At 56.3% G+C, this 54,918-nt stretch carries 65 protein-coding genes and 2 tRNA genes (1 of these 67 only partly in view); 22 read left to right on the plus strand and 45 right to left on the minus strand.

What is annotated here, in order from left to right:
- Positions 1–403 precede the first annotated feature (403 nt).
- Positions 404–1,180 carry an enoyl-CoA hydratase gene (locus tag VJ651_RS16475; RefSeq protein WP_324108493.1) on the minus strand — a complete coding sequence of 259 codons (777 nt, stop codon included), beginning with the start codon at positions 1,178–1,180 and terminating at the stop codon, positions 404–406.
- Positions 1,181–1,397: 217 nt separating this feature from the next.
- On the opposite strand from VJ651_RS16475, the gene VJ651_RS16480 reads away from it, so the two are divergent.
- Positions 1,398–2,003 (plus strand): hypothetical protein, encoded by a 606-nt coding sequence (locus tag VJ651_RS16480; protein WP_324108494.1) that lies wholly within the window; start codon positions 1,398–1,400, stop codon positions 2,001–2,003.
- Positions 2,004–2,074: 71 nt separating this feature from the next.
- Here VJ651_RS16480 and VJ651_RS16485 read toward each other — a convergent pair whose 3' ends face one another.
- Together VJ651_RS16485 and apaG are read right to left on the minus strand one after the other, a co-directional pair.
- A complete protein-coding gene (locus VJ651_RS16485; RefSeq protein ID WP_324108495.1) occupies positions 2,075–3,289 on the minus strand; it encodes a murein transglycosylase A in 1,215 nt (404 codons plus the stop codon).
- A 161-nt stretch (positions 3,290–3,450) separates the two neighbouring features.
- Positions 3,451–3,825: a Co2+/Mg2+ efflux protein ApaG gene (gene apaG / locus VJ651_RS16490; RefSeq protein ID WP_324108496.1), complete on the minus strand. Its 375-nt coding sequence runs from the start codon at positions 3,823–3,825 to the stop codon at positions 3,451–3,453.
- Positions 3,826–3,952: 127 nt separating this feature from the next.
- Here apaG and rpe point away from each other — a divergent pair, with 127 nt between their 5' ends.
- From rpe to trpC, 6 genes are all read left to right on the plus strand, one after another.
- Positions 3,953–4,618, plus strand: a complete 666-nt coding sequence (rpe, locus tag VJ651_RS16495) for a ribulose-phosphate 3-epimerase (RefSeq protein WP_324108497.1) — start codon at positions 3,953–3,955, stop codon at positions 4,616–4,618.
- A complete protein-coding gene (locus VJ651_RS16500; protein ID WP_324108498.1) occupies positions 4,615–5,307 on the plus strand; it encodes a phosphoglycolate phosphatase in 693 nt (230 codons plus the stop codon). Before rpe ends, VJ651_RS16500 begins: the two co-directional genes overlap by 4 nt.
- A gap of 194 nt (positions 5,308–5,501) precedes the next feature.
- Positions 5,502–6,998, plus strand: a complete 1,497-nt coding sequence (trpE, locus tag VJ651_RS16505; RefSeq protein WP_324108499.1) for an anthranilate synthase component I — start codon at positions 5,502–5,504, stop codon at positions 6,996–6,998.
- 1 nt (position 6,999) lies between these two features.
- Positions 7,000–7,563, plus strand: a complete 564-nt coding sequence (locus tag VJ651_RS16510) for an aminodeoxychorismate/anthranilate synthase component II (RefSeq protein WP_324108500.1) — start codon at positions 7,000–7,002, stop codon at positions 7,561–7,563.
- A gap of 18 nt (positions 7,564–7,581) precedes the next feature.
- Complete coding sequence (gene trpD, locus VJ651_RS16515; protein ID WP_324108501.1) at positions 7,582–8,619, plus strand: anthranilate phosphoribosyltransferase; 1,038 nt, start codon at positions 7,582–7,584, stop codon at positions 8,617–8,619.
- 6 nt (positions 8,620–8,625) lie between these two features.
- Positions 8,626–9,432, plus strand: coding sequence for an indole-3-glycerol phosphate synthase TrpC (gene trpC, locus VJ651_RS16520; protein ID WP_324108502.1), 807 nt, complete (start codon positions 8,626–8,628; stop codon positions 9,430–9,432).
- Here trpC and VJ651_RS16525 read toward each other — a convergent pair.
- The 5 genes from VJ651_RS16525 to VJ651_RS16545 form a co-directional block, all read right to left on the minus strand.
- Positions 9,429–11,231: a M61 family metallopeptidase gene (locus VJ651_RS16525; RefSeq protein ID WP_324108503.1), complete on the minus strand. Its 1,803-nt coding sequence runs from the start codon at positions 11,229–11,231 to the stop codon at positions 9,429–9,431. The genes trpC and VJ651_RS16525 overlap by 4 nt on opposite strands.
- 7 nt (positions 11,232–11,238) lie before the next feature.
- Positions 11,239–11,841 carry a nucleotidyltransferase family protein gene (locus VJ651_RS16530; RefSeq protein ID WP_324108504.1) on the minus strand — a complete coding sequence of 201 codons (603 nt, stop codon included), beginning with the start codon at positions 11,839–11,841 and terminating at the stop codon, positions 11,239–11,241.
- 9 nt (positions 11,842–11,850) lie between these two features.
- Complete coding sequence (locus tag VJ651_RS16535) at positions 11,851–12,840, minus strand: MDR family oxidoreductase (RefSeq protein ID WP_324108505.1); 990 nt, start codon at positions 12,838–12,840, stop codon at positions 11,851–11,853.
- A 112-nt stretch (positions 12,841–12,952) separates the two neighbouring features.
- Positions 12,953–13,672 (minus strand): DsbC family protein, encoded by a 720-nt coding sequence (locus VJ651_RS16540; RefSeq protein WP_324108618.1) that lies wholly within the window; start codon positions 13,670–13,672, stop codon positions 12,953–12,955.
- A 29-nt stretch (positions 13,673–13,701) separates the two neighbouring features.
- Positions 13,702–14,895, minus strand: a complete 1,194-nt coding sequence (locus VJ651_RS16545; RefSeq protein WP_324108506.1) for a UbiH/UbiF family hydroxylase — start codon at positions 14,893–14,895, stop codon at positions 13,702–13,704.
- A gap of 122 nt (positions 14,896–15,017) precedes the next feature.
- Between VJ651_RS16545 and VJ651_RS16550 the strand changes: the two genes are divergently transcribed.
- Positions 15,018–15,093 (plus strand) — tRNA-Phe (locus VJ651_RS16550).
- Positions 15,094–15,203: 110 nt separating this feature from the next.
- The gene (locus tag VJ651_RS16555) at positions 15,204–15,446 is read left to right on the plus strand and encodes a hypothetical protein (protein ID WP_324108507.1); all 243 of its coding nucleotides are present in this window, start codon (positions 15,204–15,206) and stop codon (positions 15,444–15,446) included.
- Positions 15,447–15,465: 19 nt separating this feature from the next.
- Here VJ651_RS16555 and VJ651_RS16560 read toward each other — a convergent pair whose 3' ends face one another.
- From VJ651_RS16560 to VJ651_RS16610, 11 genes are all read right to left on the minus strand, one after another.
- A complete protein-coding gene (locus tag VJ651_RS16560; protein WP_324108508.1) occupies positions 15,466–16,473 on the minus strand; it encodes a tyrosine-type recombinase/integrase in 1,008 nt (335 codons plus the stop codon).
- 6 nt (positions 16,474–16,479) lie between these two features.
- The gene (locus tag VJ651_RS16565; RefSeq protein ID WP_324108509.1) at positions 16,480–16,716 is read right to left on the minus strand and encodes a DUF4224 domain-containing protein; all 237 of its coding nucleotides are present in this window, start codon (positions 16,714–16,716) and stop codon (positions 16,480–16,482) included.
- The gene (locus tag VJ651_RS16570) at positions 16,707–16,961 is read right to left on the minus strand and encodes a hypothetical protein (protein ID WP_324108510.1); all 255 of its coding nucleotides are present in this window, start codon (positions 16,959–16,961) and stop codon (positions 16,707–16,709) included. The genes VJ651_RS16565 and VJ651_RS16570 overlap by 10 nt, the downstream gene beginning before the upstream one ends.
- Positions 16,962–16,993: 32 nt before the next feature.
- The gene (locus VJ651_RS16575) at positions 16,994–17,905 is read right to left on the minus strand and encodes a hypothetical protein (RefSeq protein ID WP_324108511.1); all 912 of its coding nucleotides are present in this window, start codon (positions 17,903–17,905) and stop codon (positions 16,994–16,996) included.
- Positions 17,906–17,979: 74 nt separating this feature from the next.
- Entirely contained in the window at positions 17,980–18,285 is a 306-nt protein-coding gene (locus VJ651_RS16580; RefSeq protein WP_324108512.1) for a hypothetical protein, read from the minus strand.
- Positions 18,286–18,308: 23 nt separating this feature from the next.
- Entirely contained in the window at positions 18,309–19,511 is a 1,203-nt protein-coding gene (locus tag VJ651_RS16585; RefSeq protein WP_324108513.1) for a phage/plasmid replication protein, II/X family, read from the minus strand.
- A 99-nt stretch (positions 19,512–19,610) separates the two neighbouring features.
- Positions 19,611–19,793 (minus strand): hypothetical protein, encoded by a 183-nt coding sequence (locus tag VJ651_RS16590; protein ID WP_324108514.1) that lies wholly within the window; start codon positions 19,791–19,793, stop codon positions 19,611–19,613.
- A 2-nt stretch (positions 19,794–19,795) separates the two neighbouring features.
- Positions 19,796–20,176, minus strand: a complete 381-nt coding sequence (locus VJ651_RS16595) for a hypothetical protein (RefSeq protein WP_324108515.1) — start codon at positions 20,174–20,176, stop codon at positions 19,796–19,798.
- Between the two features lie 163 nt (positions 20,177–20,339).
- Positions 20,340–20,987 carry a helix-turn-helix transcriptional regulator gene (locus VJ651_RS16600; protein WP_324108516.1) on the minus strand — a complete coding sequence of 216 codons (648 nt, stop codon included), beginning with the start codon at positions 20,985–20,987 and terminating at the stop codon, positions 20,340–20,342.
- Between the two features lie 142 nt (positions 20,988–21,129).
- Positions 21,130–21,753 (minus strand): helix-turn-helix transcriptional regulator, encoded by a 624-nt coding sequence (locus VJ651_RS16605; RefSeq protein WP_324108517.1) that lies wholly within the window; start codon positions 21,751–21,753, stop codon positions 21,130–21,132.
- 420 nt (positions 21,754–22,173) lie between these two features.
- Positions 22,174–22,689: a hypothetical protein gene (locus VJ651_RS16610; protein WP_324108518.1), complete on the minus strand. Its 516-nt coding sequence runs from the start codon at positions 22,687–22,689 to the stop codon at positions 22,174–22,176.
- Between the two features lie 152 nt (positions 22,690–22,841).
- On the opposite strand from VJ651_RS16610, the gene VJ651_RS16615 reads away from it, so the two are divergent.
- The 10 genes from VJ651_RS16615 (at position 22,842) to VJ651_RS16660 (ending at position 32,910) form a co-directional block, all read left to right on the plus strand.
- Complete coding sequence (locus VJ651_RS16615) at positions 22,842–23,537, plus strand: response regulator transcription factor (RefSeq protein WP_324108519.1); 696 nt, start codon at positions 22,842–22,844, stop codon at positions 23,535–23,537.
- 135 nt (positions 23,538–23,672) lie between these two features.
- Positions 23,673–24,962, plus strand: a complete 1,290-nt coding sequence (gene hemA / locus VJ651_RS16620; RefSeq protein ID WP_324108520.1) for a glutamyl-tRNA reductase — start codon at positions 23,673–23,675, stop codon at positions 24,960–24,962.
- 101 nt (positions 24,963–25,063) lie between these two features.
- Positions 25,064–26,146 carry a peptide chain release factor 1 gene (gene prfA, locus VJ651_RS16625; protein WP_324108521.1) on the plus strand — a complete coding sequence of 361 codons (1,083 nt, stop codon included), beginning with the start codon at positions 25,064–25,066 and terminating at the stop codon, positions 26,144–26,146.
- Positions 26,147–26,241: 95 nt separating this feature from the next.
- Positions 26,242–26,718, plus strand: a complete 477-nt coding sequence (locus tag VJ651_RS16630) for a disulfide bond formation protein B (protein ID WP_136417778.1) — start codon at positions 26,242–26,244, stop codon at positions 26,716–26,718.
- A gap of 29 nt (positions 26,719–26,747) precedes the next feature.
- On the plus strand, positions 26,748–27,575 hold the full coding sequence (gene prmC / locus VJ651_RS16635; RefSeq protein ID WP_324108522.1) for a peptide chain release factor N(5)-glutamine methyltransferase: 828 nt from the start codon (positions 26,748–26,750) through the stop codon (positions 27,573–27,575).
- A 95-nt stretch (positions 27,576–27,670) separates the two neighbouring features.
- On the plus strand, positions 27,671–30,013 hold the full coding sequence (locus VJ651_RS16640; protein WP_324108523.1) for a Tex family protein: 2,343 nt from the start codon (positions 27,671–27,673) through the stop codon (positions 30,011–30,013).
- Positions 30,014–30,211: 198 nt separating this feature from the next.
- The gene (gene grxD, locus VJ651_RS16645; protein ID WP_136417781.1) at positions 30,212–30,523 is read left to right on the plus strand and encodes a Grx4 family monothiol glutaredoxin; all 312 of its coding nucleotides are present in this window, start codon (positions 30,212–30,214) and stop codon (positions 30,521–30,523) included.
- 36 nt (positions 30,524–30,559) lie between these two features.
- Positions 30,560–31,141 (plus strand): UbiX family flavin prenyltransferase, encoded by a 582-nt coding sequence (locus VJ651_RS16650; protein WP_324108524.1) that lies wholly within the window; start codon positions 30,560–30,562, stop codon positions 31,139–31,141.
- A 315-nt stretch (positions 31,142–31,456) separates the two neighbouring features.
- Positions 31,457–32,122: a Panacea domain-containing protein gene (locus VJ651_RS16655; protein ID WP_324108525.1), complete on the plus strand. Its 666-nt coding sequence runs from the start codon at positions 31,457–31,459 to the stop codon at positions 32,120–32,122.
- Entirely contained in the window at positions 32,119–32,910 is a 792-nt protein-coding gene (locus tag VJ651_RS16660) for a hypothetical protein (RefSeq protein WP_324108526.1), read from the plus strand. The genes VJ651_RS16655 and VJ651_RS16660 overlap by 4 nt, the downstream gene beginning before the upstream one ends.
- Before the next feature lie 130 nt (positions 32,911–33,040).
- Here VJ651_RS16660 and VJ651_RS16665 read toward each other — a convergent pair whose 3' ends face one another.
- Together VJ651_RS16665 and VJ651_RS16670 are read right to left on the minus strand one after the other, a co-directional pair.
- Complete coding sequence (locus VJ651_RS16665) at positions 33,041–33,634, minus strand: hypothetical protein (protein WP_324108527.1); 594 nt, start codon at positions 33,632–33,634, stop codon at positions 33,041–33,043.
- Positions 33,635–34,024: 390 nt separating this feature from the next.
- Positions 34,025–34,429: a hypothetical protein gene (locus VJ651_RS16670; RefSeq protein WP_324108528.1), complete on the minus strand. Its 405-nt coding sequence runs from the start codon at positions 34,427–34,429 to the stop codon at positions 34,025–34,027.
- A 97-nt stretch (positions 34,430–34,526) separates the two neighbouring features.
- Here VJ651_RS16670 and VJ651_RS16675 point away from each other — a divergent pair, with 97 nt between their 5' ends.
- Positions 34,527–35,237 (plus strand): recombinase family protein, encoded by a 711-nt coding sequence (locus tag VJ651_RS16675; protein WP_324108529.1) that lies wholly within the window; start codon positions 34,527–34,529, stop codon positions 35,235–35,237.
- A 21-nt stretch (positions 35,238–35,258) separates the two neighbouring features.
- Here the strand turns inward: VJ651_RS16675 and VJ651_RS16680 are convergent, their stop codons facing one another.
- The 10 genes from VJ651_RS16680 to VJ651_RS16725 all read right to left on the minus strand — a co-directional run bounded on the left by VJ651_RS16680 (position 35,259) and on the right by VJ651_RS16725 (position 43,537).
- The gene (locus VJ651_RS16680) at positions 35,259–35,759 is read right to left on the minus strand and encodes a hypothetical protein (RefSeq protein ID WP_324108530.1); all 501 of its coding nucleotides are present in this window, start codon (positions 35,757–35,759) and stop codon (positions 35,259–35,261) included.
- Between the two features lie 109 nt (positions 35,760–35,868).
- Positions 35,869–37,455 (minus strand): site-specific integrase, encoded by a 1,587-nt coding sequence (locus tag VJ651_RS16685; protein WP_324108531.1) that lies wholly within the window; start codon positions 37,453–37,455, stop codon positions 35,869–35,871.
- A gap of 96 nt (positions 37,456–37,551) precedes the next feature.
- Positions 37,552–37,627, minus strand: a tRNA-Thr gene (locus tag VJ651_RS16690).
- A gap of 26 nt (positions 37,628–37,653) precedes the next feature.
- Positions 37,654–38,133, minus strand: a complete 480-nt coding sequence (locus VJ651_RS16695) for a ClpXP protease specificity-enhancing factor (protein WP_324108532.1) — start codon at positions 38,131–38,133, stop codon at positions 37,654–37,656.
- A gap of 81 nt (positions 38,134–38,214) precedes the next feature.
- Complete coding sequence (locus VJ651_RS16700) at positions 38,215–38,826, minus strand: glutathione S-transferase N-terminal domain-containing protein (RefSeq protein ID WP_136417783.1); 612 nt, start codon at positions 38,824–38,826, stop codon at positions 38,215–38,217.
- 90 nt (positions 38,827–38,916) lie between these two features.
- Positions 38,917–39,678, minus strand: a complete 762-nt coding sequence (locus tag VJ651_RS16705) for a cytochrome c1 (RefSeq protein ID WP_324108533.1) — start codon at positions 39,676–39,678, stop codon at positions 38,917–38,919.
- 22 nt (positions 39,679–39,700) lie between these two features.
- The gene (locus tag VJ651_RS16710; protein WP_324108619.1) at positions 39,701–41,107 is read right to left on the minus strand and encodes a cytochrome bc complex cytochrome b subunit; all 1,407 of its coding nucleotides are present in this window, start codon (positions 41,105–41,107) and stop codon (positions 39,701–39,703) included.
- Positions 41,107–41,715: a ubiquinol-cytochrome c reductase iron-sulfur subunit gene (gene petA / locus VJ651_RS16715; protein WP_292934262.1), complete on the minus strand. Its 609-nt coding sequence runs from the start codon at positions 41,713–41,715 to the stop codon at positions 41,107–41,109. Before petA ends, VJ651_RS16710 begins: the two co-directional genes overlap by 1 nt.
- A 273-nt stretch (positions 41,716–41,988) precedes the next feature.
- Complete coding sequence (locus VJ651_RS16720) at positions 41,989–42,690, minus strand: response regulator transcription factor (RefSeq protein WP_324108534.1); 702 nt, start codon at positions 42,688–42,690, stop codon at positions 41,989–41,991.
- Between the two features lie 79 nt (positions 42,691–42,769).
- On the minus strand, positions 42,770–43,537 hold the full coding sequence (locus VJ651_RS16725) for a Nif3-like dinuclear metal center hexameric protein (protein WP_324108620.1): 768 nt from the start codon (positions 43,535–43,537) through the stop codon (positions 42,770–42,772).
- 12 nt (positions 43,538–43,549) lie between these two features.
- On the opposite strand from VJ651_RS16725, the gene VJ651_RS16730 reads away from it, so the two are divergent.
- A complete protein-coding gene (locus VJ651_RS16730; protein WP_324108535.1) occupies positions 43,550–44,716 on the plus strand; it encodes a Do family serine endopeptidase in 1,167 nt (388 codons plus the stop codon).
- Positions 44,717–44,741: 25 nt separating this feature from the next.
- Positions 44,742–45,413, plus strand: a complete 672-nt coding sequence (locus tag VJ651_RS16735; RefSeq protein WP_324108536.1) for a DUF2461 domain-containing protein — start codon at positions 44,742–44,744, stop codon at positions 45,411–45,413.
- 4 nt (positions 45,414–45,417) lie between these two features.
- Here the strand turns inward: VJ651_RS16735 and tatC are convergent, their stop codons facing one another.
- The 14 genes from tatC to hisG all read right to left on the minus strand — a co-directional run.
- Positions 45,418–46,188, minus strand: a complete 771-nt coding sequence (gene tatC / locus VJ651_RS16740) for a twin-arginine translocase subunit TatC (protein WP_324108537.1) — start codon at positions 46,186–46,188, stop codon at positions 45,418–45,420.
- The gene (gene tatB / locus VJ651_RS16745; RefSeq protein WP_324108538.1) at positions 46,189–46,677 is read right to left on the minus strand and encodes a Sec-independent protein translocase protein TatB; all 489 of its coding nucleotides are present in this window, start codon (positions 46,675–46,677) and stop codon (positions 46,189–46,191) included.
- Between the two features lie 73 nt (positions 46,678–46,750).
- Positions 46,751–46,957, minus strand: coding sequence for a Sec-independent protein translocase subunit TatA (gene tatA, locus VJ651_RS16750; RefSeq protein ID WP_324108539.1), 207 nt, complete (start codon positions 46,955–46,957; stop codon positions 46,751–46,753).
- 45 nt (positions 46,958–47,002) lie between these two features.
- A complete protein-coding gene (locus tag VJ651_RS16755; RefSeq protein ID WP_324108540.1) occupies positions 47,003–47,374 on the minus strand; it encodes a histidine triad nucleotide-binding protein in 372 nt (123 codons plus the stop codon).
- Positions 47,375–47,440: 66 nt separating this feature from the next.
- A complete protein-coding gene (locus tag VJ651_RS16760) occupies positions 47,441–47,776 on the minus strand; it encodes a phosphoribosyl-ATP diphosphatase (protein ID WP_324108541.1) in 336 nt (111 codons plus the stop codon).
- 86 nt (positions 47,777–47,862) lie between these two features.
- Positions 47,863–48,264, minus strand: a complete 402-nt coding sequence (gene hisI / locus VJ651_RS16765; protein ID WP_324108542.1) for a phosphoribosyl-AMP cyclohydrolase — start codon at positions 48,262–48,264, stop codon at positions 47,863–47,865.
- Positions 48,261–49,025 carry an imidazole glycerol phosphate synthase subunit HisF gene (gene hisF, locus VJ651_RS16770; RefSeq protein ID WP_324108543.1) on the minus strand — a complete coding sequence of 255 codons (765 nt, stop codon included), beginning with the start codon at positions 49,023–49,025 and terminating at the stop codon, positions 48,261–48,263. The genes hisI and hisF overlap by 4 nt, the downstream gene beginning before the upstream one ends.
- A 2-nt stretch (positions 49,026–49,027) precedes the next feature.
- The gene (gene hisA / locus VJ651_RS16775; protein WP_324108544.1) at positions 49,028–49,813 is read right to left on the minus strand and encodes a 1-(5-phosphoribosyl)-5-[(5-phosphoribosylamino)methylideneamino]imidazole-4-carboxamide isomerase; all 786 of its coding nucleotides are present in this window, start codon (positions 49,811–49,813) and stop codon (positions 49,028–49,030) included.
- 51 nt (positions 49,814–49,864) lie between these two features.
- On the minus strand, positions 49,865–50,503 hold the full coding sequence (hisH, locus tag VJ651_RS16780) for an imidazole glycerol phosphate synthase subunit HisH (RefSeq protein ID WP_324108545.1): 639 nt from the start codon (positions 50,501–50,503) through the stop codon (positions 49,865–49,867).
- Positions 50,504–50,541: 38 nt separating this feature from the next.
- A complete protein-coding gene (gene hisB / locus VJ651_RS16785; RefSeq protein ID WP_324108546.1) occupies positions 50,542–51,138 on the minus strand; it encodes an imidazoleglycerol-phosphate dehydratase HisB in 597 nt (198 codons plus the stop codon).
- A gap of 15 nt (positions 51,139–51,153) precedes the next feature.
- Positions 51,154–52,248: a histidinol-phosphate transaminase gene (gene hisC / locus VJ651_RS16790; protein WP_324108547.1), complete on the minus strand. Its 1,095-nt coding sequence runs from the start codon at positions 52,246–52,248 to the stop codon at positions 51,154–51,156.
- A 12-nt stretch (positions 52,249–52,260) separates the two neighbouring features.
- Positions 52,261–53,031, minus strand: a complete 771-nt coding sequence (locus VJ651_RS16795) for a site-specific DNA-methyltransferase (RefSeq protein ID WP_324108548.1) — start codon at positions 53,029–53,031, stop codon at positions 52,261–52,263.
- Positions 53,032–53,077: 46 nt separating this feature from the next.
- Positions 53,078–54,391: a histidinol dehydrogenase gene (hisD, locus tag VJ651_RS16800; protein WP_324108549.1), complete on the minus strand. Its 1,314-nt coding sequence runs from the start codon at positions 54,389–54,391 to the stop codon at positions 53,078–53,080.
- A 3-nt stretch (positions 54,392–54,394) separates the two neighbouring features.
- A protein-coding gene (gene hisG / locus VJ651_RS16805) for an ATP phosphoribosyltransferase (protein ID WP_324108550.1) crosses the window boundary here: on the minus strand, positions 54,395–54,918 show its 3' portion. 127 nt of this gene lie beyond the right edge of the window; the window shows 524 of its 651 coding nt (coding positions 128–651); the start codon falls outside the window, past its right edge — the gene reads right to left on this strand; the stop codon is at positions 54,395–54,397.

A 54,918-nucleotide genomic window follows, 5' to 3' on the forward strand; every position in this document is an offset into this window, starting at 1 on the left:
AGCGCCCACACTTATCGGCTGTTACTTTTTAAAGAACTCGTTCCGCCGTCGCTCGCTTTCGCTTCGCAACTCGCCGACAAATCGTTTTGTTCGTCAGCAGCAGAGAAATGAGATTATGAAGCACTTTTCACTTTGCGTCAAGCTCTGATTTACATGAACTTGTTCGCCTAACCGCTTCTTTTTGCTCGACTTTTCCCGTCTCGCACACCGCCGACAAATCGTTTTGTTCGTCAGCGGCAAAGAGGTGAGATTATGCTTCGTTTTTCAGGTTCGGTCAATTGCTTAACTTCGGAGCCTGAAATTTACACTGCTAAAGCCACTTTCCACTCTCCCGTTGTCCTGCACTTTGCAGATTCCTCATAGAGGTTTTCCGCATAGGTTTTTCAACGGGAGGCGAACTATATCAAAGGTTTCGGAAGCTTGGCAAGCGCTTCTCAATAAACGCCTTCATGCCTTCTTTTTGGTCTTCGGTGGCGAAGGTGCTGTGGAAAAGGCGGCGCTCAAACTGCACACCGTCTGTCAGCGTCGTTTCATATGCGCGATTGATGGATTCTTTGATCATCATGACTATCGGGAGCGACATCCCGGCGATCGTGGCCGCTGCGGCAAGCGCCTCATCCATCAGTTTTTCTGCCGGAACGATACGAGATACCAGCCCCGCGCGCTCAGCTTCGGCTGCATCCATCATGCGAGCGGTGAGACACATGTCCATAGCCTTCGATTTGGAAACTGCGCGCGGAAGGCGTTGCGTGCCACCAGCGCCCGGTATCGTCCCGAGCTTTATTTCGGGCTGACCGAATTTGGCTGTGTCGGCTGCAATAATGAAGTCGCACATCATTGCCAGCTCGCATCCGCCGCCAAGAGCATAACCGGCAACGGCGGCTATGACTGGCTTGCGTACACGCCGAATCTGCTCCCAGTTGCGAGTAATGTAGTCCCCCTTATACGCGTCCATAAAGGAGTAGTTAGCCATGGCGCCGATGTCTGCGCCCGCCGCAAATGCTTTTTCGCTTCCGGTAATGACGATACAGCCGATGTTTTCATCAGCGTCAAAGGTCAGTAGCGCATTACCAAGCTCATTCATCACCTTGTCGTTAAGCGCATTCAAGGCTTTCGGCCGGTTTAACCGGATCACTCCAACTTTTTCGCGGGATTCCACGATGATGTTTTCATAAGTCATATACAGGGCTCCTGACAAAAATGGACCGCGCAATTGTACTCTTGACCAGCCGGGCGGCTACGACGAAACGCTCGACGGCCGTATGTGCTTGACGCATGTCAAAGCCGCCCTGCCTTGAACACGTAGGATCAGTCGAATTAGATGGCGCAGTGGTAAATGTATCCACGTCAAACCGGTAGCAGCGGGCGCCGCGCTCAGCCGAGACGGGAGTTTTGCAATGACACAAATGGATTTTAGCGCGACTGGGAATACGTCAGAACCGCGGAGCGGTCAAGGAGTATCGAGCGGCTTTCAGTTCGAGTCATTTCGGAACGTGCGCGTCCAAACGCCTCATTTCGCGGACGCCAGTTTCCTCCGTCCGGACGATCTTATTTCAGCGAAGCCTGCGACTTGGGGAACTGAGACGGCGTCCGGTGTGCAGGCGATGGACAGGCTTCATTATGATGTGTTTCAGGCCATGGACGAATTATCGCGCAGCACCGATCAAGAGTTTGATGGGGCATATCGTGTTTTTGTGCGGCGACTTGAGCAGGCATTTCGCCAGGAAGAGTGCTGGATGGAGGAAATTGATTTTCCGGCATCGAACGTACATCAAGAACAGCATGCACGTGTGTTGGGTGCGCTACACAATATTCATTCACGCGTAATGGCTGGAGATGTTCAGTCGGGTCGCGAGGTAGCCGATCACCTCTTGCCCCAATGGTTCGCGCTTCATCTGTCGACGCAGGACATGATCTTGGCAGTCGCCATGCAGACGATGCAGGCAGAGTCGGCAGCACAGGCTCCTTCCCAACTGCTGGCAGGGGCCTTCACACCTCTATAGCCTGGACATGTCGGGAACGCCAAACTCACACGAACTATCTGGCGCAGGTCGACCACGGGAATCGACAAGTATCAGCGTGGAGATCCTTCGCGATTTTCCGTGAGTTGCCTGGAGATGTCCGGCTTCTCACCGAGTTTCGGCAACAAAACCCACATCATCCCGCGTTGCTTCATCTTCCCGGCGTTTTCCGCTGCACCAGGGCCGAAGCCCCAAAAGTAGTCTGCGCGTATTGCGCTTCTTATTGCTCCGCCGGTATCCTGTGCCAGCATGAGTCGCTGAAGCGGCGCGTCCTTGCCGGGCTGCGTCGTCGCAAGAAAGACAGGAACGCCCAGCGGTATGAATTGCGGGTCGACGGCGATTGAGCGCTGCGGCGTCAGAGGCACGCCCAATGCGCCTTTGGGTCCCTTGCTCGGATCTGCCAATTTTTCTTCCCTGAAAAAAACGTAGCTTGGATTCGCGTTCAACAGTTCCTGCTGGCGCGCGGGATTGGCGGCGAACCAGGCCCTGATGTTCTGAGCAGATGCCTGATCGAGCGTCATCTCTCCCTTATCAACCAGATACCGCCCGATGGATTTGTACGGGTAGCCATTTTGGTCGGCGAAAGCCACGCGCACCGTCTCTTTCGTGTCCGCCAATTGGACGCGCCCGGAGCCTTGGACCTGCAGGAAAAAGGCTTCAATCGGATCGTCGACCCACAATAGCTCTTTGCCTGCGAGAAACTTGGATTGCGTCATTTCGGCGCGCGAAAGGTAGGGCAAGACCTTGTTGCCGACTAGTCGCCCCCGTAAGCGCATGTGCTTAAGCTCAGGATAAACGCTACCGAGATCGATTGTGAGCAGATCATCAGGTGTGCGGTACAACGGCACCTGATAGGGGCCACCGCGCCTGCGTGCGCCGCGCAAAAGCGGCTCATAGTAGCCGGTCACCAGTCCAGTGTCCGTGCCGTCCGCGTTGATGACCTGATAAGGAATGAAAAACGCCTCAAAGAAGGTACGCGCCGCCTTCTCGCTGTTGGCATCGACGTCGCGAGCAATGGCACAAGGCTCTTTCCAATTTGGCTTCTTGATTAGGACTTCGCAAGAGCTTAGAAATGCCGGAATTGCTTCACGCAAATCGTCTCTGTCCCACCCTGGGAGCGCTGCAAAGCTCGTTGGCCTGAGCATTTCCTTCGGGCCTTCGACTGGCTTTGGCGTCGCAACGGGCGGCTTGGTTACCTGGACAGTTGTGCACGCGGAGAGGACGACGAGCACTACCGATACGAGTACACTTGGACGGATCACTGACATTGGAGATGGCAAGAAGACTATGTGGCTGATAATACTTGAAGCGGGGATTGCCCTGTTTTTGCTGGTGTTTATCGTATGGTGGACGATGTTTTCCGGAAAAAAACCGGATCAAGCAACGCCGCGAGAATCGCAACCGCAAAAGGACGACTCACAACATTAATTCAATGCAAGGTGCGTGGCAACGACAGAATGAACTCAGGGATCTTCGCCTCGAATTGCTCACCATCTTCGGCCACGCAAAAATAAGTCCCGACCATTGAACCCTGTGGCGTGGCGAGTGCAGTGCCGCTCGTGTATTCGAATTGCTCGCCGGGTTGCAAAAGGGGCTGATGGCCGACGACGCCGAGTCCTCGCACCTCTTCTATCCGATTGTTGCCGTCGACGATGATCCAGTGGCGCGAAATCAACTGCGCGGCCACATCGCCGGTGTTCTTGACCGTAATCGTGTACGCGAAGACATAGTTGGAGCGGTCGGGATCCGACTGCTCGGCGAGATATTGCGTCTTGACGACGACCGTAAATTCATAGGATGCCATGGTATTCCTTGTTTTTCTTTTCACTGAATCGGTGGGCTGGCTCATTGCACACGAATTCCGGCGCCATTGCAAGACTGTGCGCAGATCGAAAGGGTAAAATACCGGATCCTTATTCATATTGCTCGTCATGCCTACCTATCGCATCGCCCCCAGCATTCTTTCCGCCGATTTCGCCCGCCTGGGTGAAGAAGTTCGCAACGTTGTAGCCGCCGGCGCGGACATTATTCATTTCGACGTCATGGACAACCACTACGTTCCAAATCTGACTGTCGGACCGCTGGTTTGCGACGCGATTCGCCCGCATGTGCAGGTGCCGATCGACGTGCACCTAATGATCAAGCCGGTCGACCGCATCATTCCCGATTTTGCCAAGGCGGGCGCAAACATCATCACCTTCCACCCGGAGACATCGGATCATATCGACCGTTCGCTGCAACTGATTCGCGATAGCGGCTGCAAGGCCGGGCTGGTGTTCAATCCCGCGACCCCGCTGCACTATCTCGATCACGTGATGGACAAGCTCGATATCATTCTGATCATGTCGGTCAATCCGGGATTCGGCGGCCAATCGTTCATTCCCGGTGCACTGAAGAAAATCGCCGCAGTACGTCATCGCATTGACGAATCGGGCCGCGACATCATGCTGGAAGTCGATGGCGGCATCAAGGTCGAGAACATTGCCGAGGCGGCTCGCGCTGGCGCGGACACCTTCGTGGCAGGCTCCGCGATCTTCGGCAAGCCGGATTACAAGGCGGTGATCGACGCCATGCGCAGCCAACTGGCGCAAGTATGAAGGCAGCGGAAGCTCTCGTGCTGACCGACATACGCGCCGCCATTATCGACCTGGACGGAACCATGGTGCATACGGCGCCGGATTTTCATGTGGCGATCAACCGCATGCGCGCCGAGCTGGGCCTCGATCCGTTGGGCATCGAGACGATCACGCACTTCGTCGGCAAAGGGACCGAAAACCTGATGCGGCGCGTGCTCGGCGTCGACTACGACGACCAGGGCGTCGAACAGCATTTTGCGCGCGCGCTGGCATCCTATCAAAAGCACTACCTGGCGATCAACGGCATGTATTCGAGCGTTTATCCCGGCGTGCGCGAAGGTCTGGAGACCCTGCGAGCCAAAGGGCTGCGGCTGGCGTGCGTAACCAACAAGCCCATCGATTTCGCCGAGCCGCTGCTCGAAAAAACCGGCCTGCGCCGGTATTTCGATATCGTCTATGGCGGCGATTCCTTGCCGAAGAAGAAACCGGATCCGTATCCCCTGCTGAAAGTCTGCGAGGATTTCAAGGTGCGCCCAGCGCAGGCGCTTGCGATCGGCGACTCGTCAAACGATGCCCAGGCGGCGCGCGCCGCGGGGTGTCGGGTCCTGAATGTGCCGTACGGGTACAACCATGGGGAATCTATACACAACGTCGATTCGGATGGTATAGTTTCGACGCTGCTCGACGCAGCGCATCTTATTTCCGCATAACCGAAACCACATGTTTCTCGACAAAAAACGTGACGTGACATCGCTGGGCTTGTATGAGGCCTGGCTGTGGCGACGCTGGCAATCCTGGGCTGAATAACCCACCATTGCCGCTGACCGCTATTATTCGGTTGGCAACGTTTTTTGACATCCCCTGCTATTGCCCGCTCGTTCTACAATAGCGCCCGGAGAGAAACATGACTGAACTCGAATTCAAATCGCTGGCCACGCAAGGCTATAACCGCATTCCACTGATCACCGAGGCTTTCGCCGACCTGGAAACCCCCCTCACGCTGTACCTGAAGCTGGCGCAGACCCAGAACGCGGGCAAGAATACCTTTCTTCTCGAATCCGTCGTGGGAGGCGAACGCTTCGGACGCTATTCGTTTATCGGCCTGCCGGCAACGACGCTCATGCGCAGCTACGGGACCAGGACCGAAGTGGTCATGAACGGCGCCGTGGTGGAAACGCACGAAGGCAATCCGCTCGAATTCATTACCGAATTCCAGGCGCGCTACAAGGCGGCGATCCGCCCCGGCATGCCGCGCTTCTGCGGTGGACTGGCAGGATATTTCGGTTACGACGCGGTGCGACATATCGAGAAGCGCCTTGCGCACACCACGCCGAAAGATGATCTGGGCCTGCCCGATATCCAGTTGCTGGTGACCGAAGAACTGGCGGTGATCGATAATCTTTCGGGCAAGCTCTACCTGATCGTCTATGCCGATCCGACTCAGCCCGAGGCGTATTCACGAGCACGGCAACGCCTGAAGGATTTGCGCGCCATGTTGCGTCGCGTGGTCGACGTGCCGGTGACATCGGCATCGGTGCGCACGGATACGGTGCGCGATTTCGGCAAGGCCGATTATCTGAAAGCGGTCGAGCGTGCCAAGGAATACATCATGGCCGGCGATCTGATGCAGGTGCAGGTCGGCCAGCGCCTGAGGAAGTCATATGTCGACTCGCCGCTGTCCTTGTATCGCGCATTGCGTTCGCTGAATCCATCGCCCTATATGTATTTCTACAATTTCGGCGATATGCAGATCGTCGGCGCTTCGCCAGAGATCCTGGTCCGCAACGAGCAAACCCCTGACGGCCAGAAGAAAGTGACTATCCGTCCGCTGGCCGGCACGCGCCCGCGCGGCACGACGCCGGAGAAGGATACGCAACTGGCGAAGGAATTGCTGGCCGATCCGAAGGAAATCGCCGAACACGTCATGCTGATCGATCTCGCCCGCAACGACATCGGTCGCATCGCGGAGATCGGCAGCGTGAAAGTCACCGACAAGCTGGTAATCGAAAAATATTCCCACGTGCAACACATCGTGTCGAACGTGGAAGGCACGCTCAAGCCGGGCCTCTCGAACCTGGATGTCCTGAAAGCGACCTTCCCCGCCGGCACGCTGTCGGGCGCACCGAAGGTCCGCGCGATGGAGATCATTGATGAACTGGAGCCGACCAAACGCGGTATCTATGGCGGCGCGTGCGGCTATCTGTCGTTCGGCGGAGAAATGGATCTGGCCATTGCGATTCGCACCGGCGTGATCAAGGATGGCACGCTGTATGTGCAGGCCGCGGCCGGCGTGGTTGCGGATTCGGTTCCCGAAATGGAATGGCAGGAAACGGAAAACAAGGCGCGCGCGGTATTGCGTGCGGCCGAGCAGGTGCAGGACGGACTGGACGGGGAGATCTGATATGTTGCTGATGATTGATAACTACGACTCCTTCACCTATAACCTGGTCCAGTATTTTGGCGAGCTCGGTGAAGATGTGCGGACCTTCCGCAATGACGAAATCACGCTGGAGCAGATCGCTGCGCTGAAGCCGGATCGCATCTGCATTTCACCCGGTCCGTGCACGCCGCATGAAGCAGGGATTTCAATCGGTGTGCTGACGGAATTTGCGGGGAAGATTCCGATCTTGGGAGTTTGTCTTGGTCACCAGAGCATCGGCGCCGCGTTCGGCGGCAAGGTGATTCGCGCCAAGCAGGTCATGCATGGCAAGACTTCACAGATTACCCATACCGACGTCGGCGTGTTCAAGGGATTGCCCAGCCCGTACACCGTCATTCGCTATCACTCGCTCGCCATCGAGCGCGAGTCGCTGCCGGATTGCCTGGAAATCACTGCGTGGACGGAGGACGGCGAAATCATGGGCGTGCGCCACAAGGAGTTCAAAGTAGAAGGCGTGCAGTTCCACCCCGAATCGATCCTGTCCGAGCATGGGCATGAACTGTTGAAGAATTTTCTGAATACCTGATACCACGGAGCCATTGCCATGCCAATCACCCCGCAGGAAGCGCTATTGCGCTGCATCGAACACCGCGAAATTTTTCACGACGAAATGCTGTCGCTGTTTCGCAAGATCATGAGCGGCGAAATATCGCCCGTGATGATCGCGGCGCTGACGATGGGTTTGCGCGTGAAGAAGGAAACCATCGGCGAGATCACCGCCGCCGCGCAAGTCATGCGCGAATTTTCCACCAAGGTCCCGACCAGGAACACCAGCAAGCTGCTGGATATCGTGGGCACGGGTGGCGATGGTGCGCATACCTTCAATATTTCAACCGCCTCGATGTTCGTCGCTGCCTCGGCCGGCGCACGCATCGCCAAGCATGGCGGCCGCAGCGTGTCATCCTCGTCAGGCAGTGCCGATGTGCTGGAGGCGCTGGGCGCCAATATCAATCTGAAGCCGGAACAGGTTGCGGAATCGATCGAAGAAACCGGTATCGGTTTCATGTTCGCGCCTAATCACCACGCTGCGATGAAACATGCGGCGCCGGTGCGCAAGGAACTCGGCGTGCGCACCATTTTCAACATCCTCGGCCCGCTCACCAATCCGGCCGGTGCGCCGAATATCCTGATGGGCGTGTTTCATCCGGATCTGGTCGGCATCCAGGTGCGGGTGTTGCAACGTCTCGGCACACAGCATGCCTTGGTGGTCTGGGGGCGCGACAACATGGATGAGGTGTCACTTGGCGCCGCGACCATGGTCGGGGAACTGATTGACGGCGAGATCCGCGAATATGAAATTCATCCGGAAGACTTCGGGCTGCAAATGGTGGCGAGCCGCAATCTGAAGGTTTCCGGCGCGGCGGAATCGAAGGAGAAAATCTTCGAGGCACTGGATAACAAACCCGGCCCGGTGCGCGACATTGTCGTGCTGAATGCGGGTACCGCACTTTATGCGGCGGGCGTGGCCACCTCGATTGCCGCTGGCCTGGACAAGGCGCGCGAAGCGATTGCCTCGGGCGCGGCGCGGGCGAAATTGAATCAATTCGTCGAGGCGACCCAACGACTCGGCGCCGCCAACTGATCGATCATGTCCGACATTCTCAACAAGATCCTTGAGGTCAAGGCCGGCGAAGTTGCCGCTGCGAAGAAACATCGCGACTTGGCCAGTTTGCGCCGCGAGGTGGAAACCAACGATGAAGCACGCCAATCGCTGCGCGGTTTCGAGGCGAGCCTACGGTCGAAAATTTCCGCCGGCCATGCGGGCGTGATTGCCGAAGTCAAGAAAGCATCTCCCTCGAAGGGCGTACTGCGTGCCGACTTCCGTCCTGCCGACATCGCGGAAACCTATGCAAAACATGGTGCCGCGTGCTTGTCGGTCCTGACCGATAAGCAATTCTTCCAGGGTTCATCCGGCTATCTGAAGCAGGCGCGCGCGGCGTGCTCGATTCCCGTGCTGCGCAAGGACTTCATGGTCGATCCGTATCAAGTGTATGAGGCGCGGTCCTGGGGTGCGGATTGCATTCTGCTGATCGTTGCTGCGCTCGACCATGGCTTGATGGCGGAACTGGAAACCTGCGCGCATGAGCTCGGCATGGGCGTGCTGGTCGAGGTGCACGATGCGGACGAACTGACTGCCGCGCTGAAACTGAAAACGCCGATGCTTGGCATCAACAATCGCAATCTGCGCACGTTCGAAACCTCACTCCAGACCACCATCGATTTGCTGCCGCGCATTCCGCCGGAAAAACTGGTTGTCACCGAGTCGGGCATCCTGAAGCCGGATGACGTGAAGCGCATGCGCGACGCCGATGTGCATGCCTTCCTGGTTGGCGAGGCATTCATGCGCGCGCCCGACCCGGGCGCGGAACTGGCGCGTCTTTTCGGCGACAGCTAGCCGGCGGATTTCGTTCCCAGCCAGGCGGCGCGCAGTCGCGCATGCGCTGCGGGTTTCGCCTGCCCCGCAAGCGTCACCTGCGGCGCATCGTCGGGGGTGAGTGTCGCATCGAACATCATCAATTCATCGCGACGGAATGCATGTAATGTCACCGCATCTCCGACCCGATAACGTGCCAGCAACGTGTCGAAATTGCTCGCTGACACACGCAATCCGTCCATCGCGATCAGAATGTCTCCGGCCGATAGCCCGGCCCGATGCGCGGCTCCGCCTTCATACACATTGGCCAGCTTGCAGTCATTGCCGTCCCGTGAAGTGCGAATGCCCAAACCCGGCTTGGCATCCTTGCGCTTATCGGACATCTCGACACCAAACGGCGCAAGCAGCTTGCCCAGCGGCAGATCGTCGATGCCCCGCACGTAGCGGTCGAAAAAGCGCTTGAGCTTCAAGCCGGCGATCTCATCGAACAGGCGTTCGACATCGTTTTCGGTCACGCCCGCACCGCCCAGGTCGCTATAGAAATCGCGCCCGTAACGCTGCCATAGCGCACGCATCACATCATCCAGCGACTTGCGCCCTTTTGTCTCTGTCCGAATTGCCAGGTCGAGCGCCAATCCGATCAGTGAACCCTTGGCGTAATAGCTGACGATCGCATTCGGTGAATTTTCATCCTGTCGGTAGTACTTGGTCCATGCATCGAAACTCGACTCGGCAACGCTCTGCTTGGTGCGACCGCTGCCGCGCAAGACACCATTGATTGTTTTACCTACCAATTTGAAATACGCAGCCTCATCGATCACGCCGCTGCGCACAAGCATCAGGTCGTCGTAGTAGCTGGTGAAGCCCTCGAACAGCCAGAGCAGTGAGGTGTAGCCTTCCGTGCGCAGGTCGTAGGGTGCGAACGCGGCGGGCTTGATGCGCTTGACATTCCAGGTGTGGAAGTACTCGTGACTGCACAACCCGAGATAGGTACGATAGCCCTCGCTCATCTCCTTCTGCCCCTTGACGGGCAGGTCATTGCGCGAGCAGATCAGCGCCGTTGACGCACGATGCTCAAGACCGCCGTAACCATCGCCCACGGCCAGCGTCAGGAAGACATAACGGTCCATCGGAGCGCGCTTGCTTTTCGGCTCGAACAATGCGATCTGCGCCTCGCAGATTTTTTTCAGGTCGGCACTCAGGCGGGCCATGTCGAGATTCGGCACGCGACCGGTGATGACGATATCGTGCGACACGCCATGCGCCTTGAAAGTCGCCAGATCGAAGGTGCCCATTTCAACCGGGTGATCGATCAGCTCATCGTAATTCGCTGCGACATAGGTACCGAAACCATAGCGCTTCGCCTTCAGCTGCGGCAAGGCAGTGGCGACACGCCAGGTCTTCAACTCCTCACCCTCGGGACGGCGGATATCGACAACGTGCGGCAGGTTTTCCTGCCCCTGCACGCTCAGGAAGACGCTGGTGCCGTTGAAGAATCCATGCGTCTGGTCCAGATGCGCGGCACGCACCGAGAGATCCCACGCATAGACTTCGTACTCGAGCGTGATCGTCCCTTTGCAGGGTGATGCCTGCCAGGTATGTTTGTCGAGCTTCTTCAGGGTGACGACCTCGCCATCGGACTGCGCGTTGATTCGCACGATATTGCGCGCGAACTCGCGAATCATGTAACTGCCAGGGATCCAGGCAGGGAGAAAGAAGATCTGTCCGTCCGGGTCGGGTTTATCGACAGTCAATGTGACTTCGAAAAGATGCGCTGCCAGGTCCTTGGGCGCGATGGTGTAGAGAACCGTGTTTTTCATTCCTGTCCTATCTTCTTTCATTGCAGCCAGCGAGATCGGCGACGGTATCGACATCCTGCATGATCCCGGCATCGTCGGTGACGACCTCGATCAGGGGTCGGGTCTTGAGAAGCTGGCGTGCGCCCTGATCGCCGCGCAAGGCCAGCAAGTCTGACAAATGTGCTCGGCCGAATGCCACGGGATTGCCGCGCTGACCGCGATACATCGGTACCGCGATGTCGGTTTCGTGCCGGATTGCTTTGCCGAGCGCTTCGATTGTTGCGGACCGTACATTGGGCATGTCCGCCAATGCAATCAACCAGCCTTGCGCGTCCGATGTCTGCACAAGCGCATGAACAAGCGATGCCGCCATGCCCTCATCGGCATGCGTGCAAACCGATACGCGGCAGCCGATCGCGCGAAGTTGCGCCGCGAGCGCGGTATGTTCCGGACGAACGACGGCAAGCACGGCCGGCAATACGGTGAGCAGATTTCTCGCCGCCGCTTCCGCTACACTCTGACCACTGGACAAGGCTTGCAGCAGCTTGTTCTGCTCTCCAGTAGGATCAAAGCGTTGGCCGCGACCGGCGGCAAGCAGAATCCCTGTCAGCCTGGTGCCGGCGCTATGCATGCGACCTCCTCAGCTGTTGACATTCACCACCAGCCGGCCGCGCACCTTGCCTTCAATGATGTCGCGCGCTTTCGACAAGGCTTCGGCCAATGTGATCTCATGCGTGATGGCATCCAGCTTGGCAGCGTCGAGGTCGGTTGCCAGCCTCTGCCACGCAGCGATCCGCCTTGCCTTGGGTGCCATGACGCTGTCGATGCCGAGCAGGCGGATACCGCGCAGGATGAATGGTGCCACGCTGCCGGGAAGATCCATGCCCTGCGCCAGCCCGCATGCGGTGACGACGCCGCCGTAACGGGTCTGCGCCAGCGCGTTGACCAGCGTATGCGATCCGACTGCATCCACCACACCGGCCCAGCGTTCCTTTTGCAAGGGCTTGCCGGCCGCTGACAGTTCGGCGCGGTCGATGACGTCGGCTGCACCGAGCGATTTGAGATAATCAGCTTCAGCGAGCTTGCCGGTAGACGCCACCACGCGATAGCCCCAGCCGGACAGGATGGCAATGGCAACGCTGCCGACGCCGCCGGAGGCGCCGGTAACCAGGATTTCACCGCTGTCCTTGCTCACACCCTGCTCTTGCAGCGCCATCGCGCTCAGCATGGCCGTATAACCCGCCGTGCCGATCGCCATCGCGGTTTTCGCGGACATGCCAGCCGGACGCGGGATCAACCACTCGCCCTTCAACCTGGCGCGCTGCGCGAGGCAGCCCATGTGCACCTCGCCCACCCCCCAACCGTTGAGCACGAAGGCATCACCTACTTTCCATTCCGGATGCGAGGACGCGATCACCTCTCCTGCGCCATCGATGCCGGGCACCATGGGCCACTTGCGCACCACCGGCGATTTGCCGGTGATTGCGAGTCCGTCCTTGTAGTTGATGGTGGAATAGTCGATACGCACCGTCACATCGCCGTCGACGGGAAGTTGCGCGTCATCGAGTTGCGTCAGCCTGGCATCTGTCGTGCCATCTTCATTCTTGTTAAGCAAAATTGCATTGAACATTGGGCGCCTCCATGAGTGGAGCTCCGATTATAGTTTGCTGCAAAAAAGCGCGTGTTGATGAAAAAAGGCGCATCTCCCGGACGGAGTGCGCCTTTTTTCGAGGCCGGGCCGATTACTTGGTGCTGGCCAGTTTGTTTTCCAGAGCGGCACGATCGATAGCGCCGGGAACCCGCGTGCCGTCAGTAAAGAAGATGGTCGGCGTGCCGGTCACCTTGAGCTTTTGGCCGAGCGCCAGGATCTTGTCGTTCGGTGCAGTGCAATTGGCCGGGGCTGCCTCGGCCGCCTTGCCTTTCAGCATCCACTCATCCCAAGCCTTCGCGCGGTCCGCGGAACACCAGATGTTACGCGACTTGACTGCCGAATCCTCGGCCAGGATGTTGTACATGAAGGTGTAGACGGTCAGATTGTCCATCTCGCTCAAGGTCTGCCGGAAGCGCTTGCAATAGCCGCAGTTCGGGTCCTCGAATACAGCGATGACCCGCTTGCCATTGCCCTTGACCGTCTTCAGCGCCGATTCGAGCGGCAGGTCGGAGAACTTGATCTTGGTAAGGTCATCGACACGCGCCTTGGTATGATCGGTGAACGTCTTGGTGTCGACAATGCGACCGATGAACAGGTACTCGCCCTTGGCATCGGTATAGAAGATATCGCTGCCGATGCGCACTTCATACAAGCCGCCATACGGCGTCTTGGTGATCGAGTCGATCTTGGCCCCGTCGCCCAGGCGCGGTTCGATCGCCTTCTTGATGGCCGTTTCCTGCGGGGTTTGTGCCAATGCCAATCCGCTCGCCAGGCTCAGCAGGCCGATCGCGGCCAGTTTGGTCAATTTCATCATGTTTTTTGTTTCATCTTTCCGTTGTGCTATGGCTTTTTCCCCATTGCATGGGAAATCAAGGCTCGTTTTAAGACCGGCAGCTTGTTGACCAAGTTCAATCCTATGTTGCGTGCAAGGCGCAGCGGGTCAAAATCGGCCGCAAACAATCGTTCCAGTCCGTCGGTCGCTGCCTGCATGAGGAAAATATCCTCCTTGCGGGCGCGCGCGTAACGTCCGAGAACGCGCTCATCGCCGCAGTCGCGATGCGATTCACGCTCGGAGACAAGCTTGACCAGCGCCGCGACATCCGCAAAGCCAAGGTTCATACCATGACCAGCCAGCGGATGCACGACGTGCGCGGCATCGCCAATCAGGGCGACGCGTGGCGCAACGATGGAATGCGGACGCAGCAGACTGAGCGGGAAAGCCTTGACCAGCTCGGGCTGCAGCGGGCGAAGCTGGCCAAGCTGGTGTTCGGACAACTGTGAGACGCGCTCCGCCAATTGCGTGAGCGGCTCGCGCAACAAGGTTTGCGCCAAGGTCTCCGGCGCCGACCAGACCAGCGAAGTGCGCTGTCCGGGCAAGGGCAAGAGCGCCACGATGCCTTCCGACGAAGTGAACCATTGATAAGCGGTGTCGTGGTGAGGCTTGTCGCATTCGAAGTTGGTGACGATGGCACGCTGTCCGTAGGACCGGTAGTCAATGCCGATATCGCACTGCGCGCGCACCCAGGATTGCGCACCGTCCGCACCCACGATCAGGGACGCCTCGATCAGGTCGCCGTTGTCGAGCTGGACGGTGGCGCCCGCCGAATCGGCGCGCAAGCGTGCAGCACGGCCGCTCACGATGCGCATATTGGGCGCGAACTTGAGCGCCGCATCGAGGGCCGAATTCACATTGCTGTCTTCGACGATCCACGCCAGCGCACCGGTACGCGCACCATAGGCATCAAAGGCGAGATTGCCCGCCTGTTCGCCATCGCCTTTGACGCTCATCGTATCGACCGGCGCCACACGCGATGCGTCGAGCGCTTGCCAAACCTTCAAGGAAGACAGCAGATCATGCGCAACGTGGTTCAAGGCATAGACGCGCACATCCCAGCCTGCCGATTGCGCCGGCGCCACTGCCGAACCGGGAGGACTCAACAAGGTGACGCTGAGTCCGGCCTGGGCAAAACCGAGGGCAGCGGCCTTCCCGACGGCGCCGTTCCCGACAACACAAATATTGCTTTGAAAATGCATGAAGCAAGTGCCTGATTGAAATAAAAAGCGAAGCGTGTAGAAGGCATTATAGCCGTTGCGGCATGATCTGCCTTGCAAAAAGCCTTGCAAATTCCAACAGTTTTGCTATACTTGCGCGCCTTGGCCTGGTAGCTCAGTTGGTAGAGCAGAGGATTGAAAATCCTTGTGTCGGTGGTTCGATTCCGCCCCGGGCCACCAGACTTGATGCGGGTTAGCGATGAATAGTTGCTAATCCGCATTTCTACAATTAAGGCGGCTTTTCTACAATTCTTGAATTTGTCGACTTCTCTCCTCCTCGAAAGCACTCAATGCGCCAGCCACCGAAAAAGGGGCTTTATACATCCACGAAGACTGCCCCTGGCAAGCAATTTGTTGTTGAAAACGTGACCGTTGTTGAGGACGAAGACGAGGGCGGCGTTTTCTTCCTGGTGGATCTCGTGGATGCTGCCGATGCGGCCGATATGTCAGCATCGGGAATGGAGCTTGATACAGATGAATGGTTCGAGATGGTTGACGAGTATGGACTGGTAGAGGGTGCAGGAAAGCCTTAATTTGCCCCCTACTCTCAATCTACTTCATTGGCTTTGTGTCACCTGCGGCCCGGCGTAATGGTCTTACCAGTTCGCCTCGCCGTTCCCGTGTATAAATTTCGGTCGTGCTGCGGTTTTTGTGGCCCAGTAATCGTTGAGCATGCGCAAGGTCTTCAGTGTCAGTAGCGGCCTTAGCGCGCAAATCCCTAAATTGAAAGCTGACTCCCGCAACCTCTCGCGCCTTGTCGAATCTCGATCGCAACGCAAAATAGGTCAGGCGCTCGCCGTTCGGGTCTTGCAATAAGGCCGGATTCAGATCGTTTCTCTGCTTGGACATGATTCGGGCCATCACATCCGCCAAATCGCCCTCAATCGCGATTCTGAGCTTCTTGCCGGTCTTATTTTGGGTAACAGCCAGCTTCCCGTCCGAAATGTCCGTAACAACGATTTTGAGCACGTCTGCGGGCCTCTGACCGGTACAAAGGGCCAAATCCATTGCGTCCTGCACGGTGGGGTGCGCGCAGGCCCACACCGCCGCATATTCATCGTCGGACACATACCGATCGCGCGGCTTTTCCTTGAAACCTTTAATGCCGCTGCAGGGGTTTGTGATGTCCGTATAACCCCAGGCTCTCGCATGGTTGAAAATCGTGCTGAAAAGGGCTCTCTCACGGTTTGCTCGCACTTTTGACCGCTCACCCCGGATACGTAGGTATTCGGCAACGTCAACCGGTCGAATGCTGTCAATTGCGACCTCTCCAAAAACAGCCTCAAGCGGAACGAGATATTGCGTGTAATCGCGTTGTGTCTGCCTTGAGAGTGTAGGCAGCACGTCCCGCATATAACGGCGAGCAACAACGGAAAATGACTTGTCCGCGGTGCCAACCGGTTCGCTTTCAAGGTCGGCCCATTTTCGCCTTGCCTCGTTCAAGTCGTCTCCCAGCGGTGTCCACTTACGCGGCAATGTGCTCGATACGTGATAGTAGCGGCCAGCCTTTACATGCATACGCGGGGGCAGATTGTGATTGTTTTGACGCTTGCGCCCCATGATTGCCTATCGTTGCACCTGTAAGATTGCTTGAAAATTCGGGCGAACCGCAGAGGAAACCGATTCAACCGCCTGCCTAGGACTAGGTGCGCCTAGGCGGGACTCGAAATAGCTGCGTGCAACCTTGGGGCGCTGCTGGGCGGTTACTTCGAATTTCCAGTTGTGGCAGCGCAGCCATTCGATTTGGCGAGAGTGATAAATGTATCCGGTCAGCTCGCGCAACTCATCAGCGGTCAGGAACATTTTTGCCTCCGCATGCAGGCCTGTTCGTCTTCCCATTGGATCATTTCATCAATCTGCGTTCGCACCGTCTCAACCTGGAACATCGCCGGTTCGATCAGGTAGTTCAAAAGATTGGCGTAACACTCAAGATTGATCGGTTGGTTGCCATAGTAAGTGGCCTGCTGGCAAATGTTGTTAAGTTCATCAATCGCGAGCATCGTTTTTTCAAGAGCGTCGACCTTTTCTTTCAGGGTGGTGAGTGGCATGGTTCGTTTCCCTTATCAATGCGTATGCAGCATCACGCCGCCTTGTGAATAGGGTCTGTGGATTGCGTCACTTGTGGTGCTGCCTCGAAGTGCATCACGTCTGCGGTTTGAATCCGCTTCATCAGCGCTCCGATGTGTTCATGCATCGCCTGCAGTTCACTGGCAACGCCTTCGACCTTCAGCAGCTGGCGCAGCCGTGTGTTTTCGGCGGTCAGTTCATCGATCTTCTCTTCCCGCCTGTTGATCTGCTCGCGGAGGGTAAGCACCTCATTGAGCGCACATCGGTTGAAATACAAGTCGGTGACTGTCCACCGAATGTCCGGATACGAGTGAGAACAGAGATGGGCTTTGCCGTCCACATACTCGATGTAGAAATCATGAAATCCCGGGCGAGTTAAAAAGTGTTCCGGGTCTTGCATGGTGACGTGCATAACCCACCACATGGAGAACGGAATTTCACATACACCGCTTTCCCAATTTCGAATCGTTCTTGACGACACTCGGATCAGCGCTCCCAATTGCTCATGATTCATCAGCATGAAATGCTCACGCCACATTTTGAGGTCGATCGGTGTTATTCCCTGTGGCTTCATTACGTGAGCGTACCGCTTCAGAATCCTGTCGAGCAAAAGATTTCCGGCTGTATTCCACATGACGACTTCGGGGTATCGTGTCGGCTTGGTGACGTCATACGGCTCAACGTGTTCTTTCTTGATCAGGTGGTTGAGTTTGTATTGCTTGATCATGCGATCAAGGCATTCGCCTTCCGTTTCTTGATGGCGCTTCTGCCGCTTTTGCTTCGTTACTTTTTGTGGTTGCTCTTTGGGGGCGGTTTTCCTCGGTCGCTCGCGCAGATCAGCAATCTTGCTGTCTCGACCATGCACCCCTAGCCGCTTCGCTGCTGCGGCTAGTTCCTCTCGTTCTTCGGGTGTATATTTCGTCATGTCCAATGTCCCTGTCCGTTTGTGGCTTTGGATAGGTGAATTGGGGTGTTCCCGCACTCCAATTCACCGCCTTGTTATTTCCCGTCCTTGAACAGTTCGATTTTCCTTTTGAACTGCGCTTTCACGAGTGACATTTCCGGCTTGTTGTCCCTGCCGGGCTTCATCCTGAAATCGATTTCGAACATTCCCGGCAAGTTGTAGTGTTTCAGTGTTTCGAACAACTCAAATGGCATCGGACTTTCCATGTATTCGATGCCTTCCTTGTTTTCGCCTTCGGCTTTCTCGGGCAGAAAATATTTCACTTTTGCGCCCTTCCGTTGAGTGCCTTTTTCATCGGCGAAGTCGTAGCGGCTTGCGAAGAAAATTACTGCTTCGGTCATGTGTTGCTCCTATGTGATTGGCCTTAAGCGGCCTGCTTCAAATTTCCCCATTGATTAAACACGGGGGTGCCTTCGATAACCTCGCGAGTACACCTTCGCGGGTCACTTCGAATGAGTTGAAAATCGTCGGGTAGGGATGTGTCGGTGCGCTCGATAAGGCGCGAATCGGCTTGGTGCCAAGTGATCCCGGCCTCCTCAAGCATCTTGCGATGACGGTAGAAGGTCGCGCGCGGATACGCGGCTTTCGTTTCCTTCTCGCCGACTGTCGCCATTTGGTTCCAGAACGCGTGCAGCTTGTTTGCTAGTTCGCTTTGGTGCTCGTCCGCTAGTCGCCTAAGCACGGCGGTGCTATTGCGGAGAATTGTCGTCCCGGCCGTCTTCCCTTGACGCATCAAGCGATAAACCTCTTTGTCAAATACCGCCGTAAGGTAATCGGTTTTTACTTCCTTCACGAATGGCTTATGCCCGAAATCGTGCTTGAGTTTTTCGAGATGAATTTCGACTTCGACGCGCAACCGTCTGTTTGCCTCGTCCTGAAGCATCGTTATCTGGTCTTCGACCCATTGCCTGTTTTCGACTATGTGCCGGTCTTGGGGGTATTGGGCTGTGCGCAGATTTCGAAGGGATCGTTCGATCCGTTTGAAGTCGTGTTCCGCAAATTCTTCGCCCTTGTGGTACAGCTTGACGGTCGTGGTAATGCCTGCGGCGTAAAGGCCATTTGTGCCATAGCTTTGCACGTTCCTGCGAGGGAAACGGGCATTTTTCATCGTGGCGAAAAAATCTTGAATCGCATCGAATCCCAGGACATAGTTTTCTGCCCAATCGACGCGATGAACCCACCATGTATCGGCAGGAGGTAGTTTTACCCCTAGCTGGTCCGATACGGCTTCGATAAGGACTCTCGCGGATAGCGGTAAATCGGTTGGGCCTCCGAAAACGTTATGCCCGTTCAGATTCTTCGGAAAGGAACATTCCAGATACACATACGGGGGACATGGATGCTCCTCGACTCGCCCTGTTATCGGGTTCTTGCTCAAGTCGCTATGGCATGGTGCAAGGCTGATCCGGGAGTCCCAGCTTCCGCGTAGTGGCGTGCGGGTAAATTCCATTTCAATCAAGCCGGTTTGCATGTCTGTCCGTTGTGTCTTGATCCCCATTCCCTCGATCCTGTTTATGGTCGCTTTGGGCAGTGTTGGCGACCGGAGCTTGACCGTATCAAGCGGCATGTTCTGCACTTCGTTCCAAAATGCGTTTTGTCTCACCAGTGAGACTGATACGGGGTGTTACAACCCGTAAGCGAAAATTTTTTTGGGTGGTATCGGCAATCATTTTTCGTAACGCGTTACGGAAATTGGTGCGTCTGCTTGCTGGCTCCGCTGGGCCTCCTTGAGGCGCAAACGGTATTCACGCATGCGTTGCGCGGGTGTCTTCGCGTCGTGCTTGCGTGGTCGGCCACGGCGCGGCGCGTCGAATGCGTCGCGGGTGAATTGGTCGTCGGTTTGCTTCATGGTCAGAACTCCGCAGCTAAGCCGCCCAGCAGCTTCAGGCACACCCAGCACTGACGGCCCACGAAGTCCTCGCCGAACATCTCGCGGTAAGCGAACAATCGCCGCAGGTTGCCGCTGACTTCGCGGCGCAATTCGGGAGAATTCAGCGCCTGCTTTGCCAGCGCCATCGCATCGTCCGTGCGCTGCGGGGTTCGCGCTCCCTCCCCGCCCGATACACCCGGGCGGGTCCCCATGAGCGCCGCGGCGTCGCGCCCCGCATAGACACGGAGTCGCGGCGCAACCGCTGCTGGCTTGCAGGGGAAAACCTGCAGCGGTACGCTGCCTGCAAGCGCCGAGTGAACGCCTAGGTGTGCTGCGACGACAACACCCGAAGTAGGAACCAAGCTGCGCGCGGTACGCATGCTTACTTTCCTCCTGCGTTGGTTGTGGTTGCCGTTTTCCGTTGCGACGCAATTGCCAACGCCACTAGAACACCAACCACCAAAAGTACCTTCCCACTACCTTTACCAGACAGCATTGGAATGGCTGGAATCAGGATGGCGGCGCTCATGCTTCCACCTCATCAACGTGTCCCGTGACCTGCTGTGTGTCGCTCTGGGAAATCGGGGATTGTGCATAGAACTGACTCAGCAGGTCAGCGTGCGACTTCGGATCGGAGCCACCTTCGATTGGGGGAACAATCGGATTTCCTTGCAGGAGGCGGAAAATTAAATAACCCTCAGCCATTGCGCCGAACAGCTCCTGATGTTCCTGGACGGTCTCCTCATGGTAGCCACCGAACATACCGTTGCGGATTTCCTTATTGAGGATTTCTGCAATGCGCTGGTCGTTGGCGTGCATGCGTTCGAGGCACCGATCCAGCAAGTCTGGAGAAATGGTGTCGCTGATGTAAAAGCAAGGGCGTTGGACAAGGGCGACCTTGTTGCCCCCTGGTTTTGCGGTCGCTGTGTTTTGGACTGGAAGGTCGTTACTTGTTTCCTTAATGTCATCCAGTTCAATGCCTTTGCTCGCGTAGAAGTCGGCTAACTTCTGCAGGAACGGCATATCCGGAATAAATCGACCAGTCTCAAATTGCTTCAGCTTGTAGCCTGCAAGGCCCGATTGATCGATAACTTCGGCCTGTGTCAGTCCCAATTGGAAACGCGAAGCGCGAGACTGAGCCGCCGTGATGGGTTGTGCTGCTGGGATTTTCATGACTTCCTCCTAAATTTGAAATGCATCATTGCATTTGCAATTTAATGCTAAACCATGGTCGTTGCAAATGCAATGTTAAATTTCAACGGTGGACGAAAAAAAAGCCGGTTTCCCGGCTCTCGTCTGCATTATTGCCCTGCAGCTACTCAAATTTATCCCGCTCTTGCAGCTCCTTTCGCAGTTTGTCTGCCATTGCTAGAAACTGCGGGAACGCTTCTTTCTGCATCTTTTTATCGAAGCCCTTCTCCCATGGTCGCAACAAATCTTGCATAATTTTCATCAATGCTTCGCTATGGTGCCTATGAAGTTTTGTGAAAAGATAGACCATGTTTGCGTAGTATTCCGCCTCTGTTCTCCCCTCGCCTGCGAACCTCCCGTATTCATTCACCCCGCCGAACGGATCGTTATTGCCATAAATCAAATACGAAGGTGTGACCCGCAAGGATTCGCATAGCAAGCGCAATTCTTTGGGGCCGGGGCGATTTGTCCCGGCTTCGTAAAGTGAAACCACCGCCCGCGATATTCCTTTATGGTCTTTGTCGGCTCGCTTGGTTAGTTCCGCAAGTTGGCTCTGTGTTAAGCCTTTGGCTTCCCGTGCTTCCCGTAGCCGCTCCCCTATTTCTTGTTCTGGCTCGCGGGTCATTACACCGAAAGGCGGTGGATTGCGTCGCAGCTCTTCTTGTTGAGCTTGTGTTTGCGCATTGATCTCTTCCGCCCTTTTTCGAAGTGCATCAAATGACCTCTCTTCTGCTGTTTTTTTGGTCATGTTCAACCCGTTCAACTGAATGGTGCAACTAGCCGGAAAGCCCCTAGTTGTCTAGGTTTGCTTGGTTTAACTACCTCTGTATCACTCTTCAGTTTTTATTATCGTGAAATATATCATTGCAATGATAGCGCACACGGGCTGTATGCATGCCCTCTCGCTCTACAATTTCCAAATGTGCCGCGCCGGTAGTGGCTTTCGATACTGTCAGGAAGTTAATTTTGTAGAATTGTTTTTGCGTAAGTCGTTGAATGACCTACGGAATGTAAGGGCTTGAAAATCCTTGTGTCGGTGGTTCGATTCCGCCCCGGGCCACCAAGAAAAATTCCAAAGAAAACGCCAGCTTCTCGAAGCTGGCGTTTTTGTTTTGCCCCTTCGCATTCAATCGCGCTGGCGAAGCCGTTGCGCTGTTGGCCTGACGGCTCAATGCATGGGACTTGTCCGCATGTTGATCGCCTCTTCCGCCACTTCGGCACACTCTTCGATGTGTTGATAAGCAACCGCACGAAACGCGGCAAAGCTGAAGGCCGCCGAGGCAATCTGTCGCGCAAAGGGCATGAGCTTCAGTGCGCGTTCGGCAACAACTTCCACGCCGGCACGCTTGAGCAATTGCACAAGCAGCGCGCGCATGACCGACTGCACGGCAAGCATGCCTCCACCGCCGAGCAAGCCGGGAAGCACCCTTGCCGCCTCGTTTGGTAGGAAGCGACCGATCTGCTCGTCCGTCAAGCCGAACTCGGAATGGATCTCGCCGATCAATTTGGCAAGAAGAACAACATCCACAGCGATGTCGACACCCGGAAGCGGAACCATGGCGGCGCCGGCTGAGACGGCGGCATGTCTTGCGACCCGGCTGCGGCATTTTTTGCGCAGGGCATCGATGTCTTCCTCCGTCGCGGGAACCAGGGTCCAATCAGGCTTGCTTTTGGTACGGGGCATGTTCGGTCAGTTACTCTCTTGACATCGCGCGTCGTTACGCAGATGGCAATATAGGGTAAATTACGCCTCGCCCCTCTGAGTAAAAACAAGATGTTGCGAGCGAGGCGGACCATGCCGGCGCTCGCGGACGCCAACAAGTGCAACTAGCGCCCATGCGAATAGCCATACTGGATTCCGACCGAGAACAGGTCGAACTGATTCGTCAGGAGTTGACGCGCGTCGGCCATGTCTGCGAGGCATTCAGATATTCGCCAGGCCTGCCCGCCGAACTCGATCAAGCGCATTTCGATGCGATCGTACTGGATTGGCATGAAAGCGGACCAGCAGGACTGCGAATTCTGCAGTCGATCGCGAATGACGCTCACGCCAGGCGGCCCGTTTTGCTGGTGGCGCCACGCTCCAGCGAGGACCAGCTTGTCGAAGCATTAGGTTGCGGCGCGAACGACTATCTCATCAAGCCGATCCGCCGCGGCGAGCTCCTGGTGCGCATGCAAGTCTTGCTCAAGCTCGCCTATCCGGAAACACAAGAGAGCGAGCAGCTTCACTTCGGGCCCTTCGCGTTCGAGCCGGGCAGATCTCGGATTACCCGTTCCGGCATAACACTGGAGCTAACCCAGAAGGAGTTTGAACTGGCGCTGCTCTTCTTCCGCAATCTTGGCCGCCCGCTCTCGCGCGCCTTCATCCTCGAAAAAATCTGGTCACGCGACGCAGATATCCCATCGCGCACGATCGACACCCATGTCTCCCGCGTACGAACCAAACTCGGGCTGAGACCCGAGAACGGATTTCGCCTGCTTCCCGTCTACAGCTATGGTTACCAGCTCGAACAATTGGCCACGGCGCAATGAACGTACTCAACCCTTTACTGTCGTAATCACAGATCATCGACGATACTGTCTTTTTGATAACGAAACCTTCACCTCGTGCTCCGAAGCAACGCGCTATAATAGAGCGTCGAGAATACCCGTACTAACGTCATCGGAATGCAGCTCCTAACCGTCGGACTCAACCACACCACCGCGCCGGTTGCGTTGCGCGAAAAAGTGGCCTTCCCTGCTGACCAGATCGGTCAGGCAGTCGCGGCTGCGCGTGCCTGGTTTGCCCGCAGTGCAACCGCCGGCTCGGCCGATGAAGCAGCCATTCTCTCCACCTGCAACCGCACCGAACTGTACGCCGCCAGCCATGTCCCCGGCGGCGTCGAGGCAGCAATCGATACCACCGCGCATTTCCTCGCCGAGTATCACAAGCTGCCTTACTCCGAGCTGCGCCCCTACCTCTACACGCTCCCGCAGGATAACGCGGTGCGTCACGCATTCCGCGTCGCTTCCGGACTGGACTCGATGGTTCTCGGCGAGGCACAGATCCTCGGCCAGATGAAAGATGCGGTTCGCCGCGCGGAAGCTGCCGGCGGACTCGGCACCTATCTGCACCAGATGTTCCAGCGCACTTTTGCAGTCGCGAAGGAAGTGCGGACCACCACAGAAATTGGCGCGCACAGCGTGTCGATGGCCGCCGCTGCCGTGCGATTGTCGCAGCGCATTTTCGACAAGATCTCCGAACAGAACGTCCTGTTCATCGGCGCCGGCGAAATGATCGAGTTGTGCGTGACGCACTTCGCCGCGCAGAATCCGAAAACCCTGACCATCGCCAACCGCACGCTGGAACGCGGCGAATCGCTGGCCCACCGCTTCAACGGACATGCGATTCGCCTGGCCGATCTGCCGCAGCAACTGGGTCAATTCGACATCGTCGTCTCCAGCACGGGATCCTCGCTACCGATCATCGGACTGGGCATGGTCGAGCGCGCGATCAAGGCACGTCGCCACAAGCCGATGTTCATGGTCGACCTGGCGGTACCGCGCGATATCGAAACAGAAGTCGGACGTCTCGACGACATATTTCTTTACACGGTCGACGACCTTGGCAGCGCAGTGCAGGCCGGCATTGAAAATCGCCAGGCCGCGGTCGCGCAGGCGGAGGCCATCATCGAGAACCGGGTGCAATCCTTCATGCACTGGGTCGATACCCGCGCCGTCGTGCCGCTGATCCGCGACCTGCACGAGACCAGCGAAACCATCCGTCTGGCGGAACTCGAGCGCGCGAAGAAACTGCTCGCCAAAGGCGAAGACATCGATGCGGTTCTCGAAGCGCTGTCCAAAGGGCTGACCGCGAAATTCCTGCACGGCCCGCAACAGGCTCTGCACGATGCGCAAGGCGACGAACGCGCGCGCCTGGCAGCGCTGCTGCCGCAATTGTTCCGCACCAAGCGCTAGCTGCTCCTCCTGCGAGCTTGTCCGTCACAGACGGCAAGGCTCCGCATTCGCCGCTCCAAGGCATCTCTTCGCGCCCCACCATTCGAAAGTGACGATACCCGATGAAACCATCCATGCTTGCCAAACTCGACCAGCTCAGCGAACGCCTGGAAGAGTTGAACAACTTGCTGATGCAGGAAGGCGTCACTTCCGACATGGACCAGTATCGCAAGCTGACGCGCGAACATGCGGAGCTCGGCCCATTGGTCACGCTGTACAAGGATTACCGGCAAGCCGGCGACGATATCGAGGCGGCGCAGGAAATGCTGTCGGATCCCGACATGAAGGAACTCGCGCAGGAAGAGATCGCGGCCGCCAAGGAGCGCATCGAACAGCTGGAAATCGAACTCCAGAAAATGCTCCTGCCGAAAGACCCGAACGACGAGCGCAATATCTATCTTGAAATCCGCGCCGGCACCGGTGGCGACGAGGCCGCGCTGTTCGCCGGCGACCTGCTTCGCATGTACACACGCTTTGCGGAGCGCAATCGCTGGCAGGTCGAGATGGTGTCGGAGTCGCCTTCAGAAATCGGCGGCTACAAGGAAGTCATCGTGCGCGTCATCGGCCATGGAGCCTATTCCAAGCTGAAGTTCGAGTCCGGCGGACATCGCGTCCAGCGCGTTCCGGCAACAGAAACGCAGGGCCGCATTCATACCTCCGCCTGCACGGTCGCGGTCATGCCGGAGGCCGATGAAGTGAGCGACGTTGACATCAATCCGGCCGATATCCGCATCGATACCTTCCGCGCGTCCGGCGCGGGCGGGCAGCACATCAACAAGACCGATTCGGCAGTGCGCATCACCCATATGCCGTCCGGCCTCGTGGTTGAATGCCAGGACGACCGCAGCCAGCACAAGAACAAGGCGTCCGCGCTGAAAGTGCTCGCCGCGCGCATCAAGGACATGCAACTGCGCGAACAGCAAGCCAAGGAAGCCGCGACGCGCAAGTCGCTGGTCGGCTCAGGCGATCGCAGCGAACGAATCCGCACCTATAACTTCCCCCAGGGCCGGGTCACCGATCACCGCATCAACCTGACACTGTACAAGATCGATTTCATCATGGACGGCGATCTGACGGAGCTGACCAATACGCTCATGGCGGAGCATCAGGCGGAACAGCTTGCGGCCTTGAGCGAGGAAGCATAATCTTCTGCGCAAAGCTTGATCGGGAATGGTTGCACTCAGGGAACCATTTCGCGCAGTATTACTCTTATGACATTACCCACTGACAAGACCTACTGATGAAAACCTCCAAACCTGTGCTGGTGGCTGTCGGCGTCCTTGCCTTCTCGCTGATCGGGTTCGCACTCTACCTGCAACATGTCAAGTTCGAACTGCCCTGCCCGCTATGTGTGATGCAGCGCTATGCGTTTGCCACGGTCGGTCTGATCTGCCTGATATTTGCGGCCTTGCCCCGCAGCGTGACGAAGATTGGCGCAAGCCTGGGTGCGTTGGCCGCCCTGACTGGCGCAGGTATCGCGAGCTGGCACCTGTGGGTAAAAGCGCATCCGGCGATTTCCTGCGGCATCGATCCCCTGGAGACCTCGCTCAACAAAATCGTCACCGCCGAATTGATGCCCTACGTGTTCAAGGCCGACGGCCTGTGCTCGACTGAATATGAGCCCATTCTCGGGCTGTCCACGCCGCAGTGGTCGCTCATCTGGTTCTCGATCTTTGCGATTCTGCTGATCTGGGCCGCGCTGCGCCAAAGCCGCTAACAGAGCTGCGAACGCACCCCGAAAAGCCTATGCAACCGTATTCGATTGCTTGCGGCGCCACACTTGCTACTGTGCTGAACAATCCTCCGATAGAAGCATTCGAAGCACGCATTCTTCTGTCTCATGCCCTGCAGTTGTCGCGCGTGCAGCTCATCACGCAGTCCGAGCGATGCCTGACTGCCGACGAGGCGAATACCGTGTCTGCACTGTTCCAGCGTCGCATCGACGGCGAGCCGATCGCCTATATTCTGGGCGAACGCGAATTCTTCGGATTGTCTTTCCATACCACGCCTGCCGTACTGATCCCCCGTCCGGAGACAGAGTTGCTGGTCGAATTGGCACTCGCCCGCCTTCCGCACGGCGGGCAGGTCCTCGACATGGGCACGGGCTCCGGTGCGATTGCCGTTGCCATTGCCTATTCCCGGCCGGATGTGTCGGTGACGGCACTGGATGTCAGCGAGGCCGCATTGGACCTTGCCAATCGCAATGCGGCCCGCAATGGTGCTCACGTGTCGTTCCTGCGCAGCAACTGGTTCGACGCGATCAACGCCGCGCAGTTCGACCTCATCGTATCCAATCCGCCGTACATCGTGGAGAACGATCCCCATCTGACGCAGGGCGATCTCCGCTTCGAACCGATCGACGCGCTGACCGACCATGCCGATGGTCTTTCGGCGCTTCGTACCATTGTCAGCGGCGCACCGGAGCACCTGAAATCCGGTGGCTGGCTGCTGATGGAGCACGGCTATGACCAGGCGGCAGCCGTCAGGGAATTGCTCGTCAAACACGGATTTCGCGAAGTGCAAAGCTGGCAAGACCTGGCCGGCATTGAACGCGCCAGCGGCGGCCGTCGCTAGCCGCAATCGCATCGATGTTTTTATCCCTGTCAAGACTGACGATTCCGCATAATTTGCGTATCATCTGCCGCTGGTTTTCATCATTCTGATTTCACATGCTGCCATCAATCGAACAACGCCTCGCCGTAGAACTCGCCGCCAAACCGGTGCAAGTCGCCGCCGCCATCGCCCTGCTGGACGAAGGCGCGACCGTCCCCTTCATCGCGCGCTACCGCAAGGAAGCGACCGGCGGACTGGACGACACGCAATTGCGTCTGCTGGAGGAACGGCTGCGCTACCTGCGCGAACTGGAAGATCGCCGTGCGGCGATCATCGCGTCGATTGAAGAGCAAGGCAAGATGACGCCGGAACTGCTCGACGCCATCGTTCATGCGGAAGACAAGACCCGGCTGGAAGACTTGTATCTGCCCTACAAACCGAAACGTCGCACCAAGGCACAGATCGCGGCCGAGGCAGGCCTGACAGAACTTGCCGATGCATTGCTTGCCAATCCCTCCTTGAATCCGGAAGAGGAGGCGGCCAAATATCTGAAACCCGCGTTCAGCACGGAGAATGGCGACAACCCCGGCGTGGCCGACACCAAGGCGGCGCTGGACGGGGCACGCCAGATTCTGATGGAACGATTTGCCGAAGACGCCACGCTGCTGCAGACGCTGCGCGAATACATTACCGAGCATGGCGTGGTCGAATCGAAGGTCGTGGAAGGCAAGGAAGACGCCGGTGCGAAATTTGCCGACTACTTCGATTATTCCGAGACGATCGGCACAATTCCCTCGCATCGTGCGCTGGCACTGTTCCGCGGCCGCCGCGAGGAAGTCCTCAACGTATCGCTGCGTCTCGACACCGAAGAGGAAAAGCCGAAATGGGTCGCACCGCACAACCCTTGCGAAGGACGCATCGCTGCGCGTTTCGGCATCAGCAACCAGGGTCGCCCCGCGGACAAGTGGTTGTCCGATACGGTTCGCTGGACCTGGCGCGTGAAGGTGTTCATGCACCTCGAAACAGAGCTGATGACCAGCCTGCGCGAACGCGCCGAAATCGAAGCGATCAACGTATTCGCCCGCAACCTGAAAGACCTGCTGCTGGCCGCCCCGGCCGGCCCGCGCGCAACCATGGGGCTCGATCCCGGACTGCGCACCGGTGTGAAAGTGGCGGTCGTCGATGCCACCGGCAAGGTGGTCGATACGTCCACTATCTATCCGCACCAGCCGCGCAACGACTGGGAGGGATCACTCCATACGCTGGCACTGCTCGCACGCAAGCACAATGTCGCACTGATCTCGATCGGCAACGGCACCGCGTCGCGCGAGACCGACAAACTGGCACAGGACCTGATCAAGCAACACCCGGAGCTGAAACTCACCAAGATCGTCGTGTCGGAAGCCGGCGCATCGGTGTACTCGGCCTCGGAATTTGCCTCGCGCGAATTGCCCGAACTGGATGTGTCGCTGCGTGGCGCCGTGTCGATTGCACGCCGCCTGCAGGATCCGCTCGCCGAACTGGTGAAGATTGACCCCAAATCGATCGGCGTCGGCCAGTACCAGCACGATGTGAGCCAGACGCAGCTTGCCCGCTCGCTGGATGCGGTCGTCGAGGATTGCGTCAACGCCGTGGGCGTGGACGTCAACACGGCATCCGCCCCTCTGTTGGCGCGCGTGTCCGGCCTGAACGCCAGCGTCGCGCAAAGCATCGTCACCTACCGTGACATGAAAGGCATGTTTGGCTCGCGCGCAGCGTTGCGCGAAGTGCCGCGCCTCGGCGAAAAAACCTTTGAACAGGCGGCCGGCTTCCTGCGCATCATGAATGGCGAAAATCCGCTCGATGCGTCCGCGGTCCACCCGGAATCGTACCCGGTCGTCGAGAAGATCCTGGCCGACATCAAAAAAGATGTGAAAGGCGTCATCGGCGACAGCAAATTATTGAAAACGATCAGTCCGGCGAAATACGCAGATGAAAAATTCGGTGTTCCCACCATCACCGACATCCTGAAGGAGCTGGAAAAACCAGGTCGCGACCCGCGTCCCGAGTTCACGACGGCAACCTTCAAGGAAGGCGTGGAAGACATCAAAGACCTGCGCCCTGACATGATTCTGGAAGGCGTCGTCACTAACGTCGCGGCATTCGGCGCCTTTGTCGACATTGGTGTGCATCAAGACGGCCTTGTCCACATCTCCGCGCTCTCGAACACATTTGTCCGTGACCCGCATTCCGTCGTGAAAGCCGGCCAGGTGGTCAAGGTAAAAGTGCTTGAAGTGGATGAAAAGCGCAAGCGCATTGCGCTGACGATGCGTCTGTCCGATACACCGGCGGTAGCGGGAGCTCGTCCGGAGCAGCGCAGCGATCGCAACGACGCGAAGAAACTCGCGCAGCATCAGCAGTCGCGCCAGCCGGCGGTCAATAATGCAATGGCTGCCGCTTTTGCCAAATTGAAAGCCTGAACAAGGGCTGTGACGAAGGAATTGGGGAATCTGCGGAAACTGCGGATTCCCTTTTTATTTTTGGGTAACTTTCAGGCCGATTCGTCCTGATAAAAGAGCGAGAATTGGGATTTCCCTTCGAATTTGAAGGACTTACCGGCGTGCATTCCGCCTTTTTCATATAATGAACGCTATTCTGAATCTTTTAGAGGTAATGCCATGAGCGACATTCAAGCCTGGATCAAAGACACCGTCACCCAGCACCCGGTCGTACTGTTCATGAAAGGTACGGCACAATTTCCGCAATGCGGGTTTTCCGGCCGCGCCATTCAGATCCTGCAGTCCTGCGGTATCGAGAACATTGTCACCGTCAACGTGCTGGAAGATGCAGAAGTCCGCCAGGGCATCAAGGAATACTCCAACTGGCCGACCATTCCTCAGTTGTTCGTTAAAGGCGAATTCATCGGCGGCTCGGACATCATGAGCGAGATGTTCGAATCGGGCGAGCTGCAGACCCTGCTGAAGTCCTGATGCGGGAGCATCCGCCAGGATGCTCTTCGTCATGCGATGCCGACCAAACGACTGATTATTGCAATCACCGGCGCGACTGGCGCGGTGTACGGAGTGCGGCTGCTGCAGGTGTTGCGCGACGCACCTGACATCGAGACGCATTTGCTGATTTCCGATGCGGGCGTGCTGAACTTGCATCAGGAACTCGAAGTGAATCGCAAAGAGGTGGAGTCGCTTGCCGACGTGGTCCACAATGTTCGCGATATCGGCGCAACGATTGCCAGCGGCTCATTTCAGTCGGAGGGCATGATTATCGCCCCATGCTCGATGAAGACGCTTGCATCGGTGGCGCACGGACTTTCCGATAACTTGATTAGCCGTGCTGCAGATGTCGTGTTGAAAGAACGCCGACGTCTGGTCTTGATGGTGCGTGAAACACCATTCAACCTGGCGCATCTGCGCAACATGACGGCTGTCACGGAAATGGGCGGCATCGTTTTTCCTCCATTGCCCGGTTTTTATCACCGTCCACAGACAATTGCCGAGATGGTGGACCATACGGTGGGGCGCGTATTGGATTTGTTCTCGATTGCGCACTCTCTCGCGCCGCGCTGGAACGGCCTCAAGCAAGAGCATTGACCTTGCTTCGGATCATCACGCAGACCGATTGTCCCCGACACATTCTGAAATCTTGAATTCCGCGATGAGCGTTCAGTAATGTCTTTTCGCGCTGAAAAAAAAGCCCACGATCAACACTGATCGTGGGCTTTTACTTGGTGCCGGCTGCAGGACTCGCTGCCACTACGACACTATACGTTAACTCACTGAATTATCAGGTGTTTACCCTTAATGCAGCTTGGCGAGATGTCCAACATGGGACACATATATGGGGCAATATTATCAGGTATCGACGTTGCAACCCACAAACTCCATATGCGACATTGAAGAACCTGTTTGGGGAATTTATTTGAACCGAAAGAATCTGTCTTTCTGAAAGGTCGGCATGGACATTCGTTTCCGTGCAACCACCAGGCTTCTTTCAAAAAAGATAATATTTACACCAAGCCATCCTGGCATTACAATGGCGGCAGTGCCGCCATTGTAATGCCAGGATGGCGAGCTTCTTTTGGTAAAAATATGGAAAACACCCTTTGCAATATTCATGATGTCTGCGATTACATCATCGTCAAGTTAGACGAAGGTGGGGAGTTGCTCAACCATCTGAAATTGCAAAAACTTCTGTATTACACCCAGGCTTGGCATTTGGCCTTTGAAGGCACCCCTTTGTTTAAGGGGAAATTCCAAGCGTGGGTTCATGGCCCGGTCAGCAGGGAAATTTACGACCGCTTTAAAGATTCAAAATCCCTGTATGCAGCAGTGACACGAGACGATGTGCGCAAAGAGTTCGATTTGGATTCCTTGAATCATGAAGCTCAACTGCACATCGATGAGGTCTTGGATTCCTATGCCGCATTCTCAGGGTCTGAACTAGAGTCCATGACGCACGAAGAAAAGCCGTGGATTGTGGCACGTGATGGTTACAAGTCTGCGGATCGCTGCGAAGTGAGCATTGACGAGAGCGTGATGGCTGACTTTTACCGTAGCCGACTCAAAAATTGAATGTGCGCGGAAAAATTCAGGTCGGAGCAAATCCTGCCTCCTCCAAAAAACCCGTAGTTCACAGTCGCCCCCGAAACACACGAATTGTCTCTGGAGCATCACCAGGCAATGACGTAAAGCGTTGGGCGTTTACTTTTCGCTTCTGGAAGCAGATCGAATTCTTTGGTCTCGACAAGACCTCCCCCACCTGGTTCGTATCCGTTTTTGAAAAGCTCCAAGAATTATCGACCAAGTCGGTTGACGAATTTTTGGTTAGTGCGGGTGAACGTGATACATGGCGCTATCATGAAATTAACTGGGGGCAGAAAAATATCCCGATTCAGCGATCTGATCTTAAGTGGATTGATCCGGTCTATTTAAATAACGCCGAAGACTACCCTCTTTTCCAGTTCCAGATCACAACCTCGTTGGGAAGAGTTGTCGGCTTCTGGGATGACAATTCGCAGTTTAATATCGTGCTTTTCGACCCTCTGCACAATATTCAACCCTCCAAGAGTCATGGCTACAAGGTCGATCCGTGCAGCCCTCTGTCATGCGACTACACGCTGCTGCTTGACCAGGTTAATCAAATTACAAATAAATGTAGCCAAGAAAGTTGTCAGCATTCAGCAGCGTTGAAGGGCATTAAAGATCGCAAGAAAGAACTTGAATCATTCAATGTGCTAATGATGCGTTTTTCTGACGACGCAAAGATTGCGGCTGCGAATGAATTAATTGAAAAAGGTGTCGCTAAATCGCATGCTGAAATTTTTGAATATGGCGTGGATTTCTTGAACGATCAATCCTAATCACCTTCCAATTTCCTACGCCGGGGTTGGCCCGATTTTCAAAATTGGCCTTGGGTCAAACAACACAGTGCCTTGACGGTAGCGGTTTTTTTCTAGGGGTTCCATCCGCCAAAAAACCGCCATGATCGCGTCAATCCGCCATCTCGATTACAACATCGTTGCCTTCTTCCGGTGCCTCGTTCGCGATCTCCGTCGCCGTGTCATCAACTTCATCTTCGCGCGTATCGCGAAGTCCTTCGATTTCTTCTGCGGTAAGTTCCATGACGACAAGTTCAGGCAGTTCCGCAAGCTCGTTCTTGTTGAGGTGATCGAGGCGCAAACCGTGTCGAATGACATCCGACGTGTTCTTCAGTGCCGTTGAATATGCAGCGGCCGCACGCATGACCTGGACCACGTCGCGAAGTGTGCTTGCTTTCATTTGCGTTGACGCCTGCAACATGATTTCGCGCAGATGGTGTGAATGCGCCAAGTCATCGGCGATAAGTCGTGCCGCCTCTTCCTTGATCGTCTGATCGCTCGTGACGCGGCTCAAGAGGTCTTCCTTGGCTCGTTCAAGCAACTCATCCTTGAGCGAGCCTTTCTTGGCCTTGGTCGCCGCGAAGTGGCGTTGCAGGGAGCGGACGCTAACACCAAGTCGCTGACTGATCGCGAGAGTTGTGTATCCAACTTGTCGGAGTGCCATGGCTTCGGCGATTACATCAGGGGCGATTTCGTGTTTGCGCATTTACTTCGCAGGCCTTTCACCCAAAAGTGTTTACAACTACTAATTAAGAAGAACAGAAGGTAATGTGATGCCTTGGGGTAGGTGAGGCGCGAAACTCCCCCTAACCCCAACGATTAACGTTGCGGTTAGTTGGTCGCCTTGCCCACCCCGATATGCCTTGGGTATAGGTTCTTTTTCCTCCTCGATCGTAGCCACAGCTATGTGTTGTGCGTTCGACTAAGATCGAGGTCCGGCGCTCATCGATCCGCACTCACTGACACGGCCTGCGGCGACCCTTTAGAGGCCAACTCCACCGTTGGGGATTTGTCAGTCCTTCTACCCCGTGGCATCTACATGCCTACCCGTCGCGCCCGAACGTCTGGATACCGATAAAGCGCGCGGTATCTTGTCTCAGTTGTTTTCCGAGACGGTTTCCATTCCTTCAATTGGCGGCAACGGCGGGAAGAGATGGTTTCGCATGAATTCCGCAATCGCCTGATCGGAGGCGCCGTTATCGGACATTCGCTCGCACCGCGCCATGATGCCGGCGAAGCGATCAAGCATTGGGTCCATGATCTGGCGGAAGGCGTCGGCGACCGTCACGTTCACGCTTTCAGCCATTTTTTCGAGACGGGCAAGGTGCAAGCCTTCGACTCGGACTAGAAACTCTTTTGCGCCGGTGGCTCGAATTTGCTCCCGACTGCGGCGCTTGCGTTCGGCGACTGTCATGGGGCGATCGCCGAGCGGCTTCGGCCCTCGTTTACGAGGGGCTTCGCTGGCGATGTCGCGGTAGGTTTGTTCATGCAATTTTTCCATTTCATCTTTATATCACATAATACGTGACATGTCACGTTTTATCGAGTAGCATGACAACGTATTAAACGAACGTCTTGCAATGTAGTCAGGCGAGGGAATGATGGCAAAAGATAAATATGTGGCGTATTACCGTGTCAGCACGCAAAAGCAGGGGGCATCCGGTCTGGGGTTGGAGGCGCAACAGGAGGCCGTTATGCGTTACCTGAATGGCGGCAATTGGGAATTGATCGGTGAGTTCATCGAGGCTGAAACCGGCAAGGGTGCCGACGCCTTGGCGAAGCGCCCGCAGCTTCGCGCGGCTCTCGATGCCTGTCGCAAGTCGGGTGCGAAACTGTTGATTGCCAAGCTAGATCGGCTTGCTCGCAACGTCCATTTCATTACTGGACTAATGGAGGCGTCCAGAGGTAACGGTAAGAACGCGGTGAAGTTCGTTGCGTGTGACATGCCGGACGCTAACGACCTGACGATCCACTTAATGGCCGCCTTTGCCGAACATGAGGCCAAACGTATCAGCGAGCGCACGAAGGATGCCTTGACAATGGCAAGGTGGCGCGGAGTGGTTCTAGGGGCTGCCGGCGCTGCAAACCTGAAGCCGAATATCGCCGAGCGTCAAGCCGTCGCCAATGACTTCGCCGAGCGGCTTCGCGGGCAACTCGACGGCTTCAGGCTTCGACGCTTGACTCAGAGGGAAATGATTGCTGAATTGAATCAACTTGGCGTGCGCACGCCAAAAGGCGGCGCATGGTCCTTGATTCAGCTTCAGCGAGTTATCAAGCGGATTGAAAGTAATGCTCGACACGCTCTATGATGTGTCGAGCGCGAACTCTTGCTAGAGTCCCTTGTTATCTTTTGTTTGCAATGGTCGGTAGCTCACCGCCTCCGATACGCCCTCCATCAGATAGTAAGTAATCTGATCGCGCTTGGTATGCCAAACAGCATACGTCCTGATCCGATTTTCCTCTTCCATTACTGGCTTCCCGTATTTCTGCAGAAGCGCGCCATAAAGTCCAGCAGCCGGCTCAGGCTCCGGTTTTCTCAGATTTACGTAGGCGAGTCCTTTAGTTCTTTTATCGAAGTAGAAATACGCCGTGAACTCATGACGGCCCGCGCTGTATGGAGCCTTCAACATAGGAGTTAGCGTTGAACCTTTTGATGAGTCGGCATATTCCACCTTCTCTTCATTTGTTAGCTCCGACGCTTTGCCGTTAGATGCTGCCAAGACCTGCGCGGGTGAAGATCCCCATTTCGTGTATTGCCAGTCAGCGTAAGCCGATGAAGAAACTGACAGCGCAACAGCGATTGCCACACCGATTTTTATTTTTGATCTCAAGATATTCCCTTTTTTGTAGTCTCATCGACAGACCCAAAGCTAATCAAACTTCTTGACGAAGAGTCCGAGTAGCACATCCGAAGTTTTCTATACAACGATCCTGAAGACTCTATTCACTTGCAGCCCCCTTCGAGTTGCGCACTAGCGCGCGGTTCAAATCGACCAACGAGGGGGCGCGCGCTTTAAGGGCCGGATAATCCAGGACGCGCTGAAAGTCGAGAGCATCAATCGCCTTTTTCCTGTCTACTATGCTAAACATGCCCTCTAAATGAATGTAGTCGTCATGAGTTTCGTGCTTTTCGCCGTCCCCCGCATGTCCACAGATAACCTTTCTCAACTCTCTCTGCACTCCGCTCTTGGTCATCAGCGTAATCACCTGATGCCGGAAGCAATGAAAAGCCAAGCTTGGGTCTGACAAGCCGAGTTTATCGCAGTAGCGACCAAACCATTTGGACACCAATGCGCCATACTTGAGTTCGGCATGTGCGAGATCGGGAAAAAGCATCTCGTGGCCACTGTCACGTAAGACGCGCACATAGTCCGGCAAACCTAATTCCATCAACTTCGAGTGGAACGGCACGATCCGCTTTCCGGAATCACTCTTTACATGTTTGTCCAGTGTTCGTTGCATCGCCAGTTCATCGGGATCAAGCGTCGGAGTAATGATGAAGCATTCGATTCCGTCGATAGTTTTAATGTCTAATAGGCCGAGCTGACATATCTCATCTTGGCGCGCGCCGGTATGCAGCGCGATCAACGGCACCCAAAATTTATACGGCGCTGCGCGGCGGTCCACACCGAGTTTCGACGGATCAAATACAAGCCGCAACTCATCATCGCTAAACAACCTGCGCGCCTGCACGTCAGCTTTAGCGACCTTGAATCGCTCTAGCAGCGTGAATGGAACATCTCTTCCCTCATGATGAAAAACCCAGTCGAGAAAGAGGTTTGCGCGCAACCCTTCATCCTTGACGGTCGATGGACTCATCAGCGTCAAGCCAGGAATTTGGATGATTTCCGCAATCGACCTGCTTCGTGTTTCAGGCATCTTTTGCCGATTCTTCGGAATTTTGATAATGGTTTCGTCGAAGCGATTCCGGTCGTTGTGACTCAGTTTGTGCAAGGGCTTGTCACCAATGATTTCGACGAGCAGTTTTGCAGAAACCTCATATGACTTGATTGTCTGTTCGCTTGGAGGATTCCTTCTTGATCGAATGCTTTCGATGTAGGGCTGGATGTATGCTGAAAGATTGCGTCCATCACCTACTACGGACTCATTCGCCGACGCACCTTTAGCCTTGAAGACCAATGCCAATTCGCGCCGATGCTGCGCCATAAGCCTGTGCTGCTGCAAGATACTCGCGTCAAGCTCATCAGTCAGTTGATCGATCTTCGCTTGATAGCGCAGCCTTTGCTTTGCCAACCGCATAATTTCGAGAAGTTTCGGTTGTTCCGGCCCTTTGGCCTCATCGTTCCCGTCGGACATCTGCCGTTGTCGTATTGTTAGAAAAATGTGTTTAAAGGTCGCTGAAAGCGCCTGCGCGTCACTCGCAGCTTGCCTCACACTGGCTGTATTAAGGCTTTTATAAATCTCAGCGGTGTCGAAATGATGCCGCAAATCTTTCGGCACGCCAATTCTGAAGTAGAGAACGCCGTAGCGATTACGGCGTAGATTTGCTGGAAGTTTGGTTGCCATATTCCGCCTGGTTGGGACACCCATTCGGGACACCTAACCAGATTGGAGCGGCAGAAACGAAAAACCCGCTGACGAATCAGCGGGTTATCGTAAGGATGGTGCCGGCTGCAGGACTCGAACCCGCCACCTGATGATTACAAATCAACTGCTCTACCAGATGAGCTAAGCCGGCGAAACTTGAAAGTCCCGTATTGTACTTTATTTGATCCGAGTTAGTGTGGGGCGCCCGCCTTTTTTTGGAGGGTCATTGTTGTCATCCGGATCGCCCTGCGAAGTCGCGTCATTCGGCTCGCCCTGGGTCTGCGGCACTGCAGAGAGCGCCGGCGTCTTCGCCTCCTCGGTCACTTGCTCATCGTCGGCCGATGACGCCGATACTTCAAATGCCATCCCCTGGCCATTCTCACGAGCATAAATTGCGACCACGTTTTCCACAGGAATCGAAATCTCGCGCGACACCCCGCCGAAGCGTGCTTGAAACTGGATCAGATCATTATCCATCTTCAAGCCGCTGGTCGCGGTGAAGCTGATATTGAGCACGATCTCGCCATTTTTGACGAATTCACGCGGCACTCGCGTGTGAGCATCGACTGCAGCAGCGAGATACGGTGTGTAGCCGTTATCGGTGCACCATTCGTAGATAGCGCGTAGCAAGTAGGGCTTGGTAGAGATTTCAGGCATCGTTTTCTGGGTAAATCGCCTTCGTTACGGAGCATGCATTCCTTCAGGAATCGCGAATGCATACTCGCGTAAACAACAGGCTTAGCGACGCATAACCTTTTCGGACGGCGTCAGCGCTTCGATGTAGGCGGGACGCGAGAAAATGCGCTCCGCATACTTCATCAGAGGTGCCGCGGTCTTGGATAGTTCGATGCCATAGTGATCCAGACGCCAGAGTAACGGCGCGATCGCGACATCCAGCATGGAAAACTCGTCGCCAAGCATGTACTTGTTTTTCATAAACAGCGGTGCAAGCGTCGTCAGCCGGTCACGGATCTCGGCTCTTGCCTTCTCGTGCACTTTCTCCGAACCCTTCGACTTATCGTTTTCAAGGGTATGGACATGCACGAACAACTCTTTCTCGAAGTTGAACAACATCAGGCGAGCGCGCGCGCGCATCAACGGGTCGGCCGGCATCAGTTGCGGATGCGGAAAACGCTCGTCGATGTACTCATTGATAATGTTGGACTCGTAAAGAATCAAATCACGTTCAACCAGGATCGGTACCTGGCCGTAAGGATTCATTACGGAGATATCTTCCGGCTTGTTGAACAGGTCAACGTCGCGAATTTCGAAGTCCATGCCCTTCTCAAACAGGACAAGACGGCAACGCTGCGAAAATGGGCAGGTAGTGCCCGAATAGAGAACCATCATGTTGTAGTTCCTTAGAAACAAAAGGGTGAGACGTCATACGGCTCACCCTAAATCAAACGCCCGCCGTCCTTCCGGATGGCGGGCAAAAATTTACTTGATGTCTTTCCAGTAGGACGCGTTCAAACGCCAGGACAGCACCAGGAATACGCCGAGGAACAGCAACACCACAACGCCAAGGCGTTTGCGTGTGTTTTGCACCGGCTCGGCCATCCATTCGAGGTAAGCCACAAGGTCGGCGGTTGCGTTGTCGTATTCCAGTGGTGACAGCTTGCCTGGCTTTACCTGCTCGAAGCCGACAAACTTGTGCACCATCTTGCTGGGATCATGCGGATCCTTCTCTTCGACGAATTTGGCGCTGCGTACCCCTTGCAACTCCCAAAGGACATGCGGCATGCCGACGCTCGGGAACACCAGATTGTTCCAGCCGGTCGGACGTGTGTCGTCCTTGTAGAAGGTGCGCAGGTAGGTGTACAGGTAATCAGCACCGGATCCAGCTTCAGATGCCTTGGCGCGCGCAATCACGGACAGATCCGGAGGAACCGCACCGAACCACGCCTTCGCGTCGCCAGGCTGCATCGACACTTTCATCAGATCGCCCACTTTGTCCGACGCGAAAAGCAGGTTGTTCTTGATCTGGTCTTCCGTCAGGCCGATGTCCCGCAAACGGTTGTAACGCATGGCGGAAGCCGCATGGCAGTTCAAGCAGTAATTGACGAAGAGCTTGGCGCCGTTTTGCAAGGCAGCCAGGTCCTTCGTACGGCTCGGTGCCTGGTCAAGGGCGACAGTCTCGCTCGCGAGCACGACTGCCGGAACCATTGCAAGGACCGCAATCAGTTTTTTCAGCAATTTCATGATTCTTCTATCCCTTTGCGGCTTAGTGCGGCTTATAGGTAACACGCTCCGGTACGGGCTTGAATTGCCCCATCGAACTCCACCATGGCATCAACATGAAGAAGCCGAGGTAAATGAACGTGCAAATCTGCGCTACAAGAGTACGGGCCTCGGTAGGCGGCATGACGCCCAGGTAACCGAGAATCACGAATGCGATGCCAAACACGACATAAACATAACGATGCCAGCTCGGGCGGTAACGGATTGATTTGACCGGGGAGTGATCGAGCCAAGGCAAGCCACCCAGGATCATCACGGATACACCCATCAGCACCACACCCCAGAACTTGGCGTCGAAGACGAACATGCCAACCAATGCAGCTGCACCGACGACAATGAATCCGGTCTTGATCGAGCCGCTCAGCTTCGACTTGGTGAGGACGAGTGCGATGTATGCCACAAGGCCGACTTCCAGCGCGTACATGAACTGCGAGGTCGTTGCACGCAAGATCGAGTAGAACGGCGTGAAGTACCAGACCGGTGCAATATGCGGCGGAGTCTTCAGCGGATCGGCCGGGATGAAGTTGTTGTACTCGAGGAAGTAGCCGCCCATTTCCGGCGCGAAGAAGATAATCGCGGTGAAAACGATCAGGAATACCGCAACGACGTACACGTCGTGCACGGAATAGTACGGATGGAACGGGATGCCGTCGAGCGGCACACCGTTGGCGTCCGTCTTTTCCTTGATCTCGATGCCGTCCGGGTTGTTGGAGCCGACTTCGTGCAGCGCAATGATGTGCGCAACAACCAGGCCGAGCAGAACCAGCGGAATCGCAATCACGTGGAACGAGAAGAAGCGGTTCAGGGTTGCGTCAGACACGACATAGTCACCGCGAATCCACAGCGACAGATCCGGACCGATGAACGGAATCGCACCGAACAGGTTCACGATCACCTGCGCGCCCCAGTAGGACATCTGTCCCCAGGGAAGCAGGTAGCCGAAGAAAGCCTCGGCCATGAGCGCCAGGAAGATGGCGACACCGAACAGCCATACCAGCTCACGCGGCTTGCGATAGGAGCCGTACAACAATCCACGAAGCATGTGCAGATATACGACGATGAAGAACGCCGAAGCACCGGTGGAATGCATATAGCGGATCAACCAGCCCCAGGGCACATCGCGCATGATGTACTCGACTGAATTGAACGCGAGGTTTGCATCGGGCTTGTAGTGCATCACGAGGAAGATGCCGGTGACGATCTGGATCACCAGAACCAGCAATGCGAGGGAACCGAATGCATACCAGAAGTTGAAGTTCTTCGGTGCGTAGTATTCGGAGAGATGCGCCTTCCAGGTGGAAGTCAGCGGGAAGCGGGCGTCGACCCAGTTCAGCGCCTTGGCGGAGAACGGCGCATTGGCGGGGAGTTTTTTCTCTTGGAATGCCATGATTATGCTTCGCCTTTCTCGTCTTTGCCGATAATCAGCCTTGTGTCGCTCAAATACATATGCGGCGGCACTTGCAGATTATCAGGAGCCGGCTTGTTCTTGAATACGCGACCTGCCAGGTCAAAGGTGGAACCGTGACACGGGCAAAGGAAGCCGCCCTGCCAGTCTTCCGGCAGCGAAGGCTGTGCGCCAGGCTGCAGCTTGCTGCTCGGAGAGCAGCCGAGATGGGAGCAAATACCGACTGCAACCAGAATTTCCGGCTTGCGGGAGCGGTATTCGTTTCGTGCATATTCCGGCGTAAGGTCTGCCGGATTGCGTTCCGATTTGGGATCGGCAACCTGTGCGTCGGTTTTCTTCAGCGACTCGACCATTTCTGGCGAACGCTTCAGAATCCAGACGGGTTTGCCGCGCCACTCAACGGTCTTCATTTCCCCCGGGGCCAAGCCCGCAATATCAACCTCCACCGGAGCGCCTGCGGCTTTTGCTCGCTCGGACGGCTGGAAGGTGGACACAAAGGCCCCTGCCGTAGCCAATCCGGCCACACCACCCGCCGCACACGTAGCGACGAGCAAGCCGCGTCGACCGGAATCGACCTGCTTTTCGTTACTCATACCAACCCCAATCAGTGAAAAAACGAAATCTGCACGAAACTTCTAGCAACCTTAGATTATAACTGAGCACGGATGCGAATTAAAGCAAATAGCTTCCTGAGCACACTATTTTCGGGAACTTTTTCGATGCGCCTGATGGGGCTTGGCCGGAGCGGACCCGTGGCCCGATTCGAGCATGGAGCTGCGGGTCGCGTGCCGAAGCGGAAATTGGCAGAGAAAAGCTGGAAAAACGCGCGGTGAGCGAACGTAGGCAGGCTTGCCGCCCACCTCGGTCTACTCCGAGCGAGGGTGGCCGAGTTTCAGCAGGCCGCGTCGATGCGCTTCGAATACCGCCTCGCCGCGCGAATGCACCGCCAGCTTTCCATAAATATTCTTGATGTGGGTTTGCACCGTACCGACCGACACCGATAGCAACTTGGCAACCTCGCCATAACTATCGCCTTGGGCGATCAAATCGAGAATCGCCGCTTCCCGTTTGGTCAGACTGGTTGTGTCGCCCGCCGTCGGAAAGGTCGCTGCCTGGGGCTTTTTACCGTCGCGGACCTTGGCCAGCACCATACGAGCAATTGTCGGACTCATCGGTGCACCGCCGGCACGCAAGTCAAGGACGGCACGCGCGATATCCATTTTGCCGGCATCCTTCAGGACGTAGCCGGAGGCCCCGGCTTCGATGCAGGCCAGCACATTCGCCTCATCGCTCGACATGGTCACGACCATGATGTCCGTCTGCGGATAACGGTGTGTGCATGCATGAATAATTTCAATGCCTGAACCGTCCGGCAGCCCGAGATCCGTCAGCAGCACGTCGGGCCGCGTTGTCTCGAGCCATGCGAGCGCGGGTTTGACGCTATCGAAGGCAGTCAGCAATTTCAACTCGGGGGCCGATTCAATGGCCAGGCACAATGTCTTTCGCGTTACGGCATCGTCCTCGACGACCAAAACGCCAACCGCGCCACGCGATATTTGATCCAACATATATATTCCTCACCTGCGGCAATGATACCGCATATAAGGATTTAATTAACTTTCAATACGGGCCGTATGATTTCCGTGATCAGACCGGATTAAGGATGTCGATGAAACGATGCTCGATGCCGAATTTTTCGGCCAGATGCGCTCCCAGCGCCTGCACCCCGTATCGCTCCGTCGCATGGTGGCCGCAGGCAAGGTAGGCGACGCCGCTCTCCCTTGCGAGATGCACCGTCGGTTCGGAAATTTCGCCGCTCAGATATGCCGTCGCGCCGGCGACGATGGCATCGTTCAACAAGTTGTGCGCGGCCCCGGTGCACCATGCGATTCGCCCCAGCGTTTGCTCCGGATTTCCAATCACAAGCGGCGCCCTGCCCAGGCGCGCTTCAATCATGCGCGCCAGTCCGCCTATCGTCTTGACTTGGGAATCAGACGGCGTGCCAAGCCAGCCAAGATCGTTTTCCCCGAACCGACCATCCGCAATCAATCCCAGTTGCTGGCCCAGTCGTGCGTTATTGCCAAATTCGGGATGCATATCAAGCGGCAAGTGATACGCAAACAGATTAATGTCGTTGGTCAGCAGCAAGCGCAAGCGCTTCTGTTTCGGCCCGATGATCCGCGGATCCTCGCCACGCCAGAAATAGCCATGATGCACCAGGATCGCGTCCGCATCCGCCGCCACCGCAGCCTCAATCAAGGCTAAACTTGCGGTCACTCCGGTGACCACTTTTTTTATTTGCAGACGGCCTTCGACTTGCAGTCCGTTTGGGCAATAGTCGCGAAAACGAGTAATATCAAGGGCTTGGTCTAGATATTTTGCAAAGCTGTCCCTATTTATTGATACTTGGTTCATTTTTACCCTTTTATGCGACGTCTCTGGCTGTTGTTTGCGCAAACCGTAACCGTCGGTTTGGCGATTTGGTTCATTGTAGCGAGCTTGAAGCCGGAATGGGCCGGCAGCCTGACAGGCCACTCCGGAGCTACTCATTCGACGTCATCCTCGGTGCCGATGATAGAGGCTCCCGCGAGTGCAACGCCGGCGCAGGGTTCCTATCGCGATGCGGCGAAGCGCGCCATGCCCGCGGTGGTGAATATTTTTACGACCAAAGGTGCGCGCGAACCGAAGACGCCGTTCATGGACGACCCGCTGTTTCGGCGTTTCTTTGGTGATCAACAGGAAGACAGGCAATTCAGCCTCGGTTCCGGCGTGGTCGTCAGTCCGCAAGGTTATGTATTGACCAATAACCACGTGATCGAAACCGCCGATGAGATTGAAGTTGCGCTGGCTGACGGCCGCAAGGCGGTTGCCAAAGTGGTTGGCGCCGATCCCGAGACCGATCTGGCGGTCGTGAAAATCAATTTGCAGAACCTGCCCGCAATTGTGCTGGGGCATGCTGACCAGGCCAAAGTTGGCGACGTCGTGCTGGCTATCGGCAATCCGTTTGGCGTAGGCCAGACGGTCACCATGGGCATCATCTCGGCACTGGGCCGCAATCATCTCGGCATCAACACCTTTGAAAACTTCATCCAGACGGACGCGGCGATCAATCCGGGCAATTCCGGCGGCGCACTTATCGACGTCAACGGTAATTTGCTTGGCATCAACACCGCAATCTATTCACGCAGCGGTGGGTCGCTCGGAATTGGATTTGCAATTCCGGTGACGACCATCAAAACCGTGATGGAATCGATCATCAACACGGGTCAGGTGGTGCGGGGCTGGATCGGTGTCGAGCCGCAAGACATCACACCGGAATTGGCGGAAAGCTTCGGCCTCAGTAAAAAATCCGGCGCCATCATTGCGGGCGTATTGAAGGGTGGCCCGGCCGACAAGGCAGGAATCAAGCCGGGCGATATTCTGATGGAGGTGGAAGGCAAGCCAGTCACCGATACGACGGACATGCTGAACCTGATCGCACAACTGACGCCAGGCCACAAGGCAAAGATGACGGTACTGCGAAAGAGCCAGGAATCGACGATCGACGTGATTGTCGGCACGCGGCCGAAGCCGCGGCGCGAAGAGCAAGAATAAGGCGACTGAGAGGACGAGGCCGACCATGCACATTCGCGACCTGATCCAGTTCCTGGCCGAGCTGTCGGAAAACAATAACCGTGCGTGGTTTGTGATGAACAAGCCTCGCTACGATATCCTGCGTCTGGAGTTTCTTGAATTGGTGACGAAACTGATTGCCGATATCAGCAAATTCGACCCGGAAGTCGCTCACTGCAATCCGAGAAAGGCGCTGTTCCGCATCAATCGCGACATGCGCTTTTCCCACGACAAGAGCCCGTACAAGACCAGGTTTTCAGCGGCAATCACAGCCAGCGGACTGAAAAAGCCGAGTCAGGGTGGCGGGCCAGCCTACTATTTCCATGTCGATGCAAACGGTGTGTTGCTGATTGCAGGCGGCGAATACATGCCGCCGCCGGATCGGCTGAAGACGATTCGCGAGCATGTGATCGCGGATGCCACCGGATTCGGCAAGGTGCTCAAGAACAGGAAATTGAAAGAACGCTTCGGCGACTTGCAGGACGAGGGCAAGTTAAAGCGTCCACCGAAAGGTTTCGACATCGATGCGCCGCACATCGAATACATCAAGCTGAAGAGCTTCATCGTCTGGAACGAGACGAGCTTGAAGAAGAAGATTCCGACCGATATCGAAAAGGAATTGGCCAGCGGGTTCAAAGACGCCTATCCGCTCATCACCTGGCTGCGCCAGGCAAAGTGACGCGTCAGACAGTCTCTTCTTCCGTCTCTTCCGGTGCTTCCGTCGCCTTTGCAAACATCGGGGCAACGATCAAACCGACTTCGAACAGAAGACACAGTGGCACTGCCAGCAATAACTGGCTCATGATATCCGGCGGTGTAATCACTGCCGCGATCACAAACGCGGCGACGATCACATACGGCCGAATCTGCTTGAGCTTTTCCACGGTGATCAGTCCCATGCGAACAAGAACAATCACCACGATCGGGACTTCGAACGTGACGCCAAAGGCAATGAACAAGGTCATCACGAAACCGAAATAACTTTCGATATCCGGCGCAACCGTGATCGACTTGGGCGCGAATTCGTTGATGAATTTGAAAATTACGCCGAACACGAAGAAATAGCAGAACGCGACGCCGGCCACAAACAAAAGCGATGACGACACGACCAGGGGTGCGACCAGTTTCTTTTCATGCGCATAAAGCCCCGGGGCGATGAAGGCCCAGGCCTGATATAGCACTACGGGCAGCGCAATCACGAATGCCACCAGCAGGGTGACCTTGACGGGAATCAGGAATGGTGTGATCACCCCGGTCGCGATCATCTTGCTGCCGACCGGCAGGGCCGACATCATCGGCAGCGCGAGGAAGTCGTAGATCTTCCCGGCCCATGGCATCAGGCCCAAGAAGACCACAATGATCGCCGCCGAGGCTTTCATCACGCGATTGCGCAATTCCACCAGGTGCGAGATGAAGGTATCACCTGCAGCCGTTGAGTCTTGTTCGTCGATCATTTAGTGAAAGGAAACGGGTGATTTGCGAGCTGCGCTGGCAGGGCGGTACTTGGCAACACGCGCAGCACCGGAAATCACATGGGTTTTCCGGCCGCTTTGCTTTTTGTACCAGGCAGGAATGGCCGAGGTGCGAGAGAGTTTCTTCTTGCGGAAGTCCTTCGCCTTCAATGTCATTTGATCAGTAGTCGGCGGAGTATCGAGCAAGGGGTTGGACAAGGCCGTGTGCACCTCGGTTTCGATTTCCGAGATGTTCTTCGCAATGCTCTGTTCGACATTGCTGGCGGCTTCCTGCATGTCCTTGTGCACCTTGCGCAGTTCTTCCAGCTCGATCTCGCGGCTGACTTCCGATTTGACCTCGTTGATATAGCGTTGGGCACGGCCGAACAAAGTGCCGGCCATGCGCGCCACCTTCGGCAACCTTTCGGGGCCGACGACGACCAGCGCAACGACGCCGATCAACGCGAGTTTGGACAATCCGAGATCTATCATTATGGGAAATTTGCAAGGAAAAAGCCCATCTTGCGCAGCGACGCGCTATGGGCACTCCCCAAGGATATGTCGATCAACTCTTTTTTTCTTTTGCGTCGACGTCGATCGTCGTTTTCTCGGCAGATGCGGAGGATTTCTCTTCCTCACCTTTGATACCATCCTTGAAGCCTTTGACGGCCTTGCCAAGGTCGGAACCGATATTGCCGAGCTTCTTGGTGCCGAAAATCAGCATGACGACAATCAGCACGATCAGCCAGTGCCAAATGCTAAATGAACCCATCATTTTCTCCTAAGCGGGCGTAACCGCCCTGTAAAACAATTCAGATTAACGCTGGCCACGCCATGGCCGGGGTCCGCCAATCACATGCAAGTGCAGATGGTACACCTCTTGACCGCCATCCGGTCCGGTATTGAACTGCGCCTTGAATCCGCCACTACCTGCATCCTGCTCCCCCGCGACATAGCCACACCCTTGTTCCTTTGCAAGCTGAGGCGCCAAAAGCATCATCTTGCTCAACAGGTCGGCGTGGCTTTCGTCACAATCCGCCAGCGTGGCAACATGCTGTTTTGGTACGATAAGAAAGTGTACCGGCGCAGCAGGATTGATGTCGTGAAACGCGATCAGATCCTCGTCTTCGAAAATAGTTCTCGATGGAATCTGTTTCGCCGCGATTTTACAGAAAATGCAGTCAGTCATGAATGATCCGTATCTTTGATTCTCAAAAGAAATCCTGGTTCCGCCGGTTTCTTTCCGGTTTCGGACTTATTTGCGGCTTGCCTTTTCGTCAATGCCGGAGATGCCTTCGCGACGAGCAAGCTCATCCAGCACATCCTGTGGCGTCAAATTGAATTGTGCGAGCATGATCATCGAATGAAACCAGAGGTCGGCGCATTCATATAACACTTTTGCCTTGTCGCCGCCGGCGCGCACATCCTTGGCTGCCATGACGGTTTCGGTTGCCTCTTCGCCGATTTTCTTCAAGATGGCGTCGTCCCCTTTGGAAAACAAGCGCGCGACGTAAGATGTATCGGGATTTCCGCCATTGACAGGCTTGCGCGACTCGATGACGGCGGCCAGGCGTTTCAAGGTATCAGTCATTGTGTTGGGCGGCTTCTGTCCGCCTCGCCTTTCGAATTCCATGCCGACGATGGGGACGAAACCCACCTTTCGGCATTGCAAAGATGCTATTTGTAAATGCTTTCCGGGTCCTTCAGTACGGGCTCGGTTGCTTGCCACTCGCCACCCGCGCCGCCATCGAACTTCTGGAAAAAGCAGGAATGCCTTCCGGTATGGCATGCGATGCCACCGGTCTGTTCCACTTTCAAAAGCACCACGTCCTCGTCACAGTCGAGACGGATTTCGTGCACTTTCTGGGTATGGCCCGATTCCTCGCCCTTGTGCCACAGCTTCTTGCGCGACCGGCTCCAGTACACTGCCTCGCCCAGTTCAACCGTCTTCTGAAGTGCTTCGCGATTCATCCACGCGAACATCAATACATCGTTGGACCCGACTTCCTGCGCGATGACGGGAACGAGGCCATGCTCGTCCCATTTCACCTTGTTCAACCATTTGGCGTTCGCGCTCATGCAAGCCTCATCGGGATACCTTGCTCGGCCATGAAGTGCTTGGCTTCCTGCACCGTATGTTCTCCATAATGGAAAATGCTCGCTGCCAGTACGGCATCGGCGCGTCCGAGCTTGATGCCGTCGGCCAGATCCTGCAGTCCGCCGACGCCACCGGAAGCAATGACCGGGACCGACACCGCATCGGAAACGGCACGCGTCAGCGCGAGGTCAAAGCCGCTCTTGGTGCCGTCGCGATCCATGCTGGTCAACAGCAACTCGCCGGCACCAAGGCTCTCCATCTTCTTTGCCCATTCGATCACGTCAAGTCCGGTCGGCTTGCGTCCGCCATGAGTAAAAACTTCCCACTTGTTGTCACCGGACTTCTTGGCGTCGATCGCGACGACAATGCATTGCGAACCATACTTGTGCGAGGCATCCTGCACGATTTGCGGATTGGCGACCGCGGCACTGTTGATGCTGATCTTGTCGGCACCGGCATTGAGCAGCCGCCGCACATCCTCGACCGTACGGACGCCGCCGCCGACGGTCAGCGGGATGAATACCTGAGAGGCCACCGCTTCGATGATATGCAGAATCAGATCACGACCATCCGAGGTGGCGGTAATGTCGAGGAAGGTGAGTTCGTCGGCTCCCTGCTCGTCGTAGCGGCGCGCAATTTCTACCGGGTCGCCGGCATCGCGCAGTTCGACGAAGTTGACGCCCTTGACCACGCGACCGGCGGTCACGTCGAGGCAAGGGATGATGCGTTTTGCGAGGGTCATGCTTACTCTTCTTCCGCCTCTTCCAGGCCGCTCAGTTCGTCGGCGCGGGCTTGTGCCGAGCGCAGATCGAGCGTGCCCTCATAAATCGAGCGACCGCAGATCACGCCTTCGATGCCCTCATCCTGTACCGCGCACAGTGCTTCCACATCCTTGATGTTATGCACGCCGCCGGAGGCAATGACCGGAATGGTCATGCTTCGCGCCAGTTTCACGGTCGCGTCGATATTCACCCCGCCCATCATGCCGTCGCGGCCAATGTCGGTATAGACGATCGCTTCGCAACCATAGTCTTCGAACTTCTTCGCCAGATCGATGACTTCGTGACCGGACAATTTGCTCCAGCCGTCGGTGGCGACCTTGCCATCCTTGGCGTCGAGACCGACGATGATCTGCCCGGGGAATGCGCTGCATGCGTCATGCAGGAAGCCGGGATTCTTGACCGCGGCGGTGCCGATGATGATGTACGACAGGCCGTCGTCCAGGTAACGCTCGATGGTGTCGAGATCGCGAATGCCGCCACCCAGCTGGACCGGTATTTCATCGGTATCGTTTTCCAGCGCAAAACTGCGCACGGCCTGGATGATTGACTTGACCGCGGCCTCGTTCTTCGGCTTGCCGGCAAAAGCGCCGTTCAAATCCACCAGATGCAGTCGTCGAGCACCTTGGGCCAGCCAATGTCGCGCCATCTGGGCGGGATCATCGGAAAACACGGTGGCTTGGTCCATATCGCCTTGTTTCAGGCGCACGCAATGACCGTCCTTGAGGTCGATAGCAGGTATGAGCAGCATGGCTACATTCAGGATGGATTGAGGTTAATTAAGGTTGCTGAACAATAACGACTACGGGTTCCAGTGAACAAAATTCTTGTACAACTGCAAACCTGCAGTTGCGCTCTTTTCCGGATGAAACTGGGTCGCGAAAATATTGTCTTTTGCAACAGCGCACGCGAATGGTGCGCCATAGGTGCTCTCGCCCGCCACATGCTTGCGCTCGGCGGGCAGGGCGTAATAGCTGTGCACGAAATAAAAGTAGCTGTTATCGGCAATGCCATTCCACAGCGGATGGGACAATGTTTGTTGCACACGGTTCCAGCCCATCTGCGGCACCTTGAAGCGTGATCCGTCTTCCTGATGCAAGCCGTCGAGCTGGAAACGCACAACCTTGCCCGGCAACAAACCGATCCCTGGCGTATCGCCCTCTTCGCTCCAATCAAACAGCAACTGCTCGCCGACGCATACGCCAAGCAAGGGCTTGCTGCGCGTCGACGCGACAACCGCCTCCTGCAAACCCGATTCGCGCAGGCAGCGCATGCAATCCGGCATGGCGCCTTGCCCGGGCAGGACAAGGCGATCCGCCGATTTGATGTCCACGAGTTCGCCGGAGATGCGCACATCCGCCTCCGGGGCCACATGGCGCAACGCCTGCGCCACCGAGCGCAAGTTGCCCATGCCGTAATCAACAACAACGATCTTGTTCATGTCAAAAAATGAAATCGCAGCGCCGGCGGCGCGACGTTTTACAGGCTGCCTTTCGTCGAAGGAATCGTTCCCGCCGCACGCGGGTCGAGCTCGGCCGCCATGCGCAACGCGCGGCCGAATGCCTTGAACACGGTTTCGCACTGATGATGCGCGTTTTCTCCGCGCAGGTTATCGATGTGCAAGGTGACCAGTGCGTGATTGACGAATCCCTGGAAAAACTCGTGTGTGAGATCGACATCGAATGCACCGATCATCGCGCGCTTGAAGGGTACATGGAACTCCAGCCCCGGGCGGCCAGAGAAATCGACCACGACGCGCGACAGTGCTTCGTCGAGCGGAACATAAGCATGGCCGTAACGACGAACGCCTTTCTTGTCGCCGATGGCCTTGGCAAAGGCTTGGCCAAGCGTAATCCCGACGTCTTCCACGGTGTGATGCGCGTCGATATGCAGGTCGCCCTTGGCTTCGATATCGAGGTCGATCAGACCATGCCGCGCAATTTGGTCGAGCATATGGTCGAGGAATGGCACACCGGTGTTCAGCTTTTGCTGGCCGGTGCCGTCGAGATTGATCGCGACGCGGATCTGCGTCTCGTTGGTATTGCGGGTGACCTCTGCAACGCGTGGCGTGGGCATGTTAAGTGGATGCGACTAAAGTGACAAAGCAAGCGACGCCTTCAGGGCATCAAGAAATAAACGGTTCTCTTCGGGTGTGCTGACGGTAATCCGCAAGCAGCTTTCCAGCAATGGATGCATTTTACCGACATTTTTGATCAAAACCTTACGATCTAACAATGCAGAAAAGACATCGTCAGCATGATTTTTTTTCGGCTTGACCCGGATTAGCAGGAAATTTGCTGCCGAAGGGAAAACTTCCACACCCGGCAAACTGGCCAGTGCGTCAGCCAGTTTAGTCCGTTCAGCGCGCAAAGTCGCCGCCTGCGCATCAAGTACGTCGACATGGTCCAGCACAAATTCCGCTGCTGCCTGGGTCAGCACGTTGACGTTGTACGGCGGGCGCACTTTGTCGAATTCCGCCAGCAGCGCCTTCGAGGCCGACATGTAGCCGAGGCGTATTCCGGCGAGTCCGAGCTTGGACACGGTGCGCATCACGACCAGATTACCAAATTCCGCCAGTCGCGGCATGAAACTTGTTTGCGCAAACGGCTGATATGCCTCATCCACGACAACGATGCCGGAATCGCCCACGGCACGCATGATCTCCACCATGTCGTCGGCATTGAACAGATTGCCGGTCGGGTTGTTCGGATAGGCGAGATAAGTGATCGCCGGCCGGTGCTGGGCGATTGCCGCCAGCATTGCCGCCTTGTCCAGTGCGAAGTCGGACTTGAGCGGGACGCCGATGAACTCCATCCCGGCAAATTTGGCCGACATTGCATACATGACAAATCCGGGCGTCGGGGCCAGTACCTTGGCGCCCGGTTTGGCGCAGGCAACGGAGATGATGCTGATCAATTCATCCGAGCCATTGCCGAGAATGACATCGAATCCTGCCGGCACACCCAGTCCGGTGCAGATCTTTGCTTTCAACTCCGCATAGGATGGCACCGGGTAGCGATTCATGGCGACGTCGCTCAGGCGCTGTCCGAGCTCGGCGCGCAGGTGCTCCGGCAGCGTGTACGGGTTTTCCATCGCATCCAGCTTCACGAAGCCGCTGGCGTCAGGCACATGATAGGCCGCGAGAGCGCGGACTTCGGGACGAATGATATTTTCGATCAGAGACATAGGATTTCGCGGTTATGCTGCTTCCGGCTTGTTCAGTTCTGCAAGACGGTTTTCAATCAATTCACAATATTCCGGGTTAAGCTCGAATCCGACAAAATCGCGATCGCAGCGCTTTGCCGCCACTGCTGTAGTGCCGCTACCCATGAACGGGTCGAGCACGATACCACCGGGCGGACAGGACGCCTTGACCATGCGCTCGACGATTTCCAGCGGCTTTTGCGTCGGATGGTCGGCACGCTCGCGATGTTCGCGATGCAGGCGCGATACGCTCCACACATCTTTCGGGTTATAGCCGACTTCCAGCCACTTGGCGCCGACGAAAATCGAACGTGAGCGCGCCTTCTTGGTTTCGGCATCGTATGGAATGCGCACCGCATCCAGGTCGAAATAATAATCTCTGGCCTTGGCGAAAAAACCGATCGTGTCGTGCACCGACGAAAACTTCCGCGTGCTGCCGCCCATGGACGGTACCCGCCGGTCCCAGATGATTTCATTGATCATCGTCATGCGCTTTTTCAGCATCACGAAAATCTCCGGCGAATAACGCCAGGTCAGAAAAATGTACAGGCTGCCGCTGGGTTTCAGTTTCGGCAGCGCGGCATCGACCCACTGTTCCGTCCATCGCAGGTACGCGTCCGCATCGAGCTTGTCGGAATCGTTGCCGTAGTCCTTGCCCAAGCCATAAGGCGGATCGGCGATCAGCAAATCGACGCTTGCGTCCGGTATGCGAGCAAATCCTTGCAACGCATCCTCGCAGTAAATGCGATTGAGCCAGGCGGGCATCAGCAATCCTGGCTTCCCGCCTTCGCGGGAGTAGCACGGGCGCTGATCATTTCAGCCGGTACTCGGCAGAGCGGGCATGTGCCTGCAAGCCTTCGCCGTACGCCAGCTCGGCGGCCACCTTGCCGAGGGTCTGGGCGCCTGCTTCGCTCACCTGGATGATGCTGGATCGCTTCTGGAAATCGTACACGCCAAGAGGCGACGAGAAACGCGCGGTGCGCGACGTCGGCAGGACATGGTTTGGCCCGGCACAGTAATCGCCCAGTGATTCGGAAGTAAAGCGTCCGAGAAACATGGCACCCGCGTGACGCACCTTGCTCGCCCATTGCTGCGGATTCTCTGCAGAGATTTCCAGATGCTCGGCAGCGATCAGGTTGGCGATGTCGCACGCCTCGTTCATGTCGCGCACCTTGACCAGCGCGCCGCGGTTAGTCAGCGAAGTGCGAATCACATCCTTGCGCGGCATGCCATCGAGCTGCTTGTTGATGCTGGCCTCGACCTTCGCGATGTAAGCATCGTCCGGGCAGACCAGAATCGACTGGGCCAGTTCATCATGTTCGGCCTGCGAAAACAGATCCATCGCGACCCAGTCCGGATTCGTCGTGCCGTCGCAAATCACAAGGATTTCAGACGGGCCGGCGATCATGTCGATGCCGACGATACCGAATACACGCCGCTTCGCGGCCGCGACGTATGCGTTGCCGGGGCCGACAATCTTGTCGACTTGCGGAACGGTCGCCGTGCCATGCGCGAGCGCTCCGACGGCCTGCGCGCCGCCAATAGTGAACACGCGGTCGACTCCTGCAATTGCCGCAGCAGCGAGCACCAGTTCATTCTTCACGCCGTTCGGCGTCGGCACGACCATGATGACTTCCTGCACTCCGGCCACCTTGGCCGGAATGGCGTTCATCAGCACGGAGGACGGATAGGCCGCCTTGCCGCCAGGGACGTAGATCCCCACGCGATCGAGCGGCGTGACTTTTTGCCCCAGCACGGTGCCGTCCGGTTCGGCGTAGGTAAAGCCATCGCTGCCGGTTTCCTGCTTCTGGCGCTCGTGATAAACGCGCACGCGGTCGGCCGCGGTCTGCAGCGCGGCGCGGCGTTCCGGCGACAGGCCGTTCAGTGCGGCACGGAGCTCTTCCTTGCCGATTTCCAGTTGTGCAACTGCACCGGCATTCAACTTGTCAAAACGATTGGTGTACTCAAGCACGGCCGCATCGCCACGCGCTTTCACGTCGGCGAGAATCTGCGCTGCGGCGCGGTCGATGGCTTCGTCTTCGCTTGCTTCGAAAGCGAGCACTGCCGACAATTTCGTCTTGAAATCGGGATCAGCGGAATCGAGTTTGCGCATCTGGATAGCCATGACTTATCTCGCTTTCGCTGCTTCTTCGAATGCTTCCAGAATCGGCTTCAGTCGCTCGCGTTTCAGCTTGAGCGCTGCCTGATTAACGACGAGGCGCGAGGAAATATCCATGATGTGCTCGACTTCGACCAAATTGTTCGCGCGCAGCGTGCTGCCTGTGCTGACCAGGTCGACGATCGCGTCCGACAATCCGACCAGCGGACCCAATTCCATGGAGCCGTAGAGCTTGATCAGATCAACGTGAACTCCCTTCGACGCGAAATGCTCGCGGGCGCAATTCACGTACTTCGTCACCACGCGCAAACGCGCGCCCTGGCGCACTGCGTTCACATAATCAAAGCCAGCCGGTACTGCGACGGACAGCCGGCATTTTGCGATATTCAGGTCGATCGGCTGATACAGTCCCTCACCGCCGTGTTCGAGCAAAACGTCCTTGCCCGCGACGCCGAAATCGGCCGCGCCGTACTGCACATAGGTCGGCACGTCGGATGCACGCACGATGATGACGCGGACATTCGCATCGTTGG

It is taken from the genome of Noviherbaspirillum sp., assembly GCF_035254865.1.
Classification (GTDB): domain Bacteria; phylum Pseudomonadota; class Gammaproteobacteria; order Burkholderiales; family Burkholderiaceae_D; genus Noviherbaspirillum.

Coding starts and splice junctions, on each gene's coding strand:
- VJ651_RS16475 (WP_324108493.1), bottom strand. CDS start 1,180: ATGACTTATGAAAACATCATCGTGGAATCCCGCGAAAAAGTTGGAGTG.
- VJ651_RS16480 (WP_324108494.1), top strand. CDS start 1,398: ATGACACAAATGGATTTTAGCGCGACTGGGAATACGTCAGAACCGCGG.
- VJ651_RS16485 (WP_324108495.1), bottom strand. CDS start 3,289: ATGTCAGTGATCCGTCCAAGTGTACTCGTATCGGTAGTGCTCGTCGTC.
- apaG (WP_324108496.1), bottom strand. CDS start 3,825: ATGGCATCCTATGAATTTACGGTCGTCGTCAAGACGCAATATCTCGCC.
- rpe (WP_324108497.1), top strand. CDS start 3,953: ATGCCTACCTATCGCATCGCCCCCAGCATTCTTTCCGCCGATTTCGCC.
- VJ651_RS16500 (WP_324108498.1), top strand. CDS start 4,615: ATGAAGGCAGCGGAAGCTCTCGTGCTGACCGACATACGCGCCGCCATT.
- trpE (WP_324108499.1), top strand. CDS start 5,502: ATGACTGAACTCGAATTCAAATCGCTGGCCACGCAAGGCTATAACCGC.
- VJ651_RS16510 (WP_324108500.1), top strand. CDS start 7,000: ATGTTGCTGATGATTGATAACTACGACTCCTTCACCTATAACCTGGTC.
- trpD (WP_324108501.1), top strand. CDS start 7,582: ATGCCAATCACCCCGCAGGAAGCGCTATTGCGCTGCATCGAACACCGC.
- trpC (WP_324108502.1), top strand. CDS start 8,626: ATGTCCGACATTCTCAACAAGATCCTTGAGGTCAAGGCCGGCGAAGTT.
- VJ651_RS16525 (WP_324108503.1), bottom strand. CDS start 11,231: ATGAAAAACACGGTTCTCTACACCATCGCGCCCAAGGACCTGGCAGCG.
- VJ651_RS16530 (WP_324108504.1), bottom strand. CDS start 11,841: ATGCATAGCGCCGGCACCAGGCTGACAGGGATTCTGCTTGCCGCCGGT.
- VJ651_RS16535 (WP_324108505.1), bottom strand. CDS start 12,840: ATGTTCAATGCAATTTTGCTTAACAAGAATGAAGATGGCACGACAGAT.
- VJ651_RS16540 (WP_324108618.1), bottom strand. CDS start 13,672: ATGAAATTGACCAAACTGGCCGCGATCGGCCTGCTGAGCCTGGCGAGC.
- VJ651_RS16545 (WP_324108506.1), bottom strand. CDS start 14,895: ATGCATTTTCAAAGCAATATTTGTGTTGTCGGGAACGGCGCCGTCGGG.
- VJ651_RS16555 (WP_324108507.1), top strand. CDS start 15,204: ATGCGCCAGCCACCGAAAAAGGGGCTTTATACATCCACGAAGACTGCC.
- VJ651_RS16560 (WP_324108508.1), bottom strand. CDS start 16,473: ATGGGGCGCAAGCGTCAAAACAATCACAATCTGCCCCCGCGTATGCAT.
- VJ651_RS16565 (WP_324108509.1), bottom strand. CDS start 16,716: ATGTTCCTGACCGCTGATGAGTTGCGCGAGCTGACCGGATACATTTAT.
- VJ651_RS16570 (WP_324108510.1), bottom strand. CDS start 16,961: ATGCCACTCACCACCCTGAAAGAAAAGGTCGACGCTCTTGAAAAAACG.
- VJ651_RS16575 (WP_324108511.1), bottom strand. CDS start 17,905: ATGACGAAATATACACCCGAAGAACGAGAGGAACTAGCCGCAGCAGCG.
- VJ651_RS16580 (WP_324108512.1), bottom strand. CDS start 18,285: ATGACCGAAGCAGTAATTTTCTTCGCAAGCCGCTACGACTTCGCCGAT.
- VJ651_RS16585 (WP_324108513.1), bottom strand. CDS start 19,511: ATGCCGCTTGATACGGTCAAGCTCCGGTCGCCAACACTGCCCAAAGCG.
- VJ651_RS16590 (WP_324108514.1), bottom strand. CDS start 19,793: ATGAAGCAAACCGACGACCAATTCACCCGCGACGCATTCGACGCGCCG.
- VJ651_RS16600 (WP_324108516.1), bottom strand. CDS start 20,987: ATGAAAATCCCAGCAGCACAACCCATCACGGCGGCTCAGTCTCGCGCT.
- VJ651_RS16605 (WP_324108517.1), bottom strand. CDS start 21,753: ATGACCAAAAAAACAGCAGAAGAGAGGTCATTTGATGCACTTCGAAAA.
- VJ651_RS16610 (WP_324108518.1), bottom strand. CDS start 22,689: ATGCCCCGTACCAAAAGCAAGCCTGATTGGACCCTGGTTCCCGCGACG.
- VJ651_RS16615 (WP_324108519.1), top strand. CDS start 22,842: ATGCGAATAGCCATACTGGATTCCGACCGAGAACAGGTCGAACTGATT.
- hemA (WP_324108520.1), top strand. CDS start 23,673: ATGCAGCTCCTAACCGTCGGACTCAACCACACCACCGCGCCGGTTGCG.
- prfA (WP_324108521.1), top strand. CDS start 25,064: ATGAAACCATCCATGCTTGCCAAACTCGACCAGCTCAGCGAACGCCTG.
- VJ651_RS16630 (WP_136417778.1), top strand. CDS start 26,242: ATGAAAACCTCCAAACCTGTGCTGGTGGCTGTCGGCGTCCTTGCCTTC.
- prmC (WP_324108522.1), top strand. CDS start 26,748: ATGCAACCGTATTCGATTGCTTGCGGCGCCACACTTGCTACTGTGCTG.
- VJ651_RS16640 (WP_324108523.1), top strand. CDS start 27,671: ATGCTGCCATCAATCGAACAACGCCTCGCCGTAGAACTCGCCGCCAAA.
- grxD (WP_136417781.1), top strand. CDS start 30,212: ATGAGCGACATTCAAGCCTGGATCAAAGACACCGTCACCCAGCACCCG.
- VJ651_RS16650 (WP_324108524.1), top strand. CDS start 30,560: ATGCCGACCAAACGACTGATTATTGCAATCACCGGCGCGACTGGCGCG.
- VJ651_RS16665 (WP_324108527.1), bottom strand. CDS start 33,634: ATGCGCAAACACGAAATCGCCCCTGATGTAATCGCCGAAGCCATGGCA.
- VJ651_RS16670 (WP_324108528.1), bottom strand. CDS start 34,429: ATGGAAAAATTGCATGAACAAACCTACCGCGACATCGCCAGCGAAGCC.
- VJ651_RS16675 (WP_324108529.1), top strand. CDS start 34,527: ATGATGGCAAAAGATAAATATGTGGCGTATTACCGTGTCAGCACGCAA.
- VJ651_RS16685 (WP_324108531.1), bottom strand. CDS start 37,455: ATGGCAACCAAACTTCCAGCAAATCTACGCCGTAATCGCTACGGCGTT.
- VJ651_RS16695 (WP_324108532.1), bottom strand. CDS start 38,133: ATGCCTGAAATCTCTACCAAGCCCTACTTGCTACGCGCTATCTACGAA.
- VJ651_RS16700 (WP_136417783.1), bottom strand. CDS start 38,826: ATGATGGTTCTCTATTCGGGCACTACCTGCCCATTTTCGCAGCGTTGC.
- VJ651_RS16705 (WP_324108533.1), bottom strand. CDS start 39,678: ATGAAATTGCTGAAAAAACTGATTGCGGTCCTTGCAATGGTTCCGGCA.
- petA (WP_292934262.1), bottom strand. CDS start 41,715: ATGAGTAACGAAAAGCAGGTCGATTCCGGTCGACGCGGCTTGCTCGTC.
- VJ651_RS16720 (WP_324108534.1), bottom strand. CDS start 42,690: ATGTTGGATCAAATATCGCGTGGCGCGGTTGGCGTTTTGGTCGTCGAG.
- VJ651_RS16725 (WP_324108620.1), bottom strand. CDS start 43,537: ATGAACCAAGTATCAATAAATAGGGACAGCTTTGCAAAATATCTAGAC.
- VJ651_RS16730 (WP_324108535.1), top strand. CDS start 43,550: ATGCGACGTCTCTGGCTGTTGTTTGCGCAAACCGTAACCGTCGGTTTG.
- VJ651_RS16735 (WP_324108536.1), top strand. CDS start 44,742: ATGCACATTCGCGACCTGATCCAGTTCCTGGCCGAGCTGTCGGAAAAC.
- tatC (WP_324108537.1), bottom strand. CDS start 46,188: ATGATCGACGAACAAGACTCAACGGCTGCAGGTGATACCTTCATCTCG.
- tatB (WP_324108538.1), bottom strand. CDS start 46,677: ATGATAGATCTCGGATTGTCCAAACTCGCGTTGATCGGCGTCGTTGCG.
- tatA (WP_324108539.1), bottom strand. CDS start 46,957: ATGGGTTCATTTAGCATTTGGCACTGGCTGATCGTGCTGATTGTCGTC.
- VJ651_RS16755 (WP_324108540.1), bottom strand. CDS start 47,374: ATGACTGACTGCATTTTCTGTAAAATCGCGGCGAAACAGATTCCATCG.
- VJ651_RS16760 (WP_324108541.1), bottom strand. CDS start 47,776: ATGACTGATACCTTGAAACGCCTGGCCGCCGTCATCGAGTCGCGCAAG.
- hisI (WP_324108542.1), bottom strand. CDS start 48,264: ATGAGCGCGAACGCCAAATGGTTGAACAAGGTGAAATGGGACGAGCAT.
- hisF (WP_324108543.1), bottom strand. CDS start 49,025: ATGACCCTCGCAAAACGCATCATCCCTTGCCTCGACGTGACCGCCGGT.
- hisA (WP_324108544.1), bottom strand. CDS start 49,813: ATGCTGCTCATACCTGCTATCGACCTCAAGGACGGTCATTGCGTGCGC.
- hisH (WP_324108545.1), bottom strand. CDS start 50,503: ATGAACAAGATCGTTGTTGTTGATTACGGCATGGGCAACTTGCGCTCG.
- hisB (WP_324108546.1), bottom strand. CDS start 51,138: ATGCCCACGCCACGCGTTGCAGAGGTCACCCGCAATACCAACGAGACG.
- hisC (WP_324108547.1), bottom strand. CDS start 52,248: ATGTCTCTGATCGAAAATATCATTCGTCCCGAAGTCCGCGCTCTCGCG.
- VJ651_RS16795 (WP_324108548.1), bottom strand. CDS start 53,031: ATGCCCGCCTGGCTCAATCGCATTTACTGCGAGGATGCGTTGCAAGGA.
- hisD (WP_324108549.1), bottom strand. CDS start 54,391: ATGGCTATCCAGATGCGCAAACTCGATTCCGCTGATCCCGATTTCAAG.